Here is a 57,671-nt window from a genome sequence, read left to right as displayed (position 1 = left end):
TCAAGTCCACCTAGACGATTTGTATCGCGTGTATATCCTTCTACTTCATTCCAAGAAATTTGATCATGAACTTGACTTCCAAAAAGGTTAGCCATTTCAAATCCTAATCCTACCTCTACACCTTTGAATGCATTGATGCTCATCATCGCCATTGCCAACTTGCCATCTAACTTACGATCATAATAGACATAGCTTCCAACTCCAGCTGGCATACCAGAAACGATTACCTCTACCACTCCACCAATCGTGTCTCCAGCTTTTTTTGCATTATCGATTGCCTCTACCATTCGGGCTGATGCTTCCGGATCTAAACAATATACCGGATCTGCCTCAACAATCTCACGAATTGCTTCTACTGTTTTGCCATTAGCTAGACTTAAATCGGCTTCAATCCCACCAATTTTCGTCACATGTGCCACGATGGATATACCTAGTTTACTAAGCAATTCTTTTGCAACAGCTCCTACAGCAACTCTTACCGTAGTCTCGCGCGCAGAAGATCGCTCTAGAACATTTCGTAAATCGCGATGACCATACTTCATACCTCCAACTAAATCGGCATGACCAGGACGAGGTCTTGTAATTTGTCTTTTAATATCCTCAGGGTCTATTTCTTCTCCAAGAGGCTCAATCCCCATTATATTCGTCCAATGCTTCCAGTCATCATTATTTACAACTAGGCAAACTGGAGATCCTAATGTTTTCCCGTGGCGTACACCTGAAGTAATAGCAACTGTATCTTTTTCAATTTGCATACGTCTTCCACGACCATGTCCACCTTGACGACGTTTTAATTCTTTATTTATGATTTCACTCGTTATTTCTAATTGGGCTGGTAACCCTTCAATAATCGCTGTTAGTTGTGGTCCATGTGACTCACCTGCAGTTAAATATCTCACAGCACTTTCCCCCTTCAACTCGCTAAAGTATTTGTTTTTCACTATAACAAAATTTTAGAACAATGTATACAAAAAATGTGTAAGTATCTTTTAAAGGCTCGTTGAAAAATAAAAATCATTCCGCAACTGAAGTCAACCTTTGTTCATTGAACATTGTCTTGACTTATCTATACTTTCTTTTCATTGATCAGTTACCACTTTTCTTCCATTATTGCTGAATTCGTAAGACCTTCTATTCATTATCTTTGCTTAGAAGAAAAACTGTCCGGAAATTCTCGGACAGTTCTTCTTATTTTTTCCGATAAAAAAAGGTATCTTCCGTTTCAAATCCATATTTTCCTGGATTGAATATTTGCTCAGTACTACCAACAAATAGTATTCCGCCGGAACGAAGGGAATCGCTAAAGTTTTGATAAATTTGATCTTTTGCTTCCTCTGTAAAGTAAATCATAACATTTCTACAAACAATCAAATCAAAGTTTTTATCATATGTATCTTTCAATAGATTATGTTTTTTGAATGTTACCGTTCTTTTAACTGCATCACTCATCTTATAAAATGGAGTTTGGTTCTCAAAATGCTTATTCTTCATATCAGTTGGAACCTCGGCTAGGGAACGTTCAGGGTAAATGCCTACTTTCGCACGTTGGATTGCATTTTCATCTAAATCCGTTGCGTGTATAGCAACTTGAGTTAAAGGAACATGATTGGACAGAACCATTGCAATGGTATAAGGTTCTTCTCCAGTAGAGCACGCTGCACTCCAAATTTTTAGCCGCTTATTTGTTTCTAATAATTTTGGAAATATTTTAGTCTGTAATATTTCCCAGCGTTTCGCATTCCGATAAAACTCCGAAACATTGATTGTCATCCTGTCTAGAAATTCATTCATTAAATCTCTATTTGAGTCGAGAGCTTGATAAAATTCAACAAAATTTTTATATCCCTTTTTTTCATACAACGAAGTTAGTCTCCGACGCATCTGCGCCTCTTTATATGCTGCAAGATCAATGCCTGTCTTTTTCTTAATGGAATCCACAAATTTAATATAATCCGGCAAAATGATTTCGCCCCCTTCTAAAACCTATAATTAGTATATCCTATACGCAGCATTTCGAACATACTAAAAAGACAGACAAATATGAACACTTACCTACCATTTAGTTTGTTGTGTGTGAGTTTCTCTCGTTTAGGTCAATCCTCCTTGGATAAAACGAGTTGCCCCTCCTTTATACTCCAACCTCTCTTAAATAGATCGATATGCCATTCGAATAACAATGTATTTCTCGATTAGCAGTTATTCTCTCTCTCATTTAAGCTTAATCTCATCTCACAGCTTCTTTTTTCAGAACAAAAAAAGGTTGTTTATGAATGAAGTCATAAACAACCTTTTTCTATTTCTTATTAGTTAATCCAGTTGTTAGCATCTTTTTTGTATGATACTAGCTCTTCTTGCTTGAAGAATAATCCAATTTCACGTTCAGCGCTTTCAGGAGCGTCAGAACCGTGGATAATATTTTTCCCTACAGTTACTGCGAAATCACCACGGATAGTTCCTGGTGCAGATTCTTTAGGGTTTGTAGCACCCATCATTAAACGAGCAGTTGAGATAACATTTTCGCCTTCCCAAACCATAGCGAAGACTGGTCCAGAAGTGATGAATTCTACTAATTCTCCGAAGAATGGGCGTTCTTTGTGCTCGCCGTAATGTTGTTCAGCAAGTTCAGTAGGAATTTGCATTAATTTTGCTCCAACTAATTGGAATCCTTTTGCTTCAAAACGACCTACGATTTCACCGATTAAGTTACGTTGTACGCCATCAGGTTTTACCATTAAAAATGTTTTTTCCATAGTTAACACTCCTCGAATATATATAATGGACTTTATTCTCCACCGTTACAAATATTATCATTATAATGCATTATTTTCAAATTAAATTAACAACTTAGTTTTTCGCTACAGAGTTCCGAAAGGAAGCAACTAATCAATCTTCCTCTTAAAATTTCCTTTTGCTCATGAATAGCGCAATATTTTGTAACGATTTCTTCGCTGAATTTGCCGGTAATTGCTTAACCTCATCTAGTGCTTTTTGTAAGTATATATTACTTATTTGTTTGGCACGTTCAATACCGTCTGATTCGCGAATTTTCGTTAACAATATTTGTCGATTGGTGTCGCTAATCGTTCCAGCTAAAATATCACTTAATAAAGGTTCAATGGCTGGATCGTTTTTAACGAATAAAACAGGCAGAGTAATATTGCCCTGCGCGAGATCAGATCCAGCAGGTTTGCCTAATTCCTCGTCAGAAGATGTGAGATCTAAAATGTCATCAATTATTTGAAATGACATACCAACATAATATCCAAACCGCTTCAAATGACTAACAGTTTTTACATCTGCTTTGGAAGCAATTGCACCTAATTCACAGCTGGCTGATATTAATATTGCCGTTTTTCGTTTAATTCGACGTAGATAGTCTCTAACTGTTTGCTCAAGATAGTGCTTATCCTCAATTTGAATAATTTCACCAATACAAAGTTCCACCATTGTTTGAGATAACACTTCATGTGCATATGTATTTTGTAAATCTGTTATGTATTCAATTGCATTTGCAAAAAGAAAATCACCTGTATACATCGCAACCCGATTGTTCCATTGCGCCTTTACAGTTTCTCTGCCCCGTCTGGTTTCTGCATCGTCTATTACATCATCGTGGACGAGAGATGCCATATGAATGAGTTCAACTGAAACAGCCACACTTTTTATTGAGTCTATAGAGTAATTTCCGAATTTCGCTGCAAGCAAAACGAAAACTGGTCTAATTCTTTTACCTCCAGCAAGTAGTAGATGAAGAGACGCTTCATTCAATAAGTGAGAAGAAGAATTCACCGCTACAGCTAATTCTTTTTCGATGATTTCAAGATCCGATTTTAAATCGGAATAGAGTAACTTCAACTTCATCTTGTCCACGGTTACAACCTCACTCACTTAAATATCTTTTTTATATCCAATATGTCTAGCTGCCGCTCCACCACTATATGGTTTACTAGTTACATTGACCAAACCCACTTTTTCAAAGAGCTTTGTTAAATCAGCTCTATTTGGAAATTCTTTAGCTGACTCCTGTAACCATGAATATTCTTTATAGCTTTTAGCAAATAGTTTTCCGAATAGGGGCATAATATAACGGAAATAGAATCGGAACAATCCATTAAATAGTTTAGAATCTGGTGTAGATGTTTCTAAACATACAACCATTCCACCCGGTTTAACAACACGGTTCATTTCACTTAATACTTGTGTATAGTCGGGAACATTGCGTAAACCAAACCCAATCGTTACATAATCGAAAGAATTATCTTCGAATGGCAATTCCATAGCATTTCCTTGAATTAACTCAATTTGCGAAATATGCTTAACTTTTTCTAATCCAACATTTAACATGTTCTGACTAAAATCTAATCCTCTTACTTCGCCAGTTGGTCCTGTTGCCTCTGCCAATGCGATTGTCCAGTCTGCTGTTCCGCAACATACGTCTAATGCTTTGCTTCCACGTTTTACTTGCATAGCCTTCATCGTATCTTTTCGCCATGCTTTATGTTGTTGAAAGCTAATAACCGAATTCATTGAATCATAATTATCGGATATCTTTTCAAAAACTTCATGTACATGTTGTTCTTTTGATTTTCCCACGATTTAACCTTCTCTCAACTGCTTTTCTAAGGTGCATCTCATTAATTTATCTAACAGTAGGCCTTTCAGTTGATCTTGCAATAGCTCTGAGTTAGTTATTTCTTCCTTGAGTAAAGACTCAACTTTTTCTATCTCCACCTGTAGCAAATTAATATTGGCTTGTAATTGACTAGATTTACTAATGTAAAATGGTTTGCCGCCTTTTTCATATGCTTCTAGTTCTCTTTTTAGAGCAATGAGTAGCAATGATTCTTTCATAACGAATACATATTCATGAAATGAATAATATTCATATAATTGTTCTATAGATTTAGATTCAATCAGTTGGATAGATTGTATGATTTCCTCAAAGCTATATAATTGTCGATCATAAAATCTAGTCTTCTGTTCAGATATAGTTGCGACACCATCCGACAATTGTTGGATTAAGTCTAATTGTTTGTCACTAGCTAGTAACTGGTAATACTTCCCACTATAATAGTCCCCAGCTAATACTTGGAGTTGCTGTTCCTTAGTGGTTGCATTCAATTCTTTTACTAAGTCGTGAGCAGCTAGGGCAGAAAAGATAAGTGTAACTGCAATGGCAGATTTACTTTGGGACTCATCCCATTCTTCCCCATTAAATAGTGGTAAAAGTGTAAAAAACAAACGCTCTTCATCAATGACAGGAGCCCCGGTATATTTTAACAAAGTACTATGCTGTACTTGTTTGAATATGCCATCTTTATACTGCTTTATATGTTGTTTGATCAATGCTTCGTTCATACACTTTACTCCATTTCCCAACTGCGCTTAATCTGTCTATCTGTATATTTTAATTTATTTTTTAGAATCGGATTGTATAATACCATTTGCAGAATGGATTGATGCTTTCCCTCTGATCTTCATGGCCGACGTATGTTCGGTAAATTGGGCAATCATAACTTCACCATTATCCAGTTTTTCAGAATGATGAAATTTTGTATCTGTTCCTCTTGTAAGACCGATTACATGAACTCCGTCTTCCTCTGCTTTTATCAAAATATAATCTGAACTAGACATATTATAGTCTCCTTTGTTCACAGTCTTTTTCCATCATACCATATTCTAAAGCCGACATCCAAAGGTGTTACTTCATCTTTATGAATGAAAGTATTTCTGAGCGCTTCACATCGTCAGTTTCTAAAATTCCACGTGCAACAGCAGTAATTGTTTTTGCACCAGGTTTTTTAATACCTCGCATTGTCATACACATATGTTCTGCTTCCACTACTACATACACACCATGTGGATTTAGCATTTGCATTATATCATCCGCTACGCTTGAGGTGATTCTTTCCTGTAGTTGTGGGCGTCTTGCTGTAGTTTCAACAGCTCTAGCAAGCTTACTTAAGCCCGTGACAACCCCATTACGAGGAATATATGCTACATGTGCTTTACCGTAAAAGGGAACTAAATGATGTTCACACATGGAGTAGAACGGTATGTCCTTTACTAAAACTAACTCTTCATGTTCTTCGTTAAAGACAGTTTTAAAATATTCCTTTGGATCCTGATGTAAGCCTTCGAACATTTCTGCGTACATTTTAGATACCCTCTTAGGTGTCTCTAATAATCCTTCTCTATTTGGATCTTCACCGACTGCTTCTAAAATCATTTTAACAGCTTCTTCTATCTTGTTCAGATCGACTTTTGTCATCTGTAGACCCCCTAAAACTATGTATTATATCAATTGCATCTTAGCATATGACATAATTATAATAAATAAATTTATTCTAATGTCATATCTGCATATTTTATCTCGTTAATAGCTGAAATTCTTTTTTTGGGTTATAGAGCTTAACAATCGAACAATCTGATAACAGAACTTAATTGAAAAGAACGGCTACCGTGAAGCAAGCTCCACAATAACCGTTCTATGTACTACAACATCAGTTATTTAACTGCGTCTTTAAGTGCTTTACCTGGTTTAAACGCAGGTACTTTGCTTGCAGCGATGTCGATTTCTTTACCTGTTTGTGGGTTACGTCCTTTACGTGCAGCACGTTCACGAACTTCAAAGTTTCCAAAACCGATTAATTGTACTTTTTCACCATCTGCAAGAGCAGTTTGAATTGATTCAAATACAGCTTCAACAGCTTTAGAAGCATCTTTTTTAGAAAGTTCTGTAGCTTCTGCAACAGAGTTAACTAGTTCTGTTTTATTCATACCATTCACCTCCTCTCAAAGGAAGATAGCTTCAATCCTGTAAAAAGAGTATCACAACCAAAAAACCTTCGCAACACAATTTACACGAGTTTAGCTAAGTTTCCTCAAAAAAAGGACATTTTCACACAATAACAGGACTTTTTGCATACTCGCAAAAAGTCCTGTATTGACTTCACAATATAAATGTGACCATCCCTCGGTCACCTTCATTTACCATTCGTTCAATCGTTTCTCGCATTCTCTTCTTCGCTACGTCAGAAACACTTTCTGTTTTATAACGTAAACTTTCTTTTAAAACTTCCACTAGAGAAGTTCCAAAAACCTGTGTTTGCCATAAAGCATCTCGGTCGTGTAAATACCCATGTTTTAAATCCTTTAATAATTGCTGACTATGAAATTCAGACCCGATTAATGGTGCGAATTCAGCTTCCATATCTACACGTATAATGTGGAGAGAGGCAGCTTTTGCTTTTAAGCTTACACCATAGAAATTATTTTGTTTGATAATTTCGGGAGCAGTAGGCTGAAAATCTTGAATTGTTGGTAATGATACGCCATAACCATGTTTTTTCGCTGCTTCCAAAGCATCTGAAAATTTATGATATGCCTTCTTTGCGGTAGATGCTTCTTTAACGAACAGTAGCCAATCCTTCTTCGACTCAATAGGTTCCTCTAACCATTCATCGCAAACTTCCTGAAACACTTCGGGTTTTAAGCCTATTTGGATACATGCTGACCCTCTACCGGGATTTGCTTCTACAACTTCTGCTGACTGGATAAAGGGAACTTGCTTGAATCTAGAAGCTAATTCTTTCACGTCTTTCATTTTGGATACTATTTGCAGCCATTCTTGTAAGGAGGAAGTGATAGCATTATTGACAAAATGGTCAGGTTCTAACACATCTGTCCAATCTGGTTTTACTAATTCGATATCCGTGATCGGAAATTCATAGAGTGCTTGTTGGAGTATGTATTGAATTTCCTCAGCAGTCATACGATCAACGGCAGTTGCAATTACAGGTACTTCATGCTGTCTTTGTAATTCTTCACTTAATTGAATCGTCTCTAAATGACCTGGATTTTTGCTGTTTAGAACGATAACGAATGGTTTACCAATTTCCTTTAATTGTGTAATTATTTGTTGTTCTGCACTTTCAGCTGCCATACGAGGAATATTATTAACTGATCCATCCGTTGTAACAACAATACCAATAGTAGAGTGATCTCTAATTACTTTGTCTGTCCCAATTCTAGCAGCTTCCTCGAAGGGTATTGCTTCGCTATGCCATGGTGTATGCACAAGCTTTTGCCCTTCTTCACCAGAGTGCGTTTTAATGCCATCGATCATATAACCGACACAGTCTACTAGTCTGATCTGTAAGCGTAGCTGATCTTCTCCTAAGTGGATATTTGTCCCGTGTGCTGGTACAAATTTCGGCTCCGCTGTCATAATCACATTACCTGGAGAACTTTGAGGCAATTCATCTTGTGCACGTAGTCGCTCGGCCTCTTCCTGAATATTCGGGATTACTACTAACTCCATTACACGTTTTACAAAAGTAGACTTACCTACTCGGACAGGGCCGACTACACCAATATACACATCTCCATTCGTTCTTTCTGCTATCTGTTCATACAGTTTACTCGACATGGATACTCTCCTTTCTTAGCAATTTAATATATGCACAAAAAAAACGTTTCATGCATATCGCACGGAACGTCCTTTTCAACTTCTAGAAACGAATGATTATTAATCCTCATTGTCTTGCTCAAATGCATCTTACAGCTAGAAATAGAAACTGTTACTTAAATACTAATATTAGTTAATAATAAAATGTGACAAAACCATTTATTAATGGTATTTGAAACATAGATGCAATTATTTTATTGTGATTTATAGATGTAAAGATTTTCAATTTATATAAGTTTAAATGATTCTATTTCACAAAGAATATTATATAGTTAAATCCGAACAACACTGATTTCCGCTCGTGCTGTTACCACTGGAGTCACCGCCTACCACTCCAATCAACGGGATCGCCTTAAAAAACGAATAATATATGGCGATATTAAGTAAACATTCGCATTTGGTAAATGAAACAAGTAATTATGAAATTGACTCAAATAGTAAATATTTATCCGATTAGGAAAGAAAAACACAATAACATTTATATTTCGAGAACCACAGGATAAAAGTCAAATTCACTATTCTCTCTAATAGTTTTTTGAAGGTGGACTGACAGAGAAATGTCATAAAATTATCAAAAAAGTGATTCTGATTGCAACATCCATCACAATCAAAATCACTAAAAATTCACTTGGTAATAATATAACATCAAGAATGATCAAGACATTTTGAAAACAATTTAAACAGTTTCCCACTTTAAATTTAAGTCTTTATAACTATTTTTTCTTACTTACTCAACATAAAAACTGGCTCATTTTGTTCATTAATCGTGTAGGGAAGGGAATATGCAGGAACAATTGCAAAATTATCCGTTAACAAAAAACGAATGTCATCTCCCGGTTTTATTTGCTCTTCTGTTTCTTCGAGTAATCTATTCAATTCTATTGAGTAATCAACATAGACCTCCCCATCGCCAGTAGCAACAATCGGTAATTGAGTATCAGAATATGGACTTTGAACGGATAATTCACTATCATATCCCATTTTTTTATAGTCCAACTTATAAACACCTTCTACAATGGTCTCAGCAATAGGTCCGAATCCATTTATCCCTTTTCGATGGTTAATGTCACGAAGGGTATCTGCAATACGTAAGTCTACTAATTTAACAGTAGGATTCTCTTCTACATTCATTAGTACATATTGATAAATACCCCCGGCTTCATAAGAATTAGCAGGAGCCTCTCCAAGTTTAGATGGAATGATTTTACTAAAGTCAATTGGGTATTTAATGTATTGGTCAGTTTCCATATCGCGTGTTTTTATCGGTAATAGTCCACTGGAATCTTCCTGAAAACTATCAACAGCATTTTGAACTGCTAACAGTTGATCTTCATATGGCAATAAATTTTCAGGTTCATAACCACTTTTATAACTACATCCAGCTAAAAAAATCACTAACATAATTACAGCAGCAAAAAGTTTAAAGTTTTTCATAGGAATCTCCTTACTAAGCCTTAGTTGGGTTAGATATTATATAAATCATCGTAATGAAACCTATAAACAATAATATGTATGCGATTAAACCTAATATAAATTTCAAGAATTTATTTTTCAGTTTATTCTTTACGAAAAACATAAATGCCATAGCTAAAAACATACAACCCATAGATCCAAACGATATCCACATTTTATCCATTGATGATACTAATAACACCACAACAACTTCCACACCTTTCTTCAATAAAAATACAAAACAACTAAAAGTGCACAATGCCAATGAAAGCCCCGACAACTTGCTTATATGACAAGCTTTACTCCGGGGTAAGCGTTGGTAGAATTTCACGTGAAGACGACCCTTTGCAAAAAAGTTATTCTGTCTAAGATCGTGACACCATGTAACAACCAATGACTACTATGCCTCATCCAGCTTCCCTGAAAGCCCGATGCGACTCAGGAAACTAGGCGTTGAAGATAGACAAATTCTAACAAAAAGTTTGGGGCAACACTTACAAGGAACTATTTAATAAACAACATTTCAAGTATACAGTCAAAAAAGAGTTGTTATTATCAACAACTCTTTCCATTTGTGACAAATTTAGAACGTTTTATAATCTTCTAATTCGTGTTTTTTCGTGCGGTGCATCAAAATATCTACTGCCTCTTTAGGATTGACCTGTTCAAATAAAACGGAGTGCAAGGCTTCTGTAATTGGCATGTCCACTCGTTGCTTAGTAGCGAGCTGATATGCTGCTTTTGTAGTACGCACACCTTCTACGACCATTCCCATCTCTTCTAACACAGTATCCAGGGTAGCCCCCTTACCTAACATATTACCAGCGCGCCAATTTCTTGAATGCACGCTTGTACATGTTACGATTAAGTCACCCATACCTGTTAATCCAGAGAAAGTGTATGGTTGCGCACCAAGACTAATGCCTAGACGAGATATTTCTGCAAGCCCTCTAGTTATTAGAGCCGCTTTTGCATTATCTCCGTATCCTAAACCATCAACAATTCCAGCTGCTAATGCAATTACGTTTTTTAAAGCCGCACCAATTTCTACACCGATTACATCATCGTTTGTGTAGACACGGAAAGATTTGTTCATAAACAAATCTTGAACCTTCTCGGCTGCCAGCATATTTTCACTTGCAACTGTAATAGTTGTTGGATGCTCTAAGACAACCTCTTCTGCATGACTAGGACCAGATAATACGACTATTGCTTCCGTAACACCCGCAGGTAACTCTTCCTCAATCATTTCTGATATTCTTTTTAGCGAATGCGGTTCAATCCCTTTAGAAACATGCACAAATAGTTTCTTCTCATCCAAGATAGTTAACATGTTTTCGCAAACTTCTCTAATCGCTTTAGTTGGCACAGCAATCACAATAACATTTGCATGTTGAATTGCTTTTTGAAAGTCACTAGTAGCCTTTAGATTAGCTGGCAAAATAGTGTCAGGCAAATACTTTTTGTTTGTATGGTTTATAGTTATTTCTGTTGCCTGTTCATCTCTGTGTGACCAAAGTAAACAATCATGGTCATTGTTTGCAAGAACCATTGCAAGGGCTGTTCCCCAACTTCCTGCACCCAGTACAGTTACTTTTTCCATCGCTATTTCGCTCCTTTAAAACTAATAGGATTAAGTTCTTGCGCGTGTGATAATCCGGATTGGAGTACCCTCAAAGTCAAAGGACTCTCTTATACGATTTTCTAAAAATCTTTCATAAGAAAAATGCATCATCTCTGGCTCATTAACAAATACAACAAAAGTTGGCGGTTTAATAGCCACTTGAGTTGCATAGTAAATACGCAGTCTCTTCCCTTTATCAGTTGGAGCTGGATTTCTCGCTACAGAATCTTCAATTACCTCATTCAATACAGATGACTGAACACGCATTGCATGATTTTCACTTACCTGATTAATGACCGGTAACAGTGCATGAACACGTTGTTTCGTTTTAGCAGAGACGAAAACAATCGGTGCATAGTCCAAGAATTGGAAGTGATCTCTAATTTTTTTCGTCATCACATTCATTGTTTTGTCATCTTTTTCAATAGCATCCCATTTGTTCATGACAATAATAACTGCTTTTCCAGCCTCATGTGCGTAACCAGCAATTTTTTTATCTTGTTCTTGAATACCTTCTTCTGCATTCAAAACAACTAAAACAACGTCAGAACGTTCAATCGCCTTTAAAGCACGTAAAACACTGTATTTCTCCGTCGTTTCATATACTTTCCCTTTTTTACGCATACCTGCTGTATCAATCATTACGTATTCTTGGCCATCAAAAGAGTATTCCGTATCAATCGCATCTCTTGTTGTACCAGCGATATCACTTACGATTACACGATCATGTCCTAAAAATGCGTTTATCAAAGAAGACTTCCCTACATTTGGACGTCCAATTAGAGAAAATTTAATAACTTCTTCGCCATATTCTATATCTTCTACATCTGGGAAATTCTTCGCTACTTCATCTAGCAAATCACCTAATCCAAGTCCATGGGAGCCTGAGATTGGGAAAGGTTCACCTAATCCTAAAGCGTAAAAATCATAAAGCATATCACGCATATCCGGATTATCGATTTTGTTAACAGCTAATACAATTGGTTTTTTAGTTTTATACAAAATTTTAGCAACATATTCATCTGCTGAAGTTATTCCTTCCCGACCATTAGTCAAGAATATGATAACATCAGCTTCGTCCATCGCTATTTCTGCTTGCTGCTTAATTTGTTCTAAAAATGGTTCGTCGCTTAATTCAATACCACCTGTATCAATAATATTAAATTCATGTGTCAACCAATCGGCAGAACTATATATACGATCACGTGTAATACCTGGAATGTCCTCCACAATTGAAACACGCTCTCCTACGATTCGATTAAATATAGTCGATTTGCCAACATTTGGCCTACCAACGATTGCTACTACTGGTTTTGTCATTACTTTTTCATCCTTCCAACTTCGTCTAAGTTGTATTATACAACAAAAACACAAAAACAGGCGACTTTATTGAAGTCGCCTGTTCAATATATGGTATTTTTTAGTTATTGTTTGTAAAGCCTTTCAGCTTGTCTCCTAATACATCACTTATAGAGAATCCTCGTGATTCTTCAGGCATTTGATAATCTTCTATATTGTATTTATCTTCATTTTCAACTAATTCTTTAATGCTTAAAGAAAGACGTTTATCAGCCAGGTTAACTTCAATCACCTTAACTTGTACTTCTTCACCCTCTTTTAAGACCTCTTGTGGATTACTAATATGCTTATGTGCAATTTGAGAAATATGCACAAGCCCTTCAACTCCAGGGAATACTTCTACAAACGCACCATATGAAACTAGACGTTTTACTTTCCCCGTAAGTACTGCTCCTTTTGAAGCTTTTTCTTCCACTTCAGCCCATGGTCCAGGCAATGTATCTTTGATAGATAGAGAAATTCTTTCTGCATCACGATCGATAGATAAAACTTTTACTTTAACTTCTTGCCCTTCTTTTAAAACGTCTGCAATATTTTCTAAATGCTCGTACGAAATTTGTGAAATATGAACAAGTCCATCCACTCCACCAATATCAACAAATGCACCGAACGATGCTAGACGTTGTACTGTACCTGTTAAAATGTCACCACTTTTGATGGATTCAAATGTTTGTTGCTTGCTAACAGATTTTTCATCTTCTACAACTGCTTTATGAGAAAGAATCAGTCTATTTTTATCCTTTTCAATTTCCACTATTTTAAAAGTTATTACTTTCCCTTTATAGTCTTCAAAGGACTCTACAAAATGATCCTCTATTAATGAAGCAGGGATGAAACCACGGACACCTAAATCTACTACTAGTCCGCCTTTTACTACTTCTTTAACCTCTGTTTCAATAATTTCTCCAGATTGGAATTGCTGCTCTAACTTATCCCAAGCTTTTTCCGCATCCACTCTTCTTTTAGAGAGAACAAAATTAGTTTCTTCCACTTTAGTAATCATTAATTCCAATTCGTCACCGATGGAAACGGAGTCGGATGCTTTTTCAATATGCAAGCTAGATAGTTCACTTATAGGAACTATTCCATCATAAGGTGCTCCTTCAATTGTTACGATTATAGATTTCTCATCTACTTGTGCAACAGTTGCTTTTACTAGTTCACCCTCTTTAAACTCATTCGTGTCGTTTAAGTTCATTTCTTCTGACATATGATATTCCTCCTTCACAGCGTCTCTATTCTATATTATGCGAATTGGCACAGAATTACAAAAGGAAGCACTTTTCAAATTAAAATTTTCTAATTATTTTGATTGGTGCTCTTTTAATAATTGAGCAATATTCTCCATTATTACTTCTGTAACTTCATCTGCAGAAGCCTTTCTTTCACGATAAGGTTTAATATCAATTGGTTCGCCGTATACAACTTTTAACTTTTTAAAAGGTTTATAAGGACCAATTATAGCGCAAGGAACAACATTTGCTTCTCCGCGTAATGCGAAGAACCCCGCTCCACTAAATCCCTTCCCTAACTTGCCATCTTTACTTCTTGTCCCTTCAGGGAATAATCCTACTACTTCCCCTTCTTTTAAAAGCTTTATAGCTGTTCTGAGGGCATCGCGGTCACTTAGCCCTCTCTTAACTGGGAAAGCATTTACACCAGGTAAAATCCCCTTTAATAGTGGGACATTAAATAATTCTGCTTTCGCCATAAAATGGACTGGCCTAGGAGCAAGTATCCCTACTACTGGTGGATCTAATGCATTAATATGATTGGAGCATAATAAAATACCACCATCTTTTGGGAAATTTTCGGTTCCAATAACTTCAAATCTATATATTGGTTTTAATGCCGAAAAAACAACCGTCTTTGCAAAGGAATATATATTCAAATTAGGACATCCTTTCTTTTGCAAGTTGCATAATTTTTTCAGATACTTCTTCAACCGTTAAGTACGTCGTGTCTATATAAATTGCATCATCTGCCTGTATTAAAGGTGATGCTTGTCGTTCACTATCTAACTTATCTCTAAGCGCAATCTCTTGTTTAAGTTCTTCTAAGTTGGTTTCAATTCCTCTATTTTGGTTTTCTAGATATCTTCTATTTGCTCTTTCTTCTACACTAGCACTCATAAAAATCTTTAGCTCAGCATCCTTTAATACATGGGTACCAATATCTCTACCATCCATTACAATGCTCCCATTTTTACCCATTTCCATCTGTCTTTTAACCATTTCTTCTCGTAATGTTGCATGTGCAGCAACCGCTGATACAGATGCTGTAACTTCTTTCGAACGAATTTCCTCAGTGACAGCCTTATTATCAAGAAACACCAATTGACCGGTTGGAGAAGGTTTTAACTCAATAAAAGTATCCTTTAATAAGTATGTTAATTTATCTTCGTCTTGCAAATCTATGTTTTCTTGTAGTGCTTTATACGTGATTGCACGGTACATTGCACCTGTGTCTACATATGTATACCCTAGTAATTCTGCAGTCTTTTTTGCAATCGTACTTTTACCTGCTGCTGCAGGGCCATCAATGGCTATTTGTATTTGTTTCTTCAATCTATTTGCCTCCACTCTATTCCTTTACATTTTATCATAGAACTGTATTAATGAGAAAAAAGCAAGTGTCCAAATGATAATTTGTGTTAGATTTCTCAAAAAGCCTTTTTTAAACTTGACTGAAATTTCTATCAAAAATTTTAAGAGGCTACCCAAAAGTTATACTTTTGAACAGCCTCACTTCTTTTCATTTAATTCATCGTTTTCTTTCGAATCGATAGTTGACGCTCAAAACAAAATCTTACTATTTGTTGTTTATCTAGGTCATCCGTATCTGTAAAGTTTAAAGAAGCAATAGTAAGTGATTCTTTTTCCCAAATCCTAATTACTTGGGCTAGAGTTGTGACATATTTAAGGTCTCCATTGTTAAACAATAGAGGAATTAGTAATGTTACTTCGTCTCCAGCTTTAAAGTTGACTGGTTTGTTCAAGATAACAGCGGATCCACCGGCGCTGATATCATCTGTAACGAATTGGTATCTTTCCTCTTCAAATTGTACAGAAATATCGATAGAAGTACTTACACGAACAAAATCTCTACGCTGAATTCGCAAAAATTCGGAATCTGCTGGAAGCGCAAGTCTAACCATTGGTATTTGTTTTGATTTTTTTCCTAATACCTCTGTTTGAAATGCATAAACTGCCTTTGAATCTTCTACAAAAGTTGCTCTTAGCTGCATGCCGTCCATTAAAAAAACTGTCCTATTGGATATTGTATCCGTCGGGTAATCGATATAAATAAATTGTTCGTCTAGATCAACCACTTTACATCGATACTTTTCTGTTTTATCAGTAAAGGTTGGCTCTAACGTTAATTGTGTACCAACTTTGATTTTCATAAGCAACCCTCTTTAGTGTCATAATATACTTTCTATTATGACACTGAAATGAGTATATTTCTATAGAAAAAAGTTCTATGGAAGCTTATCTGCATGTAAAATTTCATGGTTTTCGGTATCTATATAAATTTTGTACGTGCCAATAGAATCATTTTTAGCTAATACCTGGTAGGCCAAACGTTGCTCTAGTTGTTTGTTTTCTACATATGCTAATCTCTCTTCCTCAATGTAAAAGTTACTTGAAAAGAGACCCACATTATCTAGCGGTACAATTTCTTGCTTACCAATTTTTTCTTTCTGAATATATTCCATGGCATTTAAACCGAGCAATTCTCCATTGTCCTTAGCAATTTTCAATTGAATACCATCTGCATAAATTAAAGCATCATTATTTTCGTCTTTTCTTGCAAATGATAAATGCCAAGCCACTGAGTTTTCACGATATTCTACCAACTCTGTGTCCGTAAACCCTAATGTTTTCATATATTCAGCTGACTTATCTTTCATCTGCTGTACTGTTATAGTCGTCTTTTCAAAAGGTCTTTCCAGCAAAAATGACAGAATGTGTCCACCTTTTTTGGTCAAATCTGCATATCCTATCCGAATACCTTCATGGAATTCGATATGATAAAAAGGATAAGGGGCATCCTGGGAACTTTCTGTTATATGAATTTTTGCATCCTTAAATTCTGGAAATAATTTGACGAACTGTTCCTTAGCCTCATCTTCCGTAATTTCGGAGTCCTTAATATGCTGTAAATCCTTTTTCTTTTGCTGATCCGTTTCACTAGCAGTCATAGGGAAGTCGCTTTCTGTATATGCCTTTACAGAGTTCCCTAGTGACTTCCAATTTTTCTCACCATTTTTATCTAATTTGTTTTGAACAAAGGCTGTTACAATATAATCTTTATTTCCACCGTCTTTGTTCGTAAATGCCCACTGATCTGAAAGGGCTTGCAAGTTTTCTCTAGTACTGACCATATTCTTTTGCCATTCCTCAATTGGCACTTCTCCATTTTTCACCTGTGCAGCACCATTACCTAATCTGTTTAAATAATTCATCCATACTGTAGAAGTTTCGCTACTAATAGGCAATGAACTTATAGAAGTTCTTATATCAGAGGAAATCCGCCATACATCATCTAAGGGCTGTTCTAGTGCTTCTTTATCCGTAAATAGCATTGTCTGATCGACGGATTCAGTTAGCTTAGTCAATTTTTCTGATGCTGAGGTCAATTGATTGGAGTATTGTACTGCTAATGCATTTTCTAACCTGTTATTTTGAGACTGAACTGAGAAATGATACATAAGAAAGACTACTGCGACCGAAGACACGATTACCCATATAATTTTTTTCATTTTATCTCCTTATGCACAGAAAATATGCTGTCCTATTGTTTTAATTTGTGGTCTGCTCCATATCCATTCACTTGTTGCAGTGTCTGGATTGAAATAATAAATAGCATTTTCAGTTGGATCCCATCCATTTAGGGCATCTAACACAGCTTCCTTTGCACGTTCATTTGGTTCAAGCCAAATTTGCCCATCCGCTACTGCTGTAAATGCTAAAGGCTGAAAAATTACTTCTGAAACCGTATTCGGAAAATCTGGATGTTCGATTCGGTTTAAAATTACTGCTGCTACTGCAACTTGTCCTTCATAAGGTTCTCCACGCGCTTCTCCATATACAGCACTAGCAATCAGTTTCAAATCTTTTTCCGAATATTGTGGAGGCAGCTGCATATTTGTACTTTCTGCTTTTTTGTTTTTTACTTGCTTATCTAAATCCACCCCACCATAATGTGTAAAGCTATTCCCTTTGTTTATCTGCTCGTGGACAAATTCTTTATTGTAATCTGAAACACCTACTAATTTTTTCTTAGTGTCTTCTCCCAGTAGGCCGTCGATTGGAAGTCCATATTTTTCCTGGAAATTCCTCAGTGCCCAGTAAGTACTATAACCAAATTTACCATCTATCTCACTCTTATAAAATCCAATATACTGTAACCTTGCTTGAAGTTCGATAACGTCGTCTCCGTAAGCACCCCGTTCTAATATTTGAGCAGAGAAAGCCTGGGTAGTTGGTTGCTCATTGATCAATGAATAACTAAACGTACAAAATAGCAAACTAATCAGGATGTATTTTATTTTTTTCAAACGACATCTCTCCTTTTTATTTAGTATGGAGCATGAAGTGTCAAAATATACAAAAAAAGTCTAGCATATAGCTAGACTTTTTCTTCTACATAATATTCATGATTCTTATATCTTTTTCTACGGGATAAGATATGGGCTTTCTTTACTTTCGATAAACTAAATAGCCACAAAAACAACATAAATGGTACCATTAATAATAACTCCAAGCCTGTAATGCCCAGAATACTATTATAAATAGTGTGCAAGGCTAGTGGTCCTATCAATGCGTAAAATATTTCATAACGAGATTTCGTTAAGGTCGTGAATTTTGCTCTACCGATATAATACCCCATTAAAACGCCAAATAGGGCATGACTGGAAACTGGAAGAATTGCACGTAAAATTGCTTCATCCATACCAAAATTCAATAAATATAATATATTTTCAACAGTCGCAAAACCTAGTGCTACGCTAGCACCATATAAAATGCCATCGTAGGGGTCATCAAACTCTACATGCCCATAGATAGCCACTATAAGAACCAACCATTTAAAGAACTCTTCTAGTGCACTCGTTACAATAGCTTGATGTAAAAATAAAGAAGAAAAAATCTGTTCCTCTTGAAAAACATGTTGAATAAACATTATTGGAAATGTTAATATAGCGCCATATATAAATGTATGTAACAATAATCTGGAGGGTTCTGCAGATATTTCTTTACGTAAGTAAAAAAAACTTAATAATGCCAACGCTGGGGCTATTGCAACGGAAAGTAGTATGAACATAAACTTACTCCTTCCATTTCATTATTACTATTATACCTTAAATACACAAATTATGGGAGGTACTTACATTGAAAACTATTTTATTAATCCATACAGGTGGCACAATATCTATGCAGGTGCACGCAGACACAGGAGCTGTTGTTCCAGCAGATCAAAACCCACTTTTAATCGAGGCAGGAAAACTTAAATCATTAGCCAATATAGTAGAAATAGAGGCATTTAATCTCCCTTCACCTCATATTACACCCGACGAAATGTTAGAGCTGAAACAGCTAATAGATCAATATATTATAACTGACGATATAGATGGTGTTGTCATTACGCATGGAACAGATACATTAGAAGAGACTGCATACTTTTTGGACCTAACTGTTGATACGGAAATACCAATTGTTCTTACTGGTGCTATGCGTTCTTCCAATGAGATTGGTGCAGATGGGTTATATAATTTAATGTCTGCTATCCAAGTGGCTTCTTCCGATGATGCAAGAATGAAAGGTGTACTAGTTGTATTAAACGATGAAATACACACTGCAGAAAATGTAACTAAGACACATACCAGCAATGTGAGTACGTTTCAGAGTCCACAATATGGACCTATTGGGTTTATTTCTAAATCCATCGTACATTTTCATCATTCACCCAATCACCGTATCGTTTTTCCGATTGAACATATTGAGAAAAAAGTTGCATTGTTTAAAGTATATGCGGGAATGGAGCCAGACTTGCTAAAAGCATCGATAGATTTAGGATACGATGGAATAGTATTAGAGGGGTTAGGTCAAGGCAATGTACCTCCAAGCCTTGTTTCTGTCATTGAAGAGACATTAAACAAAAATATTCCAATTATATTGGTTTCTAGATGTTTTAATGGAATTGCACAAGATGTGTATGGTTATAGAGGAGGAGGAAAAGGCCTTAAAGATGCTGGTGTAATTTTTGCACAAGGCTTAAATGGTCAAAAAGCTAGATTAGCATTGCTGATAGCATTAAACCATCCTGATCCACAGAAAGCAATTGAGTATATTTTTTGAGATACGAAAAAGCAGTGTAAAACATTTAAGAGTAGTTGTCGTACTGACTATACGACAACTACTCTTTTTTCAATCAAGATAATAAAGTGAAGAAATTTGTATAAATGTTATCACAGAAACAAGCATTAAAATATTTGACTCATGTAGTCATGAAAATGACTCACATATTGTCTTGTTTTCTCTTAATTTCTTTTGCTATTTGCTCTCCATGGAATCGTCCATTTTCTATAAAGATTTCATTTGCATTATTACCAGCTGCAATTACACCAGCTATGAAAATCCCTTCTACATTCGTTTCCATTGTATCCGCATCATGAGTTGGCCTTCCTGTAGCTTCATCAATTTGAATACCCATTTGTTTTAAAAATGTATGATCAGGGTGATAGCCCGTCATTGCAAATACATAGTCATTTGACAATTGGAATTCCCCAGTTTGACTATTTTTTAATGTTACATTAGATACTCCTATTTCTATTACTTCTGTATTAAAATGCATTTGTACCTCGTTATTTCTTACGAGACCATCAAACTCTGGAAGTACCCATGGTTTTATACTTGGTGAATATTCATTCCCTCTATAAGCTACCGTTACATTAGCTCCAGCTTTGTTTAATTCTAAGGCTGCATCAATGGCTGAATTTTTTCCTCCGATAACCAGTACATCTAAACCAAAATACGGATGTCCCTCTTTAAAGTAATGTTGTACCTTTCCTAAATCTTCACCAGGAATATTCATATAGTTCGGATGATCATAATAACCAGTTGCTATTACTACATATGTTGCCACATAAGTTCCTTTAGAAGTATATACCGTAAAATTATTTTCTTGTTTCTCTACTTTTAGCACCTGTTCATATTTACGGACATCAAGGTTTTTAAGTTTTGCTACTTCTCGATAGTAGACTAAAGCCTGATTTCTCTTGGGCTTTCTCTCCTCTACTATAAATGGAACTTCACCTATTGATAATTTCTCACTTGTACTGAAGAAAGTCTGATGTGTGGGATAATTATAAATAGCCTCCACTATATTTCCTTTTTCAATTATGATGGTTTTTAGTCCGATATTTTGTGTAGAAATAGCTGTTGCTAACCCGCAAGGTCCTCCTCCAACTATTAATACATCTACCTGTTGAAACACAAAAAAACTTCCTTTCTTTGTTCACTTAATTTCGTCCACTTATGGTTACTATATGACATTCAGATTTTGCTCCCAGTCTCAATGGTACCGCAGTTGTTCCAAATCCATTACTTATGAGCTCTGCACTATTTTCTTTTTCACGATAGCTACCGTTCTCATAAATCCCAAAAGGGCCAAAGCGTATTTGGCCACCATGGAGATGACCCGCTAAGAGAAGATGCGGCTTACATACTTTTTTGGCATTATTAAAGTATGCTGGAGCATGAGTTGTAAAAACGATAATATCAGATTCAATAACGTCTTTGAACGCTTCATATATTTTAACTGGTCCCTCAAATCCATCATTAATCCCTACTACACGAACAGAAAAATTGTTTTTTTCATATTTAATAGAGTTGTTCTCCAATATACAGACATCATGCGAATAAAGGATATCTCGTAAATTTTGTTCCCCAACTTCCCGATCATTGTTACCGAAAACGTAACAAGTATTTCCTAACTTGGCAAGTTGTCTGATATTATCATTCGTCCGTTTTAAAGGGACTCCCCTCTCCGTCAAATCTCCTCCGATTATAACGATATCCACTTTTCCGCTGAGTTTTTGAATAAGCTCATCACTTATTCTTCTGCGATGGATGTCGGATATGAAAAAAATATGAAAATGATCTTCCTTCTTCCATTCATCAATATACAATGAATGGGTATGAATATTTGTTTGAAAAGCTAAAAATAACATATACAAAAAAATAATAAAAAATATAAACAATCCTATACCAATTATCCATCCTATCAAATATATACCCCCATATAACATGGAAAAGGACAGGGAAATTCCCCTGCCCTGCACTCGTGTTTCCTATAAGCTAATTTTACTCTTCTTTGTCAATATGTAAAACACGAAACCCTGCTTTTTCTAAATCTGCTAGAATACGATCAATTTTTGAATCGTTTTCAATCTTTAATACAATACGTCTGAATAGTTTATCTGTTTCATCAAATGTTACGATTGAAATGACCGAAGCGTGATATTTATGCAGTACATCCGTCATTTTTTGAATTCGTCCTTCAGATTCTACAGAAGTAAAAGTTATACGCGTTCCCTTACTATTCATACCAAATGCACTTTTAAATTGTATTACTGAATCATAACGAGTTACTAAACCAAGAAATTTTCCATCCTCCACAACAGCTAGGACAGGAAAATCATGAAGCTTAATCATTGCATTTTCGAAAACTTCTTCGTAACCAACAAATATATCCTCATTTGTCATAATATCTGTTACTTTCGTTTGCTCCATGAAAGTTTGTTTTTCAAGATTGCTATAGAAATGCGCTTTATACAAAAGGTATTTGTTAAACATACCTACATATTGTCCGTTATCTAAAATCGGTAAAGCATCCATTTCTTTTTCCTCTAAAACACGAAGAGCCGACGATACTGAAGTATCTACTTGAACTGTAATACACTTTTCTTTTGGGATCATTACACTTTTTACAAACATATTAGCACCTCTTCCAACTAGGATATACCCTATATTATATATTCAACATTTATGAAAAATATCCTTCTTTATATATGTTTAAGGTAGTACTAACTTTTGACCAACAGAAATTTCATTTGACGAAAGGCCATTAGCAGATTTTATTTTTTCGACCGCTGCTGGATCTTTATAATAATTAACGGCTATACGATATAGTGTTTCATTTTCCTTAACTATATGCGTTTTGGAACTAGCTGCTTCTGTAGTTTCTGTTTTATCTACTACTACTTCTTCTTGCTTTGGCTTTTCAGTAACTTCCTCTGTCTGTTCAGCTGGTTGCTGAGTTTCTTCAGGAGTAGTTACCACTGGAACTTCTACTTCTTCTTCTTCTTTTTCTTCTGCTTTGGTAGTTTCATCTTTTTCTGTCCCATTATTAATAGCTTGCGTTTCTACATGTATCGTATCATTTTTTACTACTTCTGCTTTATCTGGATCAGCTACATAGAAAAATTGTACGTAAATAAATATACTAATTGGGATTAATATGAAAATGCAAAAAACAACTGGGATTAATAAATTTCTAGATTTTTTCTTTGGTTTTTGATTTGAACTTCTACTTCTTCTCATTTCATTGGTATCGTCATCTTGTCCTATAGATTGTCGATGTTCGTCGATTTTTTTTTGATAATCATCTTGGTTCATTTTATTCAAACTCCATTTCTGCCTTCATTTCTACTTCTATTATGACGAATATTGTAGAAAAAGTAAACTTAACAAAAGTATTATGATGGAAGAAGTATATTTAATCTATCTATCCAATTCATTTCATCTTGCCTATTCTTTTCATCAGTTCTTTTCCTTAAAATGCTCGAGACATTTAATTTACATTTGGAGCAACAATGATGGGGGCGTTCTATTAATGCTTGATCAAAATAATGAAGTAGCTGCTCCCTCAAACAGGAATCATTTCGAATCATTAAGTAAAAACTTTGAATATCCTGCCACTTTTTTTGTTTAATTTGCTTAAATAATTGAATAGTTTGCTGTTCATTTAATTGCTCTTTCCAATAAGCTAGAATGCGGCTTGTAGTCTCTGCCTGTTCAACTTCAGAATATTCTTCTTGATAAGCAAAATGTATGTCTTGTTCCTCTGGAAAATCTTGCATCGCTACGTAAAATGTTTGCTCAACATCTGAAGAAGTATATAAGAGTGAGGCGATTGCCTGATTGCCATCTCTTGCAGCTCTTCCAACCTCCTGCATATAGCCTGCTACAGAGGTCGGAATATGATCATGAATAATTTGCCTGATATTATCTTTGTGAATACCCATTCCAAAAGCATTAGTCGCACAGATCCAATCTAATTGTCCCTGCTGAAACTGTTGCTGGATTAATATCCTGTCACTTTGCTCCATTTTTGCGTGGTAATAGGCAACAGAAATTCCTTGTTCTCTTAGCATTGTTGCATAAACTTCCGTCTTTTTACGTGATTGTGTATAAATTATTCCTGGACCTTCAGTAGAGATAACTCTACCTAATATCCAATTCATTTTTTCTTGTTGGTTTTCAACCTCTACTATTTCATATGCAATAGCAGGACGATCAAGTGAATGAATGTATTCAAATGGTTTTGTCATCCGTAAAGTTCCTTTAATATCTTTGACAACTTCGCTTGTCGCAGTTGCTGTTAATGCAAGAACATTCACAGCTTTTAGCGAATGTATCCAACCTGATATCCTCAAATAATCAGGTCGAAAATCAAACCCCCACTGAGAAATACAATGCGCCTCATCTGCTACAACATATGCGATGGAAAGCTCTCTAAGCGCACGGTTAAATTGTTCATTTTGGAGCATCTCTGGTGAAGTAAATATAAATTTAAAATCAGCTAAGTGACGAAAAGCCATTTCTCTTTCTTGGAATGGTAAAAATGAATTGATGGCAATAACTCTTTTTTCTCCTAGTAATTTTAGTTGCTCTACTTGATCCTGCATAAGAGATAAAAGAGGTGACACGATAATCACAGTTCCTTCCATTAGGTATGCTGGTAGTTGATAAAGAAGGGATTTCCCCATACCAGTAGGAAGTATAGCAACAACATCCTTTCCTGCTATAATTTGTTCAATTATTTCCTGTTGCCCATCTCGGAAGTTTTCATGACCGAACTTTTTCTGAAGAATTTCATTTAATTTTAATTTATTCATGAATTCTTTTCTCCCTTCGTCAATGCTAAGCGCACTTGAAAGAAACTAATTTCCGGTAATCTTTGTTTTATTAATGTGAGTTTTTTTGTTTCTAGCTCGTTTGATAGGTGAAGAATTTCTTCTACTTGATCCTTAGAAATAAAAGCAGAAATAGAGAAATTTTTATCGTTTGAGACTATTTCAATCACATGATCTTCTATTGTATTAATCTTCAATTTTCTTATTTTAGCAATTTCTTCAATAGAATATCCCTTTTCAAATAGACTATTTGTTTTAAAAGCAGATTCAGTTAGAGGCGTATCGATACGAATATCTTTAGCTAAATTAAATAACCGGGGACTTGTCTCTATTGAAATATTGTCTAACATACTATGTAAACATTCTAAAAAAATTATTTTAATGTTCAAGTCAGTCATATGAAAGTGGCGAGCCAGTTGTTCCCATGTCAAACCAGTTGTCTTATAGCCACTAAGCCGATAAACAAACAACGTTCTGTGTAGATCATCAAAAGAAGGGTTTTCAAGTAAATAAAAAATTTCTTGCTTAATATCGGTATTCAAGTTAAATTCACGGAAATTATTTTGGATTAAAAAGTCTTTAACAAAATGCTGTATAGAAATATCCTTTTGGTTTGGTACGAATTTTTTTTCATTCGCTTGGAACTGCGACAATGTTTGGATAACTAAGTCTATTCTTTTCCAAAAAAGTTGTTCCTTGCCCCTATATTTCCAACCATTAAATAGAGGTTCTTTATCACTCGGTAGTATTTCAATTCCTTTTTCAGTTATATATACGAGTGATTCATTTACCCGAATAAACTCATTTTTAAACAGCTCATTTATCGCTTCATCATAATCTTCCTTCGATAATTGTGGAAGGATAGAGAAGAAAGCATGAAGTTGAAAATATGTCACATCTTGAATGGTTTGTCCTGATTTTTTGCCTTTTAATAAATAATATGGGGCATTCTCAGAACGTTGCCCAGATATTTTATGTATTATAAATAGTAATATTTGATGAAAATGCATAGGAATACCTCTCTTTTCTGAAGTATTTTGGTTGAAATGTATGGAAAACATCTTTAGAATGAATAAGATAGCATATTCGTTTTAGTAGTTATAAAGGAGAGAATATAATAATGGCAAAATATACAATTGTAGATAAAGATACATGTATTGCATGCGGAGCATGTGGAGCAGCTGCCCCAGATATTTATGATTATGATGATGAAGGTATTGCCTTCGTTATTTTAGATGATAACATGGGTACAACAGAAGTTCCAGAAGAACTAATGGAGGACATGGAAGATGCATTTGAAGGTTGTCCTACTGATTCTATTAAAGTAGCAGATGAGTCATTTGAAGGAGACGCTCTGAAATTCGAATAGTATATTGAATGGTGGTTGTGACTCTTGTCATGATCGCCATTCTTTTTTTTCTGAAAGAAAACCGTGTAAAAAAGATACAAGTGCCTTTTTTCCCAATCGTTTGCGAAGGCTTGGACAGACGTTTTGCTATATCGTTACCAAGTTAATTTTTAGTGATATTGGCGTTTACCTGTCCGCGCCATTCTGCAATTCTTAGAAAAATACCTAAGTGCGTTTTTGGTTAACTACAGAAAAACTACTAACTATTCCTAGATTAAGCACTCGAAGATGCAATTTCGTTCGCTCTAACGCTACTCTATACGATTGAAACCAGCTATTTTTTGCCGTATGTCTTCTGTCTTCTTACTAGTTGAAAGATGCTTGATAACAAATCCAGAGCCCCTGTTTTGTATGCGGTGCACTTCATATCATAAAGTACTAGGAACATGGACTTTGTGCGTATACATCCTCATCTTTTATGAAATAATTGAATCCAATTTTATCGTTACTTGCTCTCCCCTATTGTTTACTTGCTTACATCTGTGGCTTACTTGCGGTCGTAAAGAGCTTACTTGCCCATAGTCCATAATTACTTGCGGTTTATTACCTTTTACTTGCGAAAAGGATAATTTCCCCAAATAATTTGATTAATTCACAACCTAAATGAATGTAACTGAATTACTAATTGTTATTTTCTACTTATTAGTTCCAATGCTATAAATGATGTCTTTAGATGATCCTATATAATCACTGCTTACTTAGTTGATTGTGGCGGAAATCAAAGCGGTATTATCCATTTATATTTACTTTCCTCTAAAAAAAAGTTGTTCCTCCTAATGGAGAAACAACTTTTTTTAATTTGTATTAGGTTTCATATATGAATTAGTAACCTTATCAAGTAAAGGTTTTATACGTTTAAATAATACAATCATCACAATAGTTACAATTACGCCTTTAATCAAATTAAAGGGTAAAATACCGAAAATGATAGTATTAAACAAGGCAGTACCGGTTTCCATTGGGAAATTTAAGAAATAAGTGTACATTGGTAAAAACACATAATAATTTAAAACACTCATACCAATCGCCATAGATACTGTACCTGCTCCTAGTCCTACCATAATTCCTTTTGACGTAGTAACTTTACGATAAATCAAATACACTGGTGTTAAAAATAAGATACTAGTTACAAAATTAGCCATATGACCAACAGGTACACCAGTTGGACTTCCTGCAAATAACCAATCTAACACATTCTTTAAAAATGCAACTAGAATTCCTGCTATTGGTCCCATCGTGATTGCAGCGATTAAAGCTGGTATATCACTAAAGTCGACCTTCAAATATGCCGGTAAAACCGGTAATGGAAAAGCAAGTAGCATTAAAACAAAAGAAATACTACTAAGCATTGCAACTGCAATAAGCATTCGCGTTTTGCCTTTTATCATAAAATCCTCTCTCCTTTTGCGATTCACTCCACAAGAAGAAAGGTTCAGCTCGTTTGCACACTTAAAGAATCCCTTGAACCAATAAAGTTCAAGGGAGAAACAAGGTACACTTAAATAAGCGTATCCGTATAAGCATACGAGAAACGACTGCACCTTCACCTTCTCCCATCCAGACTATACTGTCGGCTTTGGAATTTAACCAAATCAACCTGTTAAGGTTCGCGGGCTGAAGAAATAAATTTCTAATACCGCCGGTCGGGAATTGCACCCTGCCCCGAAGATGAATCAATATTTTGTTGATCTTCATGATTAATATCTTGAATTAATAACATTTTATCAAATATAAACAATATATGCAACAGACCTGTTTGTAATTGAGACCAACATCCTAATATAGGCTATAATAAAAAATTTACGGGCTTTTTTGATTGAATTAAGGGCTATATTTGAAATCTTATGGGCTTTCATCTCGTTATTATTCCTGGATTGATTGTTTATGGGCTATTTCCATAACTTTATAGGCTATCGCGTACCCAGATACAAAAAAACTGCCAAGCTTTAGTTGATAAGGATTGGCAGTTGACGTTATTTAGTTGGTTCGCAAAGTAAAACCATTCGGTCCGATTGGAACAGGAAGTGAGCTGCTTAAATTAATTCCATCCCAACTTTCTTGTACAACATTTTCTAATTGGATGGATTGATTAAAGCTTGCGGCAGTTAGGGAAAAAGCTTCTAATAATCGAGATGCCTCACTCACATCTAAAGATTCCAGGTTTAAAGGTTTATCGAAGCGTATTACTAAACCTTTATCCTCTCTTACTGTGTAGGTCACATTATTTGGTATAACAGAAGTGTATATATCATTTCCAGGATCTCTCATATCCATCAATGCTTCCGATAATGTAGCGAATGTTTTATTAAAATTTGGTGCTAAATATGTCTCTCCATTAGAACCATTATATGCAAAGTAATTTACCTTTTTCTCTGTACCTTTTAGCTCCACAGGTTCATCTAGCGTACCGACTTGATCCCAGTCAATCGGCGAACCATCTTCATTGACCCTTAAAAAGGAATCAAAATCAGTGAAAATTTCATTGATAGAAGATAGATAAGGCGCCATTGCTCCAGGGGCAGCATCATAACCATGATCTACTGGTAAGTAGTGCTTTAACATTTTACCTTCTGTCAAAAAGTAACCTTTGTAAGGATGGTATTCTTGGAATCCAAGGGAAATCTCATCAATCCCAAATGCGTATCTTTCATATAGCTCCAAGCTATTTGGTGTCTTATTTGGAAAATCCATATCTATTTGTTCTTTAGGAATTACAATCGTTATTGGAATAGAGAGAGCATTTTCTAATAAAGAAAAATGAAATACTGTTCCTCCATTTAAATCGTTCTCGTAAACAGAGGTAAATAGACTGTCGAAAGGAACTAATTCATACGAAGATACTATTTTTCCAGACATAGTCGACATATCGCTAGACTTGTCTTCTTCAGTAGCCATTGATGCTTCTTCTGGTACGTCCATCGTTCTCATATGATCTTTTTCCATTGATGACTCTTGGGCTTTATCAGCTGTGGAACTCTCATTCTTATTTATAAAGGAAGAGACGAGAACTGTTAATATAAGGACAGAAGCTACGGAAATGATAAAAGGTAGCCATTTGTTCATTGAAACCTCTAGTCGATTACGTTTCTCAGGCCTCTCCTGAATTTCTATTTTGGATTTTACCAGTTTATACATTTCATCTTTCGAGCGTTTATCTGTAAACTTCGGCATGTTATTTAATAGCTCATCTAATACACGATCTTCTGTCTTTTTCTCACTCATGATGAACATCTGCCTCCTTTTGCTTATCAGATAATCGTTCACGAAGTGCTTTTATTGCACGATGTTGCGTTGTCTTCACTTTCCCTTCCGACCAATTTAGAATTTCCGATGTTTCCGCAATCGAAAGTTCCTGGAAATATCGCATAATAATAACCATTTTCTGATCTCCCGTACAATCATCCAATGCAATTAATAATGTTCTCATCTCATCATTAAGCTGTACTAAATCTTCCGGTAACATTTCGGAAGATGCAAGTTGCATCTTTTCCCAGTCAAATGAGTCAAATAACCTCTTTTTTCTGACGGTTTGTTTTCTAAAATGGTCAATTGCAATATTTTTGGCTATTGAAAATAGCCATGTCTTTTCTGAGCTTTTTCCCTCAAAGTTGCTATAAGCTTTAAGCACTCGTACATATACTTCTTGAACCAAGTCTTCTGCAGTTTGTCTATTTTTCACCAAATATATGAGAAACTGAAAAACGTCTTGATGATAGGTATCATACAAGCGGTGGAAAACGGAGTCATTCATAGGCTCCCCCCGTTCTTTCAATTAGTCGTTTCAAGTACAAATTTGTTACACGCCTTTTATCCCACATTAATAGACAATACGACTCCCAATTAGAAGATAAGATGGGAGAATAACTGCCTATATAAGCGCAACGTAGAACATAGTTCAAAACGCTACGACAGATGGGTCTGTCTCTGTTATACGGTTCCTGCGAGACACGGACCATCAGGATGCTGTTTACTCAGGTATTGCGGTCCGAATCAAGACACAGCGTTATATACAAGAGTCCATTTTCACTCATCGGGATGTGAAGGTAATCTTCACAGTTTGTAGAATCACTTTATAGGCAAGTTAATAATAAAGGATGTACCTACTCCAATTTCACTTTCTGCAGTTAGCACACCATCATGTCTTTCGACAATGTTTTTCGCAATTGCCAAACCTAAACCAGTGCCACTTTTCCCTCTAGTTCTGGCCTTATCAGCTTTATAAAAACGTTCGAATACATACGGAAGATCTTCTTTTGGAATGCCATATCCAGTGTCGACTATTTTTATAACAAATTGTGTATCTGACTTACTTAATTGGACGGTGACAGAACCATTCTCTTTTGTATGCCTAAGGGCATTATCGATTAAATTGGTTAACACTTGTTCCATACGATCTTCATCAATTTCCATCGATAAATTTTCATTTATATTATGTTTAAAAGAAAGTCTAATATTATTTTCTTTGGCAACTTGATCAAATTTTTGTGTTATTCGTTCAATTGTCGGGACAACAGAAACCTTTTCTTTATATATACTTAGATAACCTGACTCTAGGCGGGCTAAATCTAACAATTCAGTTACTAGTCTACCCATTCGCTTAGACTCATCGTATATAATACGGATCATTTCATTCTTATCCTCTTCGGTTGTAACGACATTATCTATTATTGCTTCTGAATAGCCTTGCAACATCGAAATAGGCGTTCTAAGCTCGTGCGAAACATTTGCGATAAAGTCTGACCTCATTTTATCTAAACGATGCTGTTCAGTCATATCACGAAGTACTATTACTGCACCACGCACAACATTACCACTAGTGTATAAAAGACTAATAGATGCAGCAAAATAGGAGCCTTTAATCTCTAATTTTTCGTCAAACTCCTCTTGAACATCAAAGACGTACTCTAAAAGATGATGAAGTTCAGCAGGTAGCTTAGAATCATCTAACGTCTCTGCATTTGCATACCATTTGTTGAGAAGTATATCTGCCTGTGGGTTACTAACTTGAACTTCAAATTTAGTATCAAATGTAATAACCGCATCCGTCATGGATGTTAGTATACTCGCCAGTTGTTCCTTTTCTTGGTTAATCACTTCTACATGATGTTTCAATTGTTTCCCCATTTGGTTAAAAGCGATTCCTAGTTCTCCAATTTCATCCTTTTGCAGATACGGAACTTTTGTTTCAAAGTTACCTTTAGCTAATTGAATCGCCGCTTCCCTCATAGACCTAAGTGGTAAAGTAATACGAGAGGTTAAGAAAAAAGTAAACATAGTAGTTAAAAGTAACGCAATAAACCCAGATAAGAAAACAATTTTCGTAGTACTATTTGTCGTCTTACTAACAACTTCCAAACTTTGATAAATAAATACAGCACCATGAATGTTTTTATTGGATTCTAAAGGGGCAGCTAAAATAATATAATCTTCCATCCGATCCTCACTATTCATAGCGGGCATTAGCATTTTCTTCACAATTGGCTCATCAGAAGTGTATATTTTAGATAATTCCTTATTATCCAATATTTTTTTCTGTACTACATCCTTGTTAAGCCCTTCATGGACTGATAAAAAAACGGATTCTGCATTGCGTACAATTAAAGTATTAGTTTCTGTACCTAAAATATCTTGTATAATTTTAAACGAATCTTCTACATTGTCATGCTGCTCAACAATTTTACCGATAGTAACTGCCTCTTTACGGAGTGACTCCTCCGCCTGCTCTGTATGAAAATCACCTAGAAATTCAAGTAATAAAACGGTTACAATAAATAACACAAATAAGACGAGAAGCAGTATGGTTCCCCATAGCTTCCCGACAACACTATTCCAAATTCTATTCATTTATGACCTCGAATTTATATCCGACACCCCATACAGTCACAATCATTTTAGCAGACTTTTCAGAAACTCTATTTAGCTTTTCACGCAACCGTTTTACATGAGTATCAACTGTTCTCAAATCCCCAAAGAAATCATAATGCCAAACTTCTTTTAGTAATTGCTCACGATCAAATACTTTATCTGGTGCTTTCGCTAAGAAATATAGTAGTTCATATTCTTTAGGAGTTAAACCTACTTCTACCCCATCCGCAGTAACTCTATGCGCATCATGATCTATCGTTAGATGCGGAAAGACTACTATTTCTTTTGAAATAGATGTTCCTTGAGAAGGTGCAAAAGCAGTAGAGCGTTTCAAGAGAGCTTTTACACGTAATACTACTTCTCTTGGGCTAAACGGTTTTACAATATAATCGTCAGCTCCAAGTTCAAAACCTTCCACACGGTTTGCTTCTTCACCTTTAGCTGTCAATAATATGATAGGTGTTTCTTTATGCATACGTAGCTCTGTCATCACTTCTATGCCATCTTTTTCAGGCATCATTATATCTAATAGGATGCAATTATACTCAAATTCTAATGCAAGCTGTAATGCGACTTCCCCATTTTCAGCTTCTTCTACTTCATATCCTTCTCGTTCTAAATACATTTTTAAAAGACGACGAATGCGTTCTTCATCCTCAACTACTAGAAGTTTAATTGTTTCAGACATAGTTTTATCAAACCTTTCTATCAACATCTACTTTATATTGTACAATTACTGTATCCAAAATGAAAGAAAAGCTCTTCCTCCCGTTAAGTAAAGAGTAAAGAGCTTTCTAACTGTGCACTAGTTCTATCTTTTATTCTAGATCCATCGCCTAGCTCCTCGAGTCGCTTCAGGATTTCAGGGTCTCGCACGATGCGGGTCAGACAGTCGTTGTGACACGATGTCATGACCTTAGACTGACTCCCCCTCCAAAGGACTCCTTTACGTGAAATCCTTCCAGCTCTTGCTCCTGCGCAAAGCTCGTCGCAGAAGTTCGTTTTGCTCCTGCGCAAAGCTCGTCGCAGAAGTTCGTTTTGCTCCTGCGCAAAGCTCGTCGCTGAAGAACGGTGTCGGCGCTTACACTTTTGTTATGCGTAAGAATGTAATCCCGCTAAAATTAGATTTACTGCAATCAAGTTGAACATAATTATGATGAAACCAATTAGAGCAATCCAAGCCGATTTCTTACCTTCCCAGCCTTTTGATAAACGAAGGTGTAAGAACACTGCATAGAATAAGAACGTGATAAGTGCCCATACTTCTTTTGGATCCCAGCCCCAGAAACGTGACCATGCTTCATGCGCCCATATCATGGCGAATATTAATGCTCCAAGTGTAAACACAGGGAAACCGATTAATACTGAACGATACCCGATTTCATCCATCAATTGAGAATTAGACTTTTTCGTAAGTGGTTGTAAAACAGTAGAAATACGTTTACGTAATATTAAACGAAGTAAAACATAAATTACTGTACCAAATAAAACAGACCAAACAACTGTAGTTAATTTTTTTGCATTTACTAGCGGTGGCATTTCCACAAGTGGTTCAAATGCTCCATCTGTAATTGCTTCTGATTCATTCATACCAAATAGGGCTGGCATTGTGTATACAATTGTATGTTGTGTTTCATCTTTACTTATATAGTTGTATTCTGCATTATAATTCACTAAATAAAACGATAGCGAAGCAACAACAAAACCTACAACAAGGACTAAAACGTACATAACTGCCTCAATCCAAAAACGTTCCTTGGATCTCTTTGTCAAGTCAATATTTTTCAACAAATAAATAAATCCTGCTACAGCACTAATCGCTAAAATTGCCTCACCCATTGCTGCAGTAATTACATGAATGGTTAGCCAGTAACTTTTTAATGCAGGTATTAGCGGAGTAATTTCTTTTGGGAACATACTTGCATATGCAATGATTAGTAAAGCTATTGGTAATGCAAACAATCCAAGAGCAGGAGCTTTATATATAAAGTAAATAAGAATAAATGCTCCTACAATCATCATTCCAAATGCAGCAGTAAACTCAAATAGGTTACTTACAGGCGCATGTCCAGCAGCAATCCATCTAGTAATAAAATAGCCGAGATTAGCAATAAATCCTATAATAGTAACGGTAATCGCTAATTTGCCCCATCTATCAAAGGACTTGGTGGTTTCAGCATTTGAAGATTTCACTGCTCCTCCAAATAAAAATGTAGCAACTAAATATGCTACAAAAGCTATAAATAATAAGGTACTACTTAGAGATGCCATATCCATTTTGTTAAACTCCTTCTTCTTTATCCACTTTTTCTTCTAAAGAATCTATATCCTGCTGATCTAGATATTTTGGAAGATGAGCTACTTCTGTAACCTTGTCCAAATCTCTCTTAACACTTAACCAATTTTTGTTTGTATGCGCAGCAACAACCGTCTGTCCATCTTCTGATAATTGAATCCAAATTCGACGATGGTTCCAGTAAGAGCCTTGAGCTACACCTATCATAAATATAAGACCACCTAACGCAAGAAGTGGAAGTGTTAAATCTTTACGAACTGTTAAACCAGATACATCTCTCGTTTCCACGCTTTGGAAAGCAATTTTATGTTGGTTTACCCCTAGAGGTTCTACAGTTTCTTTAATCATGACAAAGCTAGTTTCACCTTTAGGGAATTCAGGACTATACATTTTTATCAAAAAGGCAGGATTGTTTGGAAGTGGTGATTGAGATTGCGGAACCCCTTCTTCAAATCCAGTAAAATCAGCGTAATAATCCATAACCTCGACCTTATATCCCTCATCTAATTCATAAAAAGGTTGAGGATCTGCTAAATCAATTGTAAACTCTCCAAATGATTGCTGTGTCTCTTTATCCTGTAATTGGAATGTCATTGTTGCTAATTCATCCAAGCGGAAGTCCATTTGGAACACTGAGAAATTATCAAATTTAATTGGCTTATTTACTTGAATAGAAGCTTCCTTTTCAAATTTCAAGTCTTCTGTATGTCCTGCTACAGAATCTTCTGGTCCTTTATATAAGGAAACGTCTGTTTGATAGTTCTTTGCAATCGTACCTACTCGATCAATAGCATCACCGTATACTTCTTTAGATTCTTCTTTCGAGTATGTCTCATAGATGAATTCTTTACTTTCTAAGAAATAACCGTCTGTTTCAGGTACATAAAGCGTTTCACCTTCACGTAACCACATCGTTTCATCTACATAAAAACCAGGAAGGGCACGAAGCATTACACCAAAAAGGAAAATAATTAGTCCTAAATGGTTGACGTACGGACCCCAACGTGAAAAACGTCCTCGTTCTGCTAAAATCGCATTACCTTCACGTTTTATATTGTATTTTAGCTCTTTAAGCTTTTCTTCCGCTTTCAGTAATGACTCCTCAGTAACATCCGATTTACCCATGCCAAAAATACGTTGTCTCTTCAAGAAACTTAAATGTCTCTTCGTCTTTTGTTTTTTCAAAGATTTATAAAGAGGTATGACTCTATCTAAACTTGCTATTACTAGTGAAATACCAAGCATACCAACTAATACCTGAAACCACCATGAGCTGTATAAGTCCGATAACCCAAGCTTATAATACAGGGTTCCAAACCCACCATACACTCTCTGATAATATGCAGCAATATCAGTTTCATTTGTTGCAGGCACATAAAATACTTGTGGAAGTATAGTTCCAATTGCAGCTGCAATTAGAATCGCTACAATTATCCACATACCTACTTTTACACTGGAAAAGAAATTCCATACTTTATCAATTATCGTCTTATTATACGTTTGAGACCGTCTTGCAGATCCTTCATAGCGCATATCTACAATTTTTTTCTCTTTTGTCTCTTCAGTTAATGGACGACCACAGCTCTCACATAACTCTGTACCAGCTGGATTAACGTTTCCACATGCACAAACTATCTTGTCCATTTTTAAGACTCCTTCATGAAGGTTTAATTTGATCCATAAAATTCGCAATATCTTCTTCGGTCATTTCGCCTTTAATAATTTTCTCAATCTTACCTTCTGGATTGATCAAAAAAGTAGTTGGCAGCGGATCAATATTATACGATTCCATTACACTTTTATTACGATCAATTGCTATAGGAAAAGTTAAACCATATCGATTTGAAAAACTATTTACCTTAAGGTCTGATTCACCAATATTAATAGCCAGTGTTTGGACACCCTTATTAGCATATTCACCGTATTGGTTGTCCATGGCCGGCATTTCTTTAGCACAAGGCTTACACCATGTACCCCAGAAGTTCAAAAACACACCTTGCCCTTTATAATCAGACAAACGCCTTTCAGTTCCATCCATATCTACTAATACGAAATCTGGAGCTTTATCGCCTACTTGTAATACAGCATTTTTCTCTTTATTTAAGTTGGAGTAAACTGTAAAAACTATAGCTACGACGAGTACTGCTAATATAGCTGTTCTCATATAAAAACGTCGTTTCTTAGACTGTGCCAATTTGCTAACCTCCATTTCCAAGCATAATCATGAATTATTATAACAAAATTTACAAATTAAAAGAGCCTTACTTATGAAGGCTTTGTGAACACATAGGTTTTATTTTCCTATTTTCCCCGTCTCTGCTAACACTCTCATTTGTTTTACTTCATGAGTAGTCAATTCTCTCCATTCCCCGGCATTTAAACCGTGAAGAGTTAAGAAACCAAATTGTTCTCTTTTTAGCTTTTGAACAGGAAAACCTATTGCATCGAACATTCTACGTACTTGTCTGTTTTTTCCTTCATGTATGGTGATCTCAATAATCGATTTATCAGCTTTTCGCTCGGAAGATAGTAGCTTTACTCTAGCAGGAGCTGTTTTACCATCTTCTAAAACAATACCTCGTTCCAGTGGTCGCAACTGTTCCTTTAAAGGGATGCCTTTTACTCGTGCTACATATGTTTTATCCACTTTATATTTTGGGTGTGTGAGGGCATAAGAAAAATCTCCATCATTAGTAAGAAGTAACAAACCTGATGTTTCATAATCCAGTCTTCCTACAGGATATAAGCGCTCTTTCACATGTGGCAATAAATCCGTTACTGTTTTTCTGCCTTTATCATCCGAAACAGCCGAAATTACTCCACGTGGTTTATAAAGTAAATAGTATACTTTTTGCTCTTTTTCTAATTTAACCCCGTCAACTTCTACTACATCATTGTCGGACACTTTTAACCCTTGTTCTGTTACTACTTTTCCATTCACTTTAACTTTTCCTTGTGTAATCATTTCTTCCGCTTTTCTTCTAGATGCCACACCTGCATGTGCGAGCACTTTTTGTAATCTTTCCAACACATTCACCTCGTCCATTCTATCCAAATCATATGAGTGAATTATGTCATACTTTGGGACAAATTAAAAGAAGACAGTCTTTTGTAATAACTGTCTTCACCATAATTCTATTTAATTTTCATTACGTTAAACTTTAATGCAATCTCATTATTAATCGTAACATTCCAAAGATAGGGTTTTTTTTCTGATGATTTACGTGGAATCATCAATACATTTTTAGTCGCATCTTTTTCTTCTTTTTTAAGTAAAAGGAAATAATCTTTTTTCACTTCAATAATCTGTTTATCTAACAGACGATATTTTCCTTTTTCCACAACCTTGACATTATCGTATGTCCGAAAAACATTTGCTGCAAGAGAAGAATGAGTATTCCAATCATTCGAATGGTTTAATGTTACTACAATAACTTTTTTCCCATTATCCTCAAAATAAGTCACTAGTGTTCTTCCTGCTACTTTTGTATACCCGGTTTTTCCAGCTACCGCATACTTATTAAAGTGCAATAATTTATGTTTATTTCTCCAAGTGACGGATCTTTCTTTAGGAGTATAAGTTTTAGCTGATGCAATTTGAGTATATGAGTCGTTCTGCAAAGCCAGTCGGAACATATTAGCCATATCTAAAGCAGAAGCATAGTGCTCATCCTGGTGGAGTCCCGATGGATTAGTAAAATGAGAGTTTTCTAACCCAGCTAACTGTATTTTTTCGTTCATCAATTTTGTAAAGCCTTCCATAGATCCACCTGTATGCTCAGCAAGTGCATAAGCAGCGTCATTACCTGATTGTAACAGCAACCCATACAATAAGGATTCGACAGTCCAAACCTCACCGGCCTTTAAGTATAGAGATGACCCTTCTTGTGTTGCAGCAGCATTTGAGATTGTTATTTCGTCATCGAGAGACACATTATCCAACACTGTTAAAGCAGTCCAAACTTTAGTGAGGCTTGCGATTGGTAGTTCTGTATTTGCATTGCTACCCTCTAATAATCTCCCTGTATTTGCGTCAATAACAGCATAAGAGGACGAGGCTTCCACATCATTTACACTCCACAAAAGAAAAAGCAACAGAAAAAATACCATTTTTTTAAAAATGAATCATACTCCTCATTCAATTATTTCTACCCTTCAAAGGTCTCTTGAAATTTCGTCATAAATAAATCTGTGTCTTCCATTTCATCAACAGACAAATCTTCTGGTAGTGGTGGAAGTGCTTTAATATCTTTTAACCCAAAGTATTGAAGAAATTCAGTTGTCGTTCCATATAAAATAGCCCGACCTGTCCCTTCTGCACGGCCTATTTCTTGTATTAGACCTTTAGCAGAAAGAGTATGAATTGGTCGCTCTGACTTGACCCCACGAATTTCTTCAATCTCTACTCTCGTAATAGGTTGCTTATAAGCAACAATTGCTAGAACTTCAAGAGATGCCTGCGACAATGACTGATTTGTTGGATTCTCTACTAGTCTCTGAATACTATCTATATTTTCTTGCTTCGTAACTAATTGATAGGTTCCTGCTAATTGTTTTATCTCAATTCCCCTAGTGTGATTCGTTTTATATTCCTGTATCATTTCCTGGAGGATCGCTTCTATTTCCTCATCTGCCGAACTAGTTAGGAAAGCTAATTGTTTTTTAGTTAGACCATCCTCTCCACTTACAAATAATAGACTTTCTATATTACTCATCAATTTCATCTTGGAATTCACTTTCTATATCTTCCTTTCGCAAATGCACAAACAAATCTTCAAAATTACTTTTTTGTTCTACATGTATAATCTGACGTTTCATCAGTTCAAGTAGAGATAAAAAAGTAGTAACGATCGAGGTCTTATCTCTTGTAGGGAATAAATCGTAAAATGATAATTTCCCTCCTCCCTTTTTCAAAACCTCAATAACATTTTTCATCTGAGCTTTAATCGATATTTCTTGTTTACTTATTCGTGTATTAAGAGGTGCATTTATTTGTTTTCTTCGCAACATTTTTTGAAAAGCACCGAGCATATCGTACACATTTGCGTCTAATTCAAGTAATTCTAATTGTTTACTAGTTTGGTATTCACTTAAATCTGTTGGTGGCCTAGAATAATAGAGTGAACGTGTCTCCTCCATCTCATGCAAGTTTTCTGCTGCTTCTTTATACTTCTTATATTCTATTAATCTTAGTACAAGTTCATCCCTTGGATCTTGTAAATCCATATCGAAATCATCGTCCATGTCATCGTCTTGGTGAATTGGCAATAACATTTTACTTTTAATCGATAGTAAAGTTGCAGCCATTACTAAGTATTCACTTGCTTCATTGAGTTCTAGAACACGCATTGCGTGAACATGCTCCATGTACTGCTCTGTGATTTCCGCCATTTTTATATCGTATATATCTATTTCCAAACGATTTATTAAATGTAATAATAAATCTAGAGGTCCTTCAAACGCTTCTGTTTTTACTTCGTAAGTCATAAAACTCCACCTATTATCGGTTTTTAACATTATTATAGAGGAAAGGTGATTGTATTGCACCCTACATTTCATACTAGTTTTGTCGCATTTCTAAAACATTTCAATGAAACCTTCGATTATTTTGAGTGTCACGAGTTATTGGAAGACTATTGGAAGGAAGTTTCTCCAAGGCATAAAAATCATGCGTTAACTGCTCTAATCTTGTTAGCAACTTCTATGTATCACTGGCGTCGCGGAAATCTAACGGGAGCTATTAAAACGATGAGAACAAGTATTAAAAGAATGGAAATAACGAAGAATTCTCCTTTCTTTGAAAACCTAAATTTCCAAAAATTAACAAAAAATATGACAAATGCACTCGAATTAATGACTAGTAGCCAAAAGTTTCAAGGATTTACTATTGAGATAACTAATCCTAGTCTACAGACGCAAGTAAGTCGCGTCCATTTAGAAACGAATGAGGACATACATTTTCTTATTCATAAACATATGCTTCGAGATCGTTCAGAAATACTGGAGGAACGAGAAAGAGAGAAAAAAAAGAGAGATGACTTATAAAATTAAAGTCAGTCCTCTTCTTTTTTTGTTTGGCATTTAGTATAAAATGGTTCTACATCCTCAGATGGCTTTATGGAATTAGTTTGTAAAACGGCTGGAATTTTTTCCAACATTTTTTCACCGAGACCTTCACCGCGATGTGAAGGGTTGACTGAAAGATGTTGAATTACTGCTTCAGTTCCTTCCATTCGTACTCCTATTAATCCTACTAAGTCGTCCTCTTTCTTCCAAAGAAACAAATGCCACTCTGGATTTGTCTCATACTCATGAATTGTTTCTAATAGTTTTTTTACGTCTTTTTCATGAGGCATAAAGGAAAGTAACCCCATTGAAATTTTTTCAAATGTTTTTTTATAGCGAAGTAGCATAATTAAAACCCTCTTTTAATTTCTTGGCTTGTTTATTCATTCATTATTGATATTATACATACGAATATACAACTTTAATTTAAGACCCTTACAAATGTAATTTAGTTCGTAAATCTATAAACGTATCATACTCAACACTAAATTTAACATAGTCCAATTTCTTAAAATATCTGTATTATCGCACCTTAACTTACCATATTTACAAATTCGCATTTGGTGCTATAAATAACCAGTATATGACACCCCATACTATTCCAACAATAAAAATCATTAGAAATAGCATTACGTTAGCCTTTTTCATCTTGTTCACTCCTTCTCCATTGTTAAAGGAAGGTCAAGATGTATGAGGTCTTCCAACGTCTCTCTTTTAACAGCTAATTGATGTTTACCATTTTCTACAAATACAACCGCTGGTTTCGTTAAACGATTATAATTACTAGCCATGGAATAACCATAAGCGCCTGTGCAGAACATCGCAAGAATATCTCCTGGCTCAGCTACAGGTAATTGTATATTTTCGATTAGCTTATCACCAGACTCACAACATTTACCAGCAATTGTATAATTATTTGTTAACTGTTCGTCCATTTTGTTTGCAATAACTGCATCATATTCAGCTCCGTATAATGCAGGTCTGATATTGTCGGACATACCTCCATCAACCGCTAAATAATTTCGAACATCTGGTACAATTTTTTCAGATCCGACAGTATATAACGTAGTTCCTGCATCACCAACTAATGATCTACCCGGTTCTATCCAAATTTCTGGCATTTTAAAAGAAGAATTATGCACGAGCTCTTTTACAATTTGTATCATTTCTTTTACATATACAGCTGGTTCAAGCGGAGCATCCTCATCTGTATATTTTATACCGAAGCCACCGCCTAGATTTAATACACCGCATAAGAAGTTATAATCCGTATACCACTCTATCATTTTAGTAATTAGCTTCTCAGCAGCCACCTTAAAACCAGTCGTGTCAAATATTTGAGAGCCAATATGACAATGCAAACCAAGCAACTGGATATATTCATCCTGATATACATCCAGAAATGCTTGGTCAGCTTGTCCATTCAACAGATCAAACCCAAATTTAGAATCTTGTTGACCAGTTGTAATATAATCATGCGTATGGGCTTCGACACCAGGTGTTACCCTTAACAAAACATTAACTTTTTTCTTGGTTTTTTCAGTAAGTATCTTTAATAATTCTATTTCATAAAAATTATCGACAACTATACAACCAATATTATGCTCAAGAGCTAATAATAATTCTTCTTTACTTTTATTATTTCCATGAAAATGAATTCTTTCTACTGGATATCCTGCTTGAATCGCAGTATACAATTCTCCAGCAGATACCACATCTAATGATAAGTTTTCTTGTTTCATCAATTGATACATTGCAACACTTGAAAAAGCTTTACTCGCATAAGCAACTTGTGCCGATATATGTTGATCTCGGAATGTCTGGATGAATGCATGTGCTCGTTCTCTAATTAGAGACAGATCGTACACAAACAATGGTGTTCCATATGTTTTTGCAAGCTCTAAGCTATCTATTCCACCAATCATTAAGTGACCTTTTTCGTTTACAGCATGCCGTGAAACTAGCACCATTTAGTTCGCCTCTTTTCCCTATATCTATTAAAACTTTATCACAATAGATAAGGAAATGGCAATGCACATTATGAACGTTTACGATCTGGTGATCGTGTTATAAATGGTCGTTTCGCATCATCAGGCATTGGAAACCTAATGATCAAACGCATAAATGCCCTTGGAAAAAAAGGTTGAAGTGGCCATAAATAAGGCACATTTAAAGGTTTAACAGAACATACGTACCAAAGCAAAGCTAAAGAAGCTACAAAAAATCCACTCGGTCCAAATAACGCAGTACTCAACAGAATAATCGTCCTAAATATTTTTGTTGTAATACTAAGCTCATATGAGGGAATAGAAAAAGTGAATATCGCTGTTATAGCTGTATATAAAATAACCTCTGGCACAAAAATTCCTACATCAACAGCCATTTGTCCAATAACTAACGCAGCTATAATCCCCATCGCAGTTGAAAGCGGAGTAGGAGTATGAATAGCAGCAAGCCTTAAAAATTCTATCCCAATATCTGCAAATAGAAGCTGTAATAACAGCGGTATTTCAGTGGATTCTTTCGGTCCAATGAATTCAAGAGCCTTTGGTAAAAACTCTGGATGTACTGATAATAAATACCAAAATGGTAAAAGAAATAAACTTAGAAGAACCCCTACAAATCGAATCCACCTAACCACTGTACCAATTGCTGGTGCTTGCCTGTATTCCTCAGCATGTTGTAGGTGGTGAAAAAGGGTCGTAGGTACTATAACTACGGATGGAGATGTATCTACTACTATTATTATATGTCCTTCTAGTAAATGCGCTGCTGCTATATCTGGCCTTTCTGTAAATCGTACAAAAGGCAAAGGGTGAAAACCTTGTTTAAATAGCCATTCCTCTAATGCTTTGTCCGTCATAGTAATTCCATCATGTTTTATTTGCTTTAATCGATCTCGAATTTGAGTAAGATTATCTTCATTAGCAATATCTTTAATATAAGTTATTGCAATATCAGTTTGACCTAACTCCGTAATTTGGTGTAGCTCAAAGCGCAAATTGGTATCCCGAATCCTTCTTCTAATGAGTGCTGTGTTTTGGATTATGTTTTCTGTAAATCCATCCCTTGAGCCTCTTACAACCTTCTCATTATCAGGTTCTTCAGGTGATCTTCCAGGGTATGAACGAACATCTATTGTATATACTGAACCATTTGTTAATATAAAAGTTACTTGTCCACTCAAAAGTGCAGCAAGCCATTTTTCCTTGGAATCATATTGCGTAATAGAGTAATACGGTAAATAATGCTCAATGATATCATTTTCGCTTATTGTTTTATCTGTAATTTTCATTTGGGTGTTCGTTAATAATTGTGTAATTACTAGGCCATCAATCAGTCCAGTAATAAATACGAGTAGTACAGGAAATTCATATAAATGGGTATGTAAAATTCCCACATCAAAAGACTCGTTTTCACCGAACTTTTCTTTTAAATATAATTCTGCTTCATCCTTACTAGTAAACAAAGGTTTCGTTTCAATCACCTATCTTTTGCATTTGTATTCGTATGACCTACTGGTACTAGCCAGGTTTTTAATTGAGTTAATATTTTCTTCTCTAGTCTCGACACTTGTACTTGGGAAATTCCTAATCGTTCAGCAATGTCACTTTGTGTACAATCAAGATAATAGCGTAAATAGATAATCATTTGCTCTCGTTTTTCCAGTTTTTCTACTAGCTCACGTAACGGAATATGCTCAAATGGTTTCTCGGAACGCTCGTCCTTCATTTGATCCATTAACGTTAGTGCATCCCCGCTATCATTTTCATAAAGCTGCTCCTGTAACGATGCCGGATCACGAAGAGCATCTGTGGCCATAACTATTTCTTCTCGTGAAACCTCTAAAATATGCGCAAGCTCCAAAATAGTTGGTTGACGCTCAAACGTTTTTAAAAAGTCATCCGTAGCATGACGAATTTTAAAATTTAACTCCCGAATCGAGCGACTGATTTTCACCATTCCATCATCTCTTAAAAACCGCTGAATCTCCCCTATAATCATAGGAACCGCATACGTTGAAAACTTCACTTCATAGGACAAATCAAATTTATCTACCGATTTCATCAAGCCGATACAGCCGATTTGAAACAAATCCTCTAGATCTGCTCCTCTTGATGCAAACCTTTGGACAATAGACCATACAAGCCTAGTATTACCCTCAATCATTTGCTGCCTTGCTAATTTATCACCAGTCTGTGATAGTGCTATGAGCTCTCTCATTTTTTCTTGAGTTAGTAAAGTAGACGGTTTTTTATTTATCATTAGACGATCCTACAAGATTCCTGGATTGGTACAAATTGCTTTGTTATTGTTACAGTCGTCCCCCTATCAGGAATGGAGTAAATCTCAACTCCGTCACTAAAGCTTTCCATAATTGTAAAGCCCATTCCCGAACGTTCCTGCTCAGGCTTTGTCGTAAATAGTGGTTCACGAGCTTGATTTACATCACGTATTCCACGGCCATAATCTACTATAGAAACGATAATTTCTCTATCTACTCTTTGTGCATGCAATTCAATTTTTCCGATACCATCTTCTTCATAACCATGAACGATAGCATTCGTTACAGCTTCGGAGATGACTGTTTTAAATTCAGATAACTCTTCAATTGTCGGATCAATCGTTGCGATAAAACTAGACATAACCATTCTAGCTAATGCCTCATTCTCACTTTTAGCGATAAAAGATAATGTGATCTCATTGTCCATAAACTATTCCCCCTAACTTAGACATTATTTCAATTTCGGATTCGCTATAGATATAAGGGCTTAAACCTGCAAACTGAAAAATTTTACGCATTGTTGGTGACGGATTTACAATAATTGTTTGTCCATCTATCGGAGCAAGCTCTCTCATTCTGCCTAAAATTAACCCTATCCCCGAGCTATCCATAAAATTCAAATCTTTCAAATTCCAAACTATTACTTTAATAGACCCGTTTTTTATCATTGGAACTATCTCATTTCTGATATCATTTGTACTGTGATGATCTAATTCACCTTTTAATCGAATAATAATAATTTCGTCTCCTACTTTTTCTACTTCATGAATCATACAATCGCCTCCTTAGATAGCGCTATTCCACATGTTCCTTGAAAACTCCTTGCGCTTGACAAAAGTAGAAGAAATCATCTCTTATTAGTCGATTTTCGACAGAGGGTGGTCATTTAAAGTATGGGAACATATTCTTTTTTTTAATCAAAAAATAGGCATCTCGCAAAAGTTTTTAAAAACCTCAGCGAGATGCCTATTTTGAATGTTTTAAACTGAAAAAAAACCCCTGTTTCGCAAGTAAATGTCACCCTAATGCAAGTAAGTAGACATGGAGACCAAGTAAACGAAATAATTGTATCTTCACTTAGTTGTTTCTTTGGAAAAATAATCCACTTCGCAAGTAATTGTCCCTCATGAGCAATTAAAACTACTGCACCCGCAAGTAAACAGCCACGGAGAGCAAGTATTCAAAACGGAACGCAAGTAAATAGCATGCGAGTGCAAGTAAATGAAATAATTGTATATCTCCACTTTGTTGAGACATTGGAAAAATAATCCACTTCGCAAGTAATTGTCCCTCATGTGCAAGTAAAACTACTGCACCCGCAAGTAAACAGCCACGGAGAACAAGTATTCAAAACGAAACGCAAGTAAATAGCATGCGAGTGCAAGTAAATGAAATAATTGTATATCTCCACTTTGTTGAGACATTGGAAAAATAATCCACCTCGCAAGTAAATGTCCCTCATGAGCAATTAAAACTACTGCACCCGCAAGTAAACAGCCACGGAGAGCAAGTATTCAAAACGAAACGCAAGTAAATAGCATGCGAGTGCAAGTAAATGAAATAATTGTATATCTTCACTTTCTTTGGAAAAATAATCCACTTCGCAAGTAATTGTCCCTCATGAGCAAGTAAAACTACTGCACCCGCAAGTAAACAGCCACGGAGAGCAAGTATTCAAAACGGGACGCAAGTAAATAGCATGCGAGAGCAAGTAAATGAAATAATTGTATATCTTCACTTAGTTGATTCTTTGGAAAAATAATCCACTTCGCAAGTAATTGTCCCTCATGAGCAAGTAAAACTACTGCACCCGCAAGTAAATAGCCAAGGAGAGCAAGTATTCAAAACGGAACGCAAGTAAATGAAATAATTGTATCTCCACTTTGTTGAGACATTGGAAAAATAATCCACTTCGCAAGTAATTGTCCCTAATGTGCAAGTAAAACTACTGCACCCGCAAGTAAACAGCCACGGAGAGCAAGTATTCAAAACGGAACGCAAGTAAAAAGCATGCAAGAGCAAGTAAATGAAATAATTGTATCTCCACTTTGTTGAGACATAGGAAAAATAATCCACTTCGCAAGTAATTGTCCCTCATGAGCAAGTAAAACTACTGAACCCGCAAGTAAACAGCCACAGAGAGCAAGTATTTAAAACGGGACGCAAGTAAATAATGCGAGTGCAAGTAAATGAAATAATTGTATCTCCACTTTGTTGAGACATTGGAAAAATAATCCATTTCGCAAGTTATTGTCCCTCATGAGCAAGTAAAACTACTGCACCCGCAAGTAAACAGCCACGAAGAGCAAGTATTTAAAACGGGACGCAAGTAAATAGCATGCGAGAGCAAGTAAACGAAATAATTGTATACCTTCACTTAGTTGATTCTTTGGAAAAATAATCCACTTCGCAAGTAATTGTCCCTCTTGAGCAAGTAAAACTACTGCAGCCGCAAGTAAATAGCACACGAGAGCAAGTAAACGAAATAATTGTATATCTCGTTGGATCCTTCAAATTTTAAAAAAGTGATCTAGTTAACTTATCTTTGTATTATTTATTTTTACACTTCTACAAAATAAAAAGTTGGTAAGCTAAATCCAATTAGCTAACCAACTTTTTCTTTATATTGTATAGAATTATTTTACATTATTTTCAAGATAGAATTATTTTTGACTGGTTCATCTTCAATAATTTTATATGCTTCTTCAATCAATTTAATTGATTCCGCTACATCATCTTTGTTTGAATATAGAATAGCTAATGTATCACCTTTTTGAACTTCTTGACCTGTTAATGATACCAGTTTAACTCCTGCATCAAAATCAAGGGTGTCCACTTTTGTTAAACGACCTGCACCTACTAATAGAGAAGCCATCCCAATCAATTCAGCATCAATTAAATTGATATAACCATCTTTTACAGCTTTTACTTCAATCGTATGCTTAGTAGCTTTCGGATTAATATCAGAAGCATCTCCGCCTTGAGCAGTTATAAACTCTTTGAATTTTTCCAATGCAGCACCATTTGTAAGTGTTTCTATTACTTGTTTTTGTGCTTCATCTTCACTTACTCCAGTAGCTAATTGATACATTTTTGAAGATATAGCTATTGTAACTTCTAATAAGCCTTGCTCACTATCTTTATAGTTTCTAAGGAAATCATGTGCTTCTGCAACTTCTAATTTATTACCAATGTTATGACCTAAAGGTTGGTTCATATCAGTAATAACAACTGATACTTTTCTACCTAAACTTTCTCCAATGCTAATCATAGTAGAAGCCAATTCTGTAGCATGATTTAAATCCTTCATGAAAGCACCTTTACCACATTTTACATCTAGTACAATGCCGTCTGCACCACTAGCAATTTTCTTACTCATAATTGAAGAAGCAATTAACGGGATTGAGTCCACAGTACCTGTTACATCTCTTAAGGCATATAACTTTTTATCAGCTGGAGTTAAATTACCAGATTGACCAACTATCGCAATTTTATGTTCATTTACTTGCTTTATGAATTGATCAGAAGTTAATTCAACATTAAAACCTTCTATAGATTCTAATTTGTCTACAGTACCACCTGTGATACCTAATCCTCTTCCACTCATTTTTGCAATGGGAATGTTTAATGATGCTAAAATCGGTGCAACAAGAAGACTAATTTTGTCTCCTATTCCTCCTGTTGAGTGCTTATCAACTTTGAATCCTTCAATAGAAGATAAGTCAATAACATCACCTGATTCAACTATAGATTTTGTTAACCATGATGTTTCATCTTTATTCATTCCATTTATTAAGATTGCCATCAACATGGAACTCATTTGATAGTCTGGAATTTCATCATTTGTATACTTATTAATCATATATTGTATTTCTTCTTCGGTTAATGAATTGTTTCTTTTTTTCTTATCGATTAAATTAAGCATATTCATATTAAATAATCTCCTTACACATCTCTTTTATTTTTACAGGCGTCCACCTGGAGTGGAATTTTACTACCCTTATGAAATTAATTCATATAAATATGGATTATTTTAATAGAGAAAGAAAACTCTCTCCGAATTCTGTAGTCGATACACCAAAGTTTTCACTAATCGTTGCTCCAATGTCGGCAAATGTATTACGTAGTGGTAACTCTGTTATTTCCTTAAATTTTGGTGAGTATACAATTAACGGAACATATTCTCGCGTATGATCTGTTCCTGGCATAGTTGGATCATTTCCATGGTCTGCCGTAATTATCAACAAATCTTCCTCTGTTAACTTTGGAAATACTTCTTTTAAACGTACGTCGAATTCTTCTAAAGCTTTACCATAGCCTAATGGATCGCGGCGATGACCAAATAATGCATCAAAATCAACTAGATTTAAGAAACTGATTCCTTTAAAGTCTTTATCCAGTGTAGCGATGAATTTATCCATCCCATCCATATTATCTGTTGTTCTTTCCGTAGAAGTGATGCCTTCACCATTATAAATATCGTTAATTTTACCAATTGCGATTACATCTAGTCCCTCGTCACTCAGTTCGTTCATCGCTGTACGACCAAAAGGTTTTAACGCGTAATCATGGCGATTTGATGTACGAACAAATTTACCCGATCCTCCGATAAAAGGACGAGCAATTATACGACCTACTAAAAATTCCTCCGACAAAGTTAATTCACGTGCAATTTCACAAATACGATACAATTCTTCTAACGGAATTATTTCTTCATGTGCTGCGATCTGTAGCACAGGGTCAGCAGATGTGTATACAATTATGGCACCAGTTTTCATATGCTCTTCGCCAAGCTCATCTAAAATTTCTGTTCCACTTGCCGGTTTGTTTCCAATTACTTTACGACCAGTTTTCTCCTCTAATTGGGAGATTAACTCCTGAGGAAATCCGTCTGGATATACTTTAAACGGTTTATCAATATTAAGACCCATGATTTCCCAATGACCAGTCATTGTATCCTTACCAACAGAGGCCTCCTGCATTTTACCAAAATAAGCGGTAGGCTGAGTCTGTCTAGCAATCCCTTGAATATCATCAATGTTACCAAGTCCAAGTTGTTCCATCTGAGGCATATGAAGTCCGTTCATTTTTTCTGCAATATGCCCAATTGTATGTGATCCTACGTCACCAAATACGTCGGCATCTGGTGCTTCTCCAATACCTACAGAATCCATTACAATAACATGTATGCGCTTAAATTTATTCATTTTATAACCTCCTACTATTTTCTTCTAGTTTACCAAAAAAAAACAAAATGTACAGGTCAGACCTCTGACAATTTATGCTCTAGGATGGAATTGTTTATAAACATCCTTTAAACGGCTTTTGCTAACATGGGTATAAATTTGAGTCGTAGAAATATCAGCATGTCCTAGCATCTCCTGAACAGCACGTAAATCCGCTCCATTTTCGATTAAATGTGTTGCGAATGAATGGCGAAGTACATGAGGTGTAATTTCTTTTGAAATCCCTGCTGTAGTAGCATGCTTATTTAATAACTTCCAAATTCCCTGTCTAGTTAGACGTTTTCCACGTTGATTAATAAAAATTGCTTCCGTTTTTTCGGACTTCAATAATTCTGGTCTTGCATTCTCTATATAAGTTACACATGCTCTAATGGCAGAACCACCTAAAGGTACAATTCGTTCTTTGCCACCTTTTCCAAATACACGAACAAATCCCATGGATAAATGAATATCTTCCAGATTTAAGTTCAAACACTCACTAATCCTCATACCACTAGCATACAAGAGTTCAAACATTGCTAAATCCCTTTGGCCCTGTGGTTTGGACTGATCAATACTATTTAATAGATTATTCAATTCCTCCACTGACAGATATGTAGGCAGTTTTTGTTCTAGTTGGGGCAAATCTAAATGGACAGAGGGATCTGTGTTCGCCACTTTCTCTCTTAATAAAAATTGATGAAAGGAACGTATAGAAGAAATATGCCTAGAAATGGTTCGAGCAGATTTTCCATTTTCTTTTAAACTTCGCAGATACAAAACAATATGCGTGCGTTCAATCTCATTTAGACTTTGTAGTTGCTGCACTTCAAATATATGATGTAAATAATCGGTTAAATCTTTTTTATAGGAGGTCAATGTATTACTCGCTAACTGGCGTTCAATCTGCAGGAAGTGCATATAATCCTCTAAATGTAGTATTCCATTATTCATGTTATTCACTCCTTTTGATAAGACAATCTAGGCAAATTTCGTAATGAAGTATTTGAAGTAAAATTGATTTCCATTCCTACTAACCTTTCATTCTTCGAAACTAGCGTAGCAATGTGAAAGCATTTACCGCTCCCACTGGAATCACTAGTTTGTGTGTAATTATATTGAAATAAATTATGCAATTGACTTAATCATTTAAAAAAAGGATAGCAATAAGCTATCCTTTTGTTTATTTATCCTCTTGGCAACGGTAGCATATACCGTGAAATGTTAGACGATGGTCTTTTATTCTAAAGTTCCACTTCTTTTCTACAATAGCTTCTACATCTTCTAACAAATCTTCTTGAATTTCATCTACAGCTCCACATTCAATACATACTAGATGATGATGAAAATGCGCTGCACCTTCTTGTCTTAAATCATAGCGAGATACGCCATCACCGAATTGAATTTTATCTACCACATTCAATTCGTTTAATAACTCAAGCGTTCTATAAACTGTTGCAAGTCCTATATCAGGTGATATTTCTCTAACTAGTAAAAATACATCTTCTGCACTTAAATGATCTTCTTCATTTTCAAGCAAAACTCGGACCGTCGCTTCTCGCTGCGGCGTCAGTTTATAGCTCGCACCAGATAATTGTTTTTTTATACGATCAATACGGCTTTCCATATGACGCCTCCTTAACTGAATCCATTATACCAATAATTGAATTCTCATTACAAGAGATTCACATAATAATAACTATTAATAAAAACTAATTATTAAATAATATAAATGGTATTAAGATGGATTCTATAATTATAACAATTATATAAAAGGATAGCGAAAAAATATTAATACGATTTGCTAAAGCTAATAACAAGACACAATACACTAGCTGAAATGGAAACCACCAAAACACATAAGGAAAAGTAGATTCCTGTGTTTGTAGTATATAACTCGAACAATATCCATAGAATGTAATCTTAAATGCACAAATAACTAAAATTAGCTTTCGTAAAAAAGGATGCTGATAAAACAAAAAAAACACAATGGCAAACATGAGGTGAGGAAAAATCGTTTCTAAAAAAGTAGGCTGTTCTATTAATAGAACGCGTGCATCCAAGAGATTAATAATCCATTGCTGCTGTTCTGCCGTACTTTTTTCAAATAATACTAAACCTCCGATAAAACTAACAACGAGTACACATAATGAGATGAAAATAGTATAAGTCTGGTTCAAATTGGAACACCCCCCTATCTACTTTCATCATATGCTTGTACTATCTTAAATCATGCTTCTTTAAAATAATCTTTCAACCAAATATATGCAAAGGCAGTTTTAGCATCATAGATTTGTTGCTTTTTTACCATTTCTTCCATCTCGGAAAGACTCACATGTAGTAATTCTACAAACTCATCTTCGTCCAAGCCTACTGGTTGCTCCAGCTTTTCAATATTCTCTGCAAAATATAGATGTATAATCTCATCAGCAAACCCTGGTGATGTGGCAAATGATTGAATGTATTGAAGTTTGTCCGTCGTATAGCCCGTCTCTTCTTCCAATTCACGCAGCGCAGTTATTTCGGGAACTTCATCAATCTCTATTTTTCCAGCGGGAATTTCAATAATTGATCGTTCTAAAGCTTTTCTATATTGTTCCACTAAAATTATTTTCATATCTTTTGTAACGGCTATGACCGCTACAGCACCAGGGTGTTTAACAATCTCTCTATTACTAGTTTTGCCATTTGGTAGTTCTACTTCATCTATCTGAAGAGATATTATTCTTCCTTTATATTTAACCTCAGATTGAATTGTTTTTTCTTCAAATTTTTTCATAACGAATCGTCCTCTCGTTTCTAGTGTTTCACTTTAGTTGAATCTATCTATTTGACATTGTACCATGTAGAAAAGGACGTGATGAAACTTGAAGAAAAGACAATTAGGTAAAAGTGATATATACGTATCTGAAATCGGACTAGGATGCATGTCACTTCCATCAGATCAAAAAGAAGCGGATAACATTATTCAAGTAGCACTAGAAAATGGTATTAATTATTTTGATACAGCAGATCTTTATAATAAAGGCGAAAATGAAAAGATTGTTGGTAATGCCCTTAAGAGCAATCGACAAAATGTTATATTAGCTACGAAGGTTGGAAATCGACTCAATAATTCTGGAGACGGTTGGTCATGGGATCCAACTAAGGAATGGATAACAGATGCAGTTCATGCCTCTTTAAAGCGACTTCAAACGGATTATATAGATGTATATCAGCTACATGGGGGCACGATGGAAGACAATGTAGACGAGGTTATAGACACAATGGAATCTCTTCAAAAAGAAGGGTTAATTCGTGAATATGGTATATCCTCTATTCGCCCAAATGTCATAGACCGATTTTTACGCAAAAGTAATGCCGTCTCTGTTATGATGCAATATAGCCTACTAGACAGAAGACCCGAAGAGTGGTTCTCCTTGCTAGAAGACCATCAAGCTTCACTGTTCACGCGAGGAACAGTTGCAAAAGGTTTACTTACAGCAGATGGTCTTAATCGTGCAATTAAAACAAAAGAATATCTTAGCTACACGCAGAAAGACTTAGTTGATACTATCGAAAAATTACAAATATTAGAAGCTCCGATTGCTTCTATTGCACTTCAATTCGTGTTACAAAGAAAAGTGACAGGTTCTCTGATCATTGGAGCTAGTAACTCGGAACAATTACTTGAATCGATCGAAGCTTATAAACAGCAAGTGCCAGACACCATTCTATTAAAAGCAACGGAAATAACAAAGCAAGAGTTGTATATGGAGCATAGAGTTTAAAGAAACCTTCATAATTAGGGAAGTGCTGATACAGGAATATCGCGGTTCGAGGGATCATGATAGCTTCCTATGATATGAAATTTTTAAGCCATGCTAAACGATGTAATATAGTAAGATATAAAGCCTAATACATCCTACTCTAGTAGTTACACGAAAAAACACCCCCTGAATAGTTTTCAGGGGGTGTTAAACATTTTTATACTTTGCGAACAACAATTTCATCATCCATAACATCTACATGGACCTTTTTAATCATTTCTTCCTCTAAAATAAGATCTGTTAATGGATCTTCAATTTTGTCTTGAATCACTCTGCGAAGCGGTCGAGCACCGAACCGTTTATCGTAACCTAATTTGACCAAGGTTAGTTTTGCTTCCGACGAAATCGTCATATCAATATTATTATCTGAAATTGTTACTAGTAAATCTCCAAGCATCAAGTCTACGATTTTTAGTAAATTTTCTTCTGTCAGTTCATTGAATGCGACAATAGCATCGAAACGGTTGAGAAATTCTGGTTTGAAATAAGCCCCTAGCATTTCAAGCATATTGATGGATTCATGTGCTGGTTGATTGAATCCTACACTTACTTTTTTGTCGCCTGTTCCAGCATTACTCGTCATTATTATGACCGTATCCTTGAAACTGACTGTACGGCCATGCGAATCCGTTAATCGACCATCTTCCATTATTTGCAGGAACATATTTTGTACGTCAGAATGTGCCTTTTCAATTTCATCCAACAATAAGATGGAATAAGGATTACGGCGAACATGTTCTGTCAGTTGACCTGCTTCCTCATGGCCTATATAACCTGGAGGAGAACCAATAATTTTAGACACCGAATGTTTCTCCATATATTCACTCATATCAAGACGAATTAACGTATCACGTGAACCAAATAATTCCTCTGCCAGCACTTTTGTAATCTCTGTCTTACCGACACCTGTTGGACCGACAAATAAGAAAGAACCAATAGGTCGATTTTTAGATTTTAGCCCTGCACGACTTCGACGGATCGCTTTGGCAATTTTATCGACCGCATCTTCTTGGCCAATTACTTTTTCACTAAGATTTTCTGCGATTCCTTTCATTTTTGCCTGTTCTGCAGATTGTAGTTTTGTCACAGGAATTCCAGTTTTTTCCTCTACTATTAATTCGATATCTGCTACCGTAACTTTTACTCGAGGTGTGTCCTCATTTTGTTTCAATTGCTCCAATTGTTTCCGCAACTGGATTTCCTCAAAGCGTAAATTTGCTGCTCTCTCGTAGTCTTCTTTTTCTGCGGCTTGATCTTTTTGCTGAATGACTTCGTTAAGACGTGTTTCGATTGACTCCGAATATGCTGACGTATGTGTCAGATTTAATCTTGCCCCCACTTCATCCATCAAGTCGATTGCTTTGTCTGGTAAAAATCTATCTTGAATATACCGTTGTGATAAATTAACAAAAGCATGGATCGTGTCTTCTGGATAGTGTACTTCATGGAATTTTTCATACCGATCCTTGATACCATTTAGAATGTGAATCGTATCTTCTGTAGATGATTCCTTTACAATAATTGGTTGAAAACGACGCTCAAGTGCAGCGTCTTTTTCAATTTGACGATATTCACTCAACGTCGTTGCACCAATAAGTTGCATTTCTCCACGCGCTAAAGCAGGCTTCAAAATATTACCGGCATCCATTTTTGACCCTTCAGCCGTGCCTGCCCCAACTAGTAAGTGAATTTCATCAACAAATAAAATCACGTCTTTCCGTGTTTGAAGTTCCTCGATTAATTGTTTCATTCGTTCTTCGAATTGCCCTCGAATACCGGTGTTCGTTACGAGTGAAGCGACATCTAATAAGTACACTTGTTTGTTCATTAATTTCACAGGTACATCGCCTTCATGGATTTTTACTGCAAGTCCTTCGGCAATGGCAGTTTTACCAACACCTGGTTCCCCAATTAGAACGGGATTATTTTTATTTCTTCGATTTAACGTTTCGATGACACGTTTTACTTCTTGATCACGTCCAATTACCGGATCAATCCGCCCATCTTTAGCATCGTTGGATAGGTTTTTACCAAGTTGATCTAACAAACTATTGCCATGAGATTCTTCAAAATGTTTCGTTTGTGTTCGTGCCTGTTGGCTCCCATTCGATTGGAAAAAATGTTCTGCATTATCACCAAATGACGGTATTTTTCCTGCAGTCAATTGTCCTTGAATATCTTGAAAACATATGTGGCATAAGTTCATTTGCATTCCTTGATGATTCAACTGCACTTTCAGGCTCATCGTTGCATCATTTTTACTACAATGTTGACACTTCATATTTATTTCCTCCTATATTTAACTATTTGACTTTGACTATATTTAACCTTTGAGATTAGTATACACTGACCTTTTTTGACTTTCAAATAAGATGCTTAGCTTTTGAATCTATTTTGCTGACTCTTATCAGACAGAGTTGTTTCGCTAAAAACTATGTAATGAATATAATTATCAATCAAAAAAACAGTTTAGCAATCCATTTATTGGATTACTAAACTGTTTCTAATTCACCTAAAACTTAGAGCCACCAAAGCCATATTCATCTAGTAGTTCTTCAAACGATTTGTTTTTTTCTTTTTCTTTCTTTTCGAAAGCGAGTTGTGCTTGTCTTTCTTCCTCTTTCTCCTGTTCAGCAGTTACTAATTGTTTCTTCGTTTCTTTAAGTTTTGCTAGAACGTCAGAAGAAAGTTGGTCAGACAATGAATTCCCTTCATCCAATTGCTTAGCAGGCTTTACCTGTTGTTGTCTTTGTTTTTTCTTAGCCAATATGTTCACCTTCTTTATTAACGTTTAACTATGGTTGCAACTCCTTGGCCACCACCGATACAAAGTGTTGCTAGACCGGTTTTCGCATCTCTCCTCTTCATTTCATGAAGTAAGGTAACGAAGATGCGTGCACCACTAGCCCCAATTGGATGACCTAATGCAATCGCTCCACCATTTACATTTAGTATATCATGATTAAAGGATAGCTCTCTATCAACAGCAATCGATTGTGCTGCAAAAGCTTCATTTGCTTCGATTAAATCGATATCCGCTAATGATAATTGAGATTTGTTTAATACTTTTTTTACTGCTTCCACAGGTCCAATCCCCATAATGCTAGGATCCACTCCTGCAGATGCATTTGCTACCACTGTAGCTAGTGGTTGAAGACCAAGTTCATCCGCTTTTGCTTTTGACATCACCACTACAGCAGCTGCTCCATCATTAATCCCTGAAGCATTACCCGCAGTTACAGAACCGTCTTTTTTAAATGCTGGACGAAGCCCCGCTAATTTTTCCTCCGTAGAACCTTTCTTTGGATACTCATCCTGAGAAAAGATTACTGGATCCCCTTTTCTTTGAGGAATTTCCACAGACACGATTTCATTTGAAAACTTACCTTCTTCTATTGCTTTAGCTGCTCTGCTCTGCGACCGTGCAGAAAATTTATCTTGTTCTTCTCTAGTAATATTATATTGATCACATAGGTTTTCAGCGGTTACCCCCATATGGTAATCATTAAAAGCACACCATAGCCCATCTGAAATCATGCTATCTACTACCTTTTGATCGCCCATACGGAAGCCATCTCTAGCGTTTTTCAACAAATAAGGAGATTGACTC

58 protein-coding genes and 1 riboswitch (2 of these 59 running past the window's edge) are annotated in these 57,671 nt (G+C 35.6%); of the genes, 4 read left to right on the top strand and 54 right to left on the bottom strand.

Translation table 11 applies throughout. The annotated features are described in order from the left end of the window. The 21 genes from aroC to prsW form a co-directional block, all read right to left on the bottom strand. Positions 1-899, bottom strand: the 5' portion of a protein-coding gene (gene aroC, locus MKY60_RS08325) for a chorismate synthase (RefSeq protein ID WP_340929473.1). It extends 283 nt beyond the left edge of the window; only the first 899 of its 1,182 coding nucleotides appear in the window; its start codon is at positions 897-899; its stop codon lies beyond the left edge, outside the window. 289 nt (positions 900-1,188) lie between these two features. Beyond that, positions 1,189-1,959 carry a CheR family methyltransferase gene (locus MKY60_RS08320; protein WP_090561772.1) on the bottom strand — a complete coding sequence of 257 codons (771 nt, stop codon included), beginning with the start codon at positions 1,957-1,959 and terminating at the stop codon, positions 1,189-1,191. 344 nt (positions 1,960-2,303) lie between these two features. Continuing rightward, positions 2,304-2,750 carry a nucleoside-diphosphate kinase gene (gene ndk / locus MKY60_RS08315; protein WP_090561775.1) on the bottom strand — a complete coding sequence of 149 codons (447 nt, stop codon included), beginning with the start codon at positions 2,748-2,750 and terminating at the stop codon, positions 2,304-2,306. Between the two features lie 145 nt (positions 2,751-2,895). Then, complete coding sequence (gene hepT / locus MKY60_RS08310) at positions 2,896-3,870, bottom strand: heptaprenyl diphosphate synthase component II (protein WP_241598809.1); 975 nt, start codon at positions 3,868-3,870, stop codon at positions 2,896-2,898. 18 nt (positions 3,871-3,888) lie between these two features. Then, positions 3,889-4,593, bottom strand: a complete 705-nt coding sequence (locus tag MKY60_RS08305) for a demethylmenaquinone methyltransferase (protein ID WP_093494651.1) — start codon at positions 4,591-4,593, stop codon at positions 3,889-3,891. A gap of 3 nt (positions 4,594-4,596) precedes the next feature. Then, positions 4,597-5,358 (bottom strand): heptaprenyl diphosphate synthase component 1, encoded by a 762-nt coding sequence (locus MKY60_RS08300; RefSeq protein ID WP_090561781.1) that lies wholly within the window; start codon positions 5,356-5,358, stop codon positions 4,597-4,599. Positions 5,359-5,412: 54 nt separating this feature from the next. Then, on the bottom strand, positions 5,413-5,634 hold the full coding sequence (gene mtrB / locus MKY60_RS08295) for a trp RNA-binding attenuation protein MtrB (protein WP_090561783.1): 222 nt from the start codon (positions 5,632-5,634) through the stop codon (positions 5,413-5,415). Positions 5,635-5,701: 67 nt separating this feature from the next. Beyond that, the gene (folE, locus tag MKY60_RS08290) at positions 5,702-6,271 is read right to left on the bottom strand and encodes a GTP cyclohydrolase I FolE (RefSeq protein ID WP_090561785.1); all 570 of its coding nucleotides are present in this window, start codon (positions 6,269-6,271) and stop codon (positions 5,702-5,704) included. A gap of 236 nt (positions 6,272-6,507) precedes the next feature. Continuing rightward, a complete protein-coding gene (locus MKY60_RS08285; protein WP_090561787.1) occupies positions 6,508-6,780 on the bottom strand; it encodes an HU family DNA-binding protein in 273 nt (90 codons plus the stop codon). Positions 6,781-6,952: 172 nt separating this feature from the next. After that, on the bottom strand, positions 6,953-8,431 hold the full coding sequence (spoIVA, locus tag MKY60_RS08280) for a stage IV sporulation protein A (protein WP_090561789.1): 1,479 nt from the start codon (positions 8,429-8,431) through the stop codon (positions 6,953-6,955). Positions 8,432-9,193: 762 nt separating this feature from the next. Then, a complete protein-coding gene (locus tag MKY60_RS08275; protein WP_241598807.1) occupies positions 9,194-9,904 on the bottom strand; it encodes a hypothetical protein in 711 nt (236 codons plus the stop codon). Positions 9,905-9,917: 13 nt separating this feature from the next. Beyond that, entirely contained in the window at positions 9,918-10,127 is a 210-nt protein-coding gene (locus tag MKY60_RS08270; RefSeq protein WP_269915712.1) for a DUF2768 family protein, read from the bottom strand. Between the two features lie 378 nt (positions 10,128-10,505). After that, positions 10,506-11,525: an NAD(P)H-dependent glycerol-3-phosphate dehydrogenase gene (locus MKY60_RS08265; RefSeq protein ID WP_241598806.1), complete on the bottom strand. Its 1,020-nt coding sequence runs from the start codon at positions 11,523-11,525 to the stop codon at positions 10,506-10,508. Positions 11,526-11,555: 30 nt separating this feature from the next. Beyond that, complete coding sequence (gene der, locus MKY60_RS08260; protein ID WP_090561795.1) at positions 11,556-12,866, bottom strand: ribosome biogenesis GTPase Der; 1,311 nt, start codon at positions 12,864-12,866, stop codon at positions 11,556-11,558. Between the two features lie 100 nt (positions 12,867-12,966). Beyond that, positions 12,967-14,115, bottom strand: a complete 1,149-nt coding sequence (gene rpsA, locus MKY60_RS08255) for a 30S ribosomal protein S1 (protein WP_093494648.1) — start codon at positions 14,113-14,115, stop codon at positions 12,967-12,969. A gap of 93 nt (positions 14,116-14,208) precedes the next feature. Continuing rightward, a complete protein-coding gene (locus tag MKY60_RS08250) occupies positions 14,209-14,796 on the bottom strand; it encodes a lysophospholipid acyltransferase family protein (protein WP_090561800.1) in 588 nt (195 codons plus the stop codon). A 1-nt stretch (position 14,797) separates the two neighbouring features. Further along, positions 14,798-15,472, bottom strand: a complete 675-nt coding sequence (gene cmk, locus MKY60_RS08245; RefSeq protein ID WP_093494646.1) for a (d)CMP kinase — start codon at positions 15,470-15,472, stop codon at positions 14,798-14,800. 191 nt (positions 15,473-15,663) lie between these two features. Continuing rightward, positions 15,664-16,311 (bottom strand): flagellar brake protein, encoded by a 648-nt coding sequence (locus MKY60_RS08240; protein WP_093494645.1) that lies wholly within the window; start codon positions 16,309-16,311, stop codon positions 15,664-15,666. A gap of 75 nt (positions 16,312-16,386) precedes the next feature. Continuing rightward, positions 16,387-17,670, bottom strand: a complete 1,284-nt coding sequence (locus MKY60_RS08235; RefSeq protein ID WP_093494644.1) for a PepSY1/2 domain-containing protein — start codon at positions 17,668-17,670, stop codon at positions 16,387-16,389. 9 nt (positions 17,671-17,679) lie between these two features. Further along, entirely contained in the window at positions 17,680-18,468 is a 789-nt protein-coding gene (gene sleB / locus MKY60_RS08230) for a spore cortex-lytic enzyme (protein WP_445677985.1), read from the bottom strand. Between the two features lie 71 nt (positions 18,469-18,539). Continuing rightward, entirely contained in the window at positions 18,540-19,232 is a 693-nt protein-coding gene (gene prsW, locus MKY60_RS08225; protein ID WP_093494643.1) for a glutamic-type intramembrane protease PrsW, read from the bottom strand. A 68-nt stretch (positions 19,233-19,300) separates the two neighbouring features. Between prsW and MKY60_RS08220 the strand changes: the two genes are divergently transcribed. Further along, positions 19,301-20,266, top strand: coding sequence for an asparaginase (locus MKY60_RS08220; protein ID WP_241598804.1), 966 nt, complete (start codon positions 19,301-19,303; stop codon positions 20,264-20,266). 160 nt (positions 20,267-20,426) lie between these two features. Here the strand turns inward: MKY60_RS08220 and MKY60_RS08215 are convergent, their stop codons facing one another. The 6 genes from MKY60_RS08215 to MKY60_RS08190 all read right to left on the bottom strand — a co-directional run bounded on the left by MKY60_RS08215 (position 20,427) and on the right by MKY60_RS08190 (position 26,117). Continuing rightward, positions 20,427-21,404, bottom strand: coding sequence for a YpdA family putative bacillithiol disulfide reductase (locus tag MKY60_RS08215; protein ID WP_241598802.1), 978 nt, complete (start codon positions 21,402-21,404; stop codon positions 20,427-20,429). A gap of 25 nt (positions 21,405-21,429) precedes the next feature. Then, complete coding sequence (locus tag MKY60_RS08210) at positions 21,430-22,197, bottom strand: metallophosphoesterase (protein ID WP_241598801.1); 768 nt, start codon at positions 22,195-22,197, stop codon at positions 21,430-21,432. Positions 22,198-22,273: 76 nt separating this feature from the next. After that, positions 22,274-22,906: a CBS domain-containing protein gene (locus MKY60_RS08205; protein ID WP_241598799.1), complete on the bottom strand. Its 633-nt coding sequence runs from the start codon at positions 22,904-22,906 to the stop codon at positions 22,274-22,276. Between the two features lie 78 nt (positions 22,907-22,984). Further along, on the bottom strand, positions 22,985-23,587 hold the full coding sequence (locus tag MKY60_RS08200) for a LysM peptidoglycan-binding domain-containing protein (RefSeq protein WP_241598798.1): 603 nt from the start codon (positions 23,585-23,587) through the stop codon (positions 22,985-22,987). 80 nt (positions 23,588-23,667) lie between these two features. Next, on the bottom strand, positions 23,668-25,089 hold the full coding sequence (locus tag MKY60_RS08195) for a RecQ family ATP-dependent DNA helicase (RefSeq protein ID WP_241598797.1): 1,422 nt from the start codon (positions 25,087-25,089) through the stop codon (positions 23,668-23,670). Further along, positions 25,086-26,117 carry a helix-turn-helix domain-containing protein gene (locus MKY60_RS08190; RefSeq protein ID WP_241598796.1) on the bottom strand — a complete coding sequence of 344 codons (1,032 nt, stop codon included), beginning with the start codon at positions 26,115-26,117 and terminating at the stop codon, positions 25,086-25,088. Before MKY60_RS08190 ends, MKY60_RS08195 begins: the two co-directional genes overlap by 4 nt. A 110-nt stretch (positions 26,118-26,227) precedes the next feature. On the opposite strand from MKY60_RS08190, the gene MKY60_RS08185 reads away from it, so the two are divergent. After that, positions 26,228-26,476: a ferredoxin gene (locus MKY60_RS08185; RefSeq protein ID WP_090561824.1), complete on the top strand. Its 249-nt coding sequence runs from the start codon at positions 26,228-26,230 to the stop codon at positions 26,474-26,476. Between the two features lie 833 nt (positions 26,477-27,309). Here MKY60_RS08185 and MKY60_RS08180 read toward each other — a convergent pair. The 12 genes from MKY60_RS08180 to MKY60_RS08125 form a co-directional block, all read right to left on the bottom strand. Beyond that, positions 27,310-27,903, bottom strand: coding sequence for an ECF transporter S component (locus MKY60_RS08180; RefSeq protein ID WP_093494636.1), 594 nt, complete (start codon positions 27,901-27,903; stop codon positions 27,310-27,312). Positions 27,904-28,056: 153 nt separating this feature from the next. Further along, positions 28,057-28,189: riboswitch (FMN riboswitch) on the bottom strand. A gap of 303 nt (positions 28,190-28,492) precedes the next feature. After that, on the bottom strand, positions 28,493-29,737 hold the full coding sequence (locus MKY60_RS08175; protein ID WP_241598795.1) for a hypothetical protein: 1,245 nt from the start codon (positions 29,735-29,737) through the stop codon (positions 28,493-28,495). Beyond that, a complete protein-coding gene (sigX, locus tag MKY60_RS08170; RefSeq protein WP_241598794.1) occupies positions 29,730-30,266 on the bottom strand; it encodes an RNA polymerase sigma factor SigX in 537 nt (178 codons plus the stop codon). Before sigX ends, MKY60_RS08175 begins: the two co-directional genes overlap by 8 nt. Positions 30,267-30,580: 314 nt before the next feature. Beyond that, entirely contained in the window at positions 30,581-32,359 is a 1,779-nt protein-coding gene (locus tag MKY60_RS08165) for an ATP-binding protein (protein WP_241598793.1), read from the bottom strand. Continuing rightward, positions 32,352-33,068 carry a response regulator transcription factor gene (locus MKY60_RS08160; RefSeq protein WP_093494632.1) on the bottom strand — a complete coding sequence of 239 codons (717 nt, stop codon included), beginning with the start codon at positions 33,066-33,068 and terminating at the stop codon, positions 32,352-32,354. Before MKY60_RS08160 ends, MKY60_RS08165 begins: the two co-directional genes overlap by 8 nt. A gap of 404 nt (positions 33,069-33,472) precedes the next feature. After that, a complete protein-coding gene (gene ccsB, locus MKY60_RS08155; RefSeq protein ID WP_276517599.1) occupies positions 33,473-34,657 on the bottom strand; it encodes a c-type cytochrome biogenesis protein CcsB in 1,185 nt (394 codons plus the stop codon). A 4-nt stretch (positions 34,658-34,661) separates the two neighbouring features. Continuing rightward, positions 34,662-36,320: a cytochrome c biogenesis protein ResB gene (gene resB / locus MKY60_RS08150; RefSeq protein ID WP_241598792.1), complete on the bottom strand. Its 1,659-nt coding sequence runs from the start codon at positions 36,318-36,320 to the stop codon at positions 34,662-34,664. Positions 36,321-36,333: 13 nt separating this feature from the next. Continuing rightward, complete coding sequence (resA, locus tag MKY60_RS08145; protein ID WP_241598791.1) at positions 36,334-36,870, bottom strand: thiol-disulfide oxidoreductase ResA; 537 nt, start codon at positions 36,868-36,870, stop codon at positions 36,334-36,336. A gap of 99 nt (positions 36,871-36,969) precedes the next feature. Further along, on the bottom strand, positions 36,970-37,704 hold the full coding sequence (locus tag MKY60_RS08140) for a pseudouridine synthase (RefSeq protein WP_090561843.1): 735 nt from the start codon (positions 37,702-37,704) through the stop codon (positions 36,970-36,972). Positions 37,705-37,811: 107 nt separating this feature from the next. Next, complete coding sequence (locus MKY60_RS08135) at positions 37,812-38,741, bottom strand: D-alanyl-D-alanine carboxypeptidase family protein (protein ID WP_340929457.1); 930 nt, start codon at positions 38,739-38,741, stop codon at positions 37,812-37,814. Positions 38,742-38,824: 83 nt separating this feature from the next. Continuing rightward, positions 38,825-39,391 (bottom strand): SMC-Scp complex subunit ScpB, encoded by a 567-nt coding sequence (gene scpB, locus MKY60_RS08130; protein ID WP_093494857.1) that lies wholly within the window; start codon positions 39,389-39,391, stop codon positions 38,825-38,827. Beyond that, on the bottom strand, positions 39,384-40,163 hold the full coding sequence (locus MKY60_RS08125) for a segregation/condensation protein A (RefSeq protein ID WP_093494628.1): 780 nt from the start codon (positions 40,161-40,163) through the stop codon (positions 39,384-39,386). The genes scpB and MKY60_RS08125 overlap by 8 nt, the downstream gene beginning before the upstream one ends. A 54-nt stretch (positions 40,164-40,217) precedes the next feature. Here MKY60_RS08125 and MKY60_RS08120 point away from each other — a divergent pair, with 54 nt between their 5' ends. Beyond that, positions 40,218-40,721 (top strand): DUF309 domain-containing protein, encoded by a 504-nt coding sequence (locus tag MKY60_RS08120; RefSeq protein ID WP_241598788.1) that lies wholly within the window; start codon positions 40,218-40,220, stop codon positions 40,719-40,721. Between the two features lie 8 nt (positions 40,722-40,729). Here the strand turns inward: MKY60_RS08120 and MKY60_RS08115 are convergent, their stop codons facing one another. From MKY60_RS08115 to MKY60_RS08060, 12 genes are all read right to left on the bottom strand, one after another. Next, a complete protein-coding gene (locus MKY60_RS08115) occupies positions 40,730-41,089 on the bottom strand; it encodes a GNAT family N-acetyltransferase (protein WP_241598787.1) in 360 nt (119 codons plus the stop codon). 306 nt (positions 41,090-41,395) lie between these two features. Continuing rightward, complete coding sequence (gene lysA / locus MKY60_RS08110) at positions 41,396-42,712, bottom strand: diaminopimelate decarboxylase (protein WP_241598786.1); 1,317 nt, start codon at positions 42,710-42,712, stop codon at positions 41,396-41,398. Between the two features lie 68 nt (positions 42,713-42,780). Next, complete coding sequence (locus MKY60_RS08105; protein WP_245402472.1) at positions 42,781-44,211, bottom strand: spore germination protein; 1,431 nt, start codon at positions 44,209-44,211, stop codon at positions 42,781-42,783. Positions 44,212-44,225: 14 nt separating this feature from the next. After that, the gene (locus MKY60_RS08100; protein ID WP_090561857.1) at positions 44,226-45,008 is read right to left on the bottom strand and encodes a SigF/SigG family RNA polymerase sporulation sigma factor; all 783 of its coding nucleotides are present in this window, start codon (positions 45,006-45,008) and stop codon (positions 44,226-44,228) included. Then, positions 45,008-45,454 carry an anti-sigma F factor gene (gene spoIIAB / locus MKY60_RS08095; protein ID WP_090561859.1) on the bottom strand — a complete coding sequence of 149 codons (447 nt, stop codon included), beginning with the start codon at positions 45,452-45,454 and terminating at the stop codon, positions 45,008-45,010. The genes MKY60_RS08100 and spoIIAB overlap by 1 nt, the downstream gene beginning before the upstream one ends. Then, a complete protein-coding gene (locus MKY60_RS08090) occupies positions 45,444-45,800 on the bottom strand; it encodes an STAS domain-containing protein (protein WP_090561861.1) in 357 nt (118 codons plus the stop codon). The genes spoIIAB and MKY60_RS08090 overlap by 11 nt, the downstream gene beginning before the upstream one ends. 1,868 nt (positions 45,801-47,668) lie before the next feature. After that, entirely contained in the window at positions 47,669-48,958 is a 1,290-nt protein-coding gene (locus tag MKY60_RS08085; protein WP_340929453.1) for a thymidine phosphorylase, read from the bottom strand. 97 nt (positions 48,959-49,055) lie between these two features. Beyond that, positions 49,056-50,234, bottom strand: a complete 1,179-nt coding sequence (gene deoB, locus MKY60_RS08080) for a phosphopentomutase (protein WP_241598784.1) — start codon at positions 50,232-50,234, stop codon at positions 49,056-49,058. A gap of 72 nt (positions 50,235-50,306) precedes the next feature. Then, positions 50,307-51,206, bottom strand: a complete 900-nt coding sequence (gene xerD / locus MKY60_RS08075) for a site-specific tyrosine recombinase XerD (RefSeq protein ID WP_340879458.1) — start codon at positions 51,204-51,206, stop codon at positions 50,307-50,309. 229 nt (positions 51,207-51,435) lie between these two features. Then, complete coding sequence (gene fur / locus MKY60_RS08070; RefSeq protein WP_090561869.1) at positions 51,436-51,879, bottom strand: ferric iron uptake transcriptional regulator; 444 nt, start codon at positions 51,877-51,879, stop codon at positions 51,436-51,438. 85 nt (positions 51,880-51,964) lie between these two features. Further along, positions 51,965-52,432: a hypothetical protein gene (locus MKY60_RS08065; protein WP_090561871.1), complete on the bottom strand. Its 468-nt coding sequence runs from the start codon at positions 52,430-52,432 to the stop codon at positions 51,965-51,967. A gap of 50 nt (positions 52,433-52,482) precedes the next feature. Further along, on the bottom strand, positions 52,483-53,031 hold the full coding sequence (locus MKY60_RS08060; RefSeq protein WP_093494620.1) for an NUDIX hydrolase: 549 nt from the start codon (positions 53,029-53,031) through the stop codon (positions 52,483-52,485). 88 nt (positions 53,032-53,119) lie between these two features. Between MKY60_RS08060 and MKY60_RS08055 the strand changes: the two genes are divergently transcribed. Next, a complete protein-coding gene (locus tag MKY60_RS08055; RefSeq protein ID WP_241598782.1) occupies positions 53,120-54,022 on the top strand; it encodes an aldo/keto reductase in 903 nt (300 codons plus the stop codon). A gap of 196 nt (positions 54,023-54,218) precedes the next feature. On the opposite strand, the gene MKY60_RS08050 is transcribed toward MKY60_RS08055, so the two are convergent. The 3 genes from MKY60_RS08050 to MKY60_RS08040 form a co-directional block, all read right to left on the bottom strand. Continuing rightward, positions 54,219-56,342: an ATP-dependent Clp protease ATP-binding subunit gene (locus tag MKY60_RS08050; RefSeq protein ID WP_241598781.1), complete on the bottom strand. Its 2,124-nt coding sequence runs from the start codon at positions 56,340-56,342 to the stop codon at positions 54,219-54,221. Between the two features lie 231 nt (positions 56,343-56,573). Then, positions 56,574-56,837: a DUF3886 domain-containing protein gene (locus MKY60_RS08045; RefSeq protein WP_416235926.1), complete on the bottom strand. Its 264-nt coding sequence runs from the start codon at positions 56,835-56,837 to the stop codon at positions 56,574-56,576. An 8-nt stretch (positions 56,838-56,845) separates the two neighbouring features. Further along, a protein-coding gene (locus tag MKY60_RS08040; RefSeq protein WP_241598779.1) for an acetyl-CoA C-acetyltransferase crosses the window boundary here: on the bottom strand, positions 56,846-57,671 show its 3' portion. It continues 356 nt past the right edge of the window; only the last 826 of its 1,182 coding nucleotides appear in the window; its start codon lies beyond the right edge, outside the window; its stop codon occupies positions 56,846-56,848.

This window comes from Psychrobacillus sp. FSL K6-1415, assembly GCF_038003185.1.
In the GTDB taxonomy this organism is placed as follows: domain Bacteria; phylum Bacillota; class Bacilli; order Bacillales_A; family Planococcaceae; genus Psychrobacillus; species Psychrobacillus psychrodurans.
The sequence above is the reverse complement of the archived record's forward strand: the minus strand, read 5'-3'. Positions and strand labels throughout refer to the sequence as shown.

What these genes read in the sequence shown, in the direction of transcription:
- MKY60_RS08165 (WP_241598793.1), bottom strand. Translation starts at nt 32,359, where the DNA reads ATGAATAGAATTTGGAATAGTGTTGTCGGGAAGCTATGGGGAACCATA.
- MKY60_RS08205 (WP_241598799.1), bottom strand. Translation starts at nt 22,906, where the DNA reads ATGTTTGTAAAAAGTGTAATGATCCCAAAAGAAAAGTGTATTACAGTT.
- MKY60_RS08300 (WP_090561781.1), bottom strand. Translation starts at nt 5,358, where the DNA reads ATGAACGAAGCATTGATCAAACAACATATAAAGCAGTATAAAGATGGC.
- xerD (WP_340879458.1), bottom strand. Translation starts at nt 51,206, where the DNA reads ATGAATAATGGAATACTACATTTAGAGGATTATATGCACTTCCTGCAG.
- ccsB (WP_276517599.1), bottom strand. Translation starts at nt 34,657, where the DNA reads ATGGATATGGCATCTCTAAGTAGTACCTTATTATTTATAGCTTTTGTA.
- MKY60_RS08115 (WP_241598787.1), bottom strand. Translation starts at nt 41,089, where the DNA reads ATGCTACTTCGCTATAAAAAAACATTTGAAAAAATTTCAATGGGGTTA.
- mtrB (WP_090561783.1), bottom strand. Translation starts at nt 5,634, where the DNA reads ATGTCTAGTTCAGATTATATTTTGATAAAAGCAGAGGAAGACGGAGTT.
- MKY60_RS08195 (WP_241598797.1), bottom strand. Translation starts at nt 25,089, where the DNA reads ATGAATAAATTAAAATTAAATGAAATTCTTCAGAAAAAGTTCGGTCAT.
- sigX (WP_241598794.1), bottom strand. Translation starts at nt 30,266, where the DNA reads ATGAATGACTCCGTTTTCCACCGCTTGTATGATACCTATCATCAAGAC.
- ndk (WP_090561775.1), bottom strand. Translation starts at nt 2,750, where the DNA reads ATGGAAAAAACATTTTTAATGGTAAAACCTGATGGCGTACAACGTAAC.
- resB (WP_241598792.1), bottom strand. Translation starts at nt 36,320, where the DNA reads ATGGACAAGATAGTTTGTGCATGTGGAAACGTTAATCCAGCTGGTACA.
- MKY60_RS08265 (WP_241598806.1), bottom strand. Translation starts at nt 11,525, where the DNA reads ATGGAAAAAGTAACTGTACTGGGTGCAGGAAGTTGGGGAACAGCCCTT.
- MKY60_RS08125 (WP_093494628.1), bottom strand. Translation starts at nt 40,163, where the DNA reads ATGACTTACGAAGTAAAAACAGAAGCGTTTGAAGGACCTCTAGATTTA.
- MKY60_RS08100 (WP_090561857.1), bottom strand. Translation starts at nt 45,008, where the DNA reads ATGATAAATAAAAAACCGTCTACTTTACTAACTCAAGAAAAAATGAGA.
- MKY60_RS08175 (WP_241598795.1), bottom strand. Translation starts at nt 29,737, where the DNA reads ATGAGTGAGAAAAAGACAGAAGATCGTGTATTAGATGAGCTATTAAAT.
- lysA (WP_241598786.1), bottom strand. Translation starts at nt 42,712, where the DNA reads ATGGTGCTAGTTTCACGGCATGCTGTAAACGAAAAAGGTCACTTAATG.
- der (WP_090561795.1), bottom strand. Translation starts at nt 12,866, where the DNA reads ATGACAAAACCAGTAGTAGCAATCGTTGGTAGGCCAAATGTTGGCAAA.
- MKY60_RS08085 (WP_340929453.1), bottom strand. Translation starts at nt 48,958, where the DNA reads ATGAATATGCTTAATTTAATCGATAAGAAAAAAAGAAACAATTCATTA.
- deoB (WP_241598784.1), bottom strand. Translation starts at nt 50,234, where the DNA reads ATGAATAAATTTAAGCGCATACATGTTATTGTAATGGATTCTGTAGGT.
- MKY60_RS08160 (WP_093494632.1), bottom strand. Translation starts at nt 33,068, where the DNA reads ATGTCTGAAACAATTAAACTTCTAGTAGTTGAGGATGAAGAACGCATT.
- MKY60_RS08090 (WP_090561861.1), bottom strand. Translation starts at nt 45,800, where the DNA reads ATGATTCATGAAGTAGAAAAAGTAGGAGACGAAATTATTATTATTCGA.
- spoIVA (WP_090561789.1), bottom strand. Translation starts at nt 8,431, where the DNA reads ATGTCGAGTAAACTGTATGAACAGATAGCAGAAAGAACGAATGGAGAT.
- MKY60_RS08240 (WP_093494645.1), bottom strand. Translation starts at nt 16,311, where the DNA reads ATGAAAATCAAAGTTGGTACACAATTAACGTTAGAGCCAACCTTTACT.
- MKY60_RS08190 (WP_241598796.1), bottom strand. Translation starts at nt 26,117, where the DNA reads ATGCATTTTCATCAAATATTACTATTTATAATACATAAAATATCTGGG.
- MKY60_RS08285 (WP_090561787.1), bottom strand. Translation starts at nt 6,780, where the DNA reads ATGAATAAAACAGAACTAGTTAACTCTGTTGCAGAAGCTACAGAACTT.
- MKY60_RS08185 (WP_090561824.1), top strand. Translation starts at nt 26,228, where the DNA reads ATGGCAAAATATACAATTGTAGATAAAGATACATGTATTGCATGCGGA.
- MKY60_RS08200 (WP_241598798.1), bottom strand. Translation starts at nt 23,587, where the DNA reads ATGAACCAAGATGATTATCAAAAAAAAATCGACGAACATCGACAATCT.
- scpB (WP_093494857.1), bottom strand. Translation starts at nt 39,391, where the DNA reads ATGAGTAATATAGAAAGTCTATTATTTGTAAGTGGAGAGGATGGTCTA.
- MKY60_RS08275 (WP_241598807.1), bottom strand. Translation starts at nt 9,904, where the DNA reads ATGAAAAACTTTAAACTTTTTGCTGCTGTAATTATGTTAGTGATTTTT.
- fur (WP_090561869.1), bottom strand. Translation starts at nt 51,879, where the DNA reads ATGGAAAGCCGTATTGATCGTATAAAAAAACAATTATCTGGTGCGAGC.
- rpsA (WP_093494648.1), bottom strand. Translation starts at nt 14,115, where the DNA reads ATGTCAGAAGAAATGAACTTAAACGACACGAATGAGTTTAAAGAGGGT.
- prsW (WP_093494643.1), bottom strand. Translation starts at nt 19,232, where the DNA reads ATGTTCATACTACTTTCCGTTGCAATAGCCCCAGCGTTGGCATTATTA.
- MKY60_RS08050 (WP_241598781.1), bottom strand. Translation starts at nt 56,342, where the DNA reads ATGAAGTGTCAACATTGTAGTAAAAATGATGCAACGATGAGCCTGAAA.
- folE (WP_090561785.1), bottom strand. Translation starts at nt 6,271, where the DNA reads ATGACAAAAGTCGATCTGAACAAGATAGAAGAAGCTGTTAAAATGATT.
- MKY60_RS08060 (WP_093494620.1), bottom strand. Translation starts at nt 53,031, where the DNA reads ATGAAAAAATTTGAAGAAAAAACAATTCAATCTGAGGTTAAATATAAA.
- spoIIAB (WP_090561859.1), bottom strand. Translation starts at nt 45,454, where the DNA reads ATGGACAATGAGATCACATTATCTTTTATCGCTAAAAGTGAGAATGAG.
- MKY60_RS08180 (WP_093494636.1), bottom strand. Translation starts at nt 27,903, where the DNA reads ATGATAAAAGGCAAAACGCGAATGCTTATTGCAGTTGCAATGCTTAGT.
- MKY60_RS08235 (WP_093494644.1), bottom strand. Translation starts at nt 17,670, where the DNA reads ATGAAAAAAATTATATGGGTAATCGTGTCTTCGGTCGCAGTAGTCTTT.